Source organism: Capnocytophaga sp. ARDL2 (assembly GCF_041530365.1).
Classification (GTDB): Bacteria; Bacteroidota; Bacteroidia; order Flavobacteriales; family Flavobacteriaceae; genus Flavobacterium.
Genome location: NZ_CP168034.1, coordinates 1,441,025 through 1,495,034 on the forward strand (window position 1 = coordinate 1,441,025; position 54,010 = coordinate 1,495,034).

Annotated in this window: 78 protein-coding genes, 1 tRNA gene and 1 pseudogene (2 of these 80 cut by a window edge); 68 read left to right on the forward strand and 12 right to left on the reverse strand. The window is 37.3% G+C overall.

Annotated elements, in window-relative coordinates; translation table 11 throughout:
- The 7 genes from AB4865_RS07160 to AB4865_RS07190 form a co-directional block, all read left to right on the forward strand.
- Window positions 1-26, forward strand: the 3' end of a protein-coding gene (locus AB4865_RS07160; protein WP_372472587.1) for a hypothetical protein. The gene continues 565 nt to the left of window position 1, outside the view; only the last 26 of its 591 coding nucleotides appear in the window; its start codon lies beyond the left edge, outside the window; its stop codon occupies window positions 24-26.
- Between the two features lie 146 nt (window positions 27-172).
- The gene (locus tag AB4865_RS07165; RefSeq protein WP_372472589.1) at window positions 173-604 is read left to right on the forward strand and encodes a hypothetical protein; all 432 of its coding nucleotides are present in this window, start codon (window positions 173-175) and stop codon (window positions 602-604) included.
- A 43-nt stretch (window positions 605-647) separates the two neighbouring features.
- Window positions 648-1,187, forward strand: coding sequence for a hypothetical protein (locus AB4865_RS07170; RefSeq protein ID WP_372472590.1), 540 nt, complete (start codon window positions 648-650; stop codon window positions 1,185-1,187).
- Window positions 1,188-1,317: 130 nt separating this feature from the next.
- Window positions 1,318-1,506, forward strand: coding sequence for a type II toxin-antitoxin system HicA family toxin (locus tag AB4865_RS07175; RefSeq protein ID WP_372472591.1), 189 nt, complete (start codon window positions 1,318-1,320; stop codon window positions 1,504-1,506).
- Between the two features lie 36 nt (window positions 1,507-1,542).
- Window positions 1,543-1,920, forward strand: a complete 378-nt coding sequence (locus tag AB4865_RS07180) for a helix-turn-helix domain-containing protein (protein ID WP_372472592.1) — start codon at window positions 1,543-1,545, stop codon at window positions 1,918-1,920.
- Window positions 1,921-2,087: 167 nt separating this feature from the next.
- Window positions 2,088-2,252, forward strand: a complete 165-nt coding sequence (locus AB4865_RS07185; protein WP_372472593.1) for a hypothetical protein — start codon at window positions 2,088-2,090, stop codon at window positions 2,250-2,252.
- A 30-nt stretch (window positions 2,253-2,282) separates the two neighbouring features.
- The gene (locus AB4865_RS07190) at window positions 2,283-2,666 is read left to right on the forward strand and encodes a DUF5053 domain-containing protein (protein ID WP_372472594.1); all 384 of its coding nucleotides are present in this window, start codon (window positions 2,283-2,285) and stop codon (window positions 2,664-2,666) included.
- An 84-nt stretch (window positions 2,667-2,750) separates the two neighbouring features.
- Here AB4865_RS07190 and AB4865_RS07195 read toward each other — a convergent pair whose 3' ends face one another.
- From AB4865_RS07195 to AB4865_RS07210, 4 genes are all read right to left on the reverse strand, one after another.
- Window positions 2,751-3,083, reverse strand: a complete 333-nt coding sequence (locus AB4865_RS07195; RefSeq protein ID WP_372472595.1) for a VRR-NUC domain-containing protein — start codon at window positions 3,081-3,083, stop codon at window positions 2,751-2,753.
- A 34-nt stretch (window positions 3,084-3,117) separates the two neighbouring features.
- Window positions 3,118-4,248 carry a tyrosine-type recombinase/integrase gene (locus AB4865_RS07200; RefSeq protein ID WP_372472596.1) on the reverse strand — a complete coding sequence of 377 codons (1,131 nt, stop codon included), beginning with the start codon at window positions 4,246-4,248 and terminating at the stop codon, window positions 3,118-3,120.
- A gap of 325 nt (window positions 4,249-4,573) precedes the next feature.
- Complete coding sequence (locus AB4865_RS07205) at window positions 4,574-5,026, reverse strand: hypothetical protein (protein ID WP_372472597.1); 453 nt, start codon at window positions 5,024-5,026, stop codon at window positions 4,574-4,576.
- 25 nt (window positions 5,027-5,051) lie between these two features.
- Window positions 5,052-5,480 (reverse strand): helix-turn-helix domain-containing protein, encoded by a 429-nt coding sequence (locus tag AB4865_RS07210; protein WP_372472598.1) that lies wholly within the window; start codon window positions 5,478-5,480, stop codon window positions 5,052-5,054.
- Between the two features lie 100 nt (window positions 5,481-5,580).
- On the opposite strand from AB4865_RS07210, the gene AB4865_RS07215 reads away from it, so the two are divergent.
- The 61 genes and pseudogenes from AB4865_RS07215 (at window position 5,581) to AB4865_RS07515 (ending at window position 49,555) form a co-directional block, all read left to right on the forward strand.
- A complete protein-coding gene (locus AB4865_RS07215) occupies window positions 5,581-5,796 on the forward strand; it encodes a hypothetical protein (RefSeq protein WP_372472599.1) in 216 nt (71 codons plus the stop codon).
- 3 nt (window positions 5,797-5,799) lie between these two features.
- Entirely contained in the window at window positions 5,800-6,063 is a 264-nt protein-coding gene (locus AB4865_RS07220) for a hypothetical protein (RefSeq protein WP_372472600.1), read from the forward strand.
- A 41-nt stretch (window positions 6,064-6,104) separates the two neighbouring features.
- Window positions 6,105-6,311, forward strand: a complete 207-nt coding sequence (locus AB4865_RS07225; protein ID WP_372472602.1) for a hypothetical protein — start codon at window positions 6,105-6,107, stop codon at window positions 6,309-6,311.
- 60 nt (window positions 6,312-6,371) lie between these two features.
- Window positions 6,372-6,557: a hypothetical protein gene (locus tag AB4865_RS07230; RefSeq protein ID WP_372472603.1), complete on the forward strand. Its 186-nt coding sequence runs from the start codon at window positions 6,372-6,374 to the stop codon at window positions 6,555-6,557.
- A gap of 39 nt (window positions 6,558-6,596) precedes the next feature.
- On the forward strand, window positions 6,597-6,857 hold the full coding sequence (locus AB4865_RS07235) for a hypothetical protein (protein WP_372472604.1): 261 nt from the start codon (window positions 6,597-6,599) through the stop codon (window positions 6,855-6,857).
- Between the two features lie 12 nt (window positions 6,858-6,869).
- A complete protein-coding gene (locus AB4865_RS07240; protein WP_372472605.1) occupies window positions 6,870-7,871 on the forward strand; it encodes a hypothetical protein in 1,002 nt (333 codons plus the stop codon).
- A 45-nt stretch (window positions 7,872-7,916) separates the two neighbouring features.
- Complete coding sequence (locus AB4865_RS07245) at window positions 7,917-8,315, forward strand: CHC2 zinc finger domain-containing protein (protein ID WP_372472606.1); 399 nt, start codon at window positions 7,917-7,919, stop codon at window positions 8,313-8,315.
- Window positions 8,316-8,327: 12 nt separating this feature from the next.
- On the forward strand, window positions 8,328-8,897 hold the full coding sequence (locus AB4865_RS07250) for a hypothetical protein (protein ID WP_372472607.1): 570 nt from the start codon (window positions 8,328-8,330) through the stop codon (window positions 8,895-8,897).
- A gap of 45 nt (window positions 8,898-8,942) precedes the next feature.
- A complete protein-coding gene (gene dnaG / locus AB4865_RS07255; protein ID WP_372472609.1) occupies window positions 8,943-12,140 on the forward strand; it encodes a DNA primase in 3,198 nt (1,065 codons plus the stop codon).
- 369 nt (window positions 12,141-12,509) lie between these two features.
- Window positions 12,510-12,863, forward strand: coding sequence for a hypothetical protein (locus tag AB4865_RS07260; protein ID WP_372472610.1), 354 nt, complete (start codon window positions 12,510-12,512; stop codon window positions 12,861-12,863).
- Complete coding sequence (locus AB4865_RS07265) at window positions 12,860-13,321, forward strand: hypothetical protein (RefSeq protein WP_372472612.1); 462 nt, start codon at window positions 12,860-12,862, stop codon at window positions 13,319-13,321. The genes AB4865_RS07260 and AB4865_RS07265 overlap by 4 nt, the downstream gene beginning before the upstream one ends.
- Window positions 13,322-13,359: 38 nt before the next feature.
- Window positions 13,360-13,803: a hypothetical protein gene (locus AB4865_RS07270; protein ID WP_372472613.1), complete on the forward strand. Its 444-nt coding sequence runs from the start codon at window positions 13,360-13,362 to the stop codon at window positions 13,801-13,803.
- A 102-nt stretch (window positions 13,804-13,905) separates the two neighbouring features.
- Window positions 13,906-14,718, forward strand: a complete 813-nt coding sequence (locus AB4865_RS07275; RefSeq protein ID WP_372472614.1) for a S49 family peptidase — start codon at window positions 13,906-13,908, stop codon at window positions 14,716-14,718.
- 72 nt (window positions 14,719-14,790) lie between these two features.
- On the forward strand, window positions 14,791-15,240 hold the full coding sequence (locus AB4865_RS07280) for a hypothetical protein (RefSeq protein WP_372472616.1): 450 nt from the start codon (window positions 14,791-14,793) through the stop codon (window positions 15,238-15,240).
- 103 nt (window positions 15,241-15,343) lie between these two features.
- Window positions 15,344-16,357 (forward strand): hypothetical protein, encoded by a 1,014-nt coding sequence (locus tag AB4865_RS07285; protein WP_372472617.1) that lies wholly within the window; start codon window positions 15,344-15,346, stop codon window positions 16,355-16,357.
- Between the two features lie 150 nt (window positions 16,358-16,507).
- Window positions 16,508-16,960, forward strand: a complete 453-nt coding sequence (locus tag AB4865_RS07290) for a hypothetical protein (protein ID WP_372472618.1) — start codon at window positions 16,508-16,510, stop codon at window positions 16,958-16,960.
- A 60-nt stretch (window positions 16,961-17,020) separates the two neighbouring features.
- The gene (locus tag AB4865_RS07295) at window positions 17,021-17,563 is read left to right on the forward strand and encodes a hypothetical protein (RefSeq protein ID WP_372472619.1); all 543 of its coding nucleotides are present in this window, start codon (window positions 17,021-17,023) and stop codon (window positions 17,561-17,563) included.
- A gap of 101 nt (window positions 17,564-17,664) precedes the next feature.
- On the forward strand, window positions 17,665-17,967 hold the full coding sequence (locus AB4865_RS07300; protein ID WP_372472620.1) for a hypothetical protein: 303 nt from the start codon (window positions 17,665-17,667) through the stop codon (window positions 17,965-17,967).
- 115 nt (window positions 17,968-18,082) lie between these two features.
- Window positions 18,083-18,802 (forward strand): hypothetical protein, encoded by a 720-nt coding sequence (locus AB4865_RS07305; RefSeq protein ID WP_372472621.1) that lies wholly within the window; start codon window positions 18,083-18,085, stop codon window positions 18,800-18,802.
- Window positions 18,803-19,550: 748 nt separating this feature from the next.
- Window positions 19,551-19,778: a hypothetical protein gene (locus tag AB4865_RS07310; RefSeq protein WP_372472622.1), complete on the forward strand. Its 228-nt coding sequence runs from the start codon at window positions 19,551-19,553 to the stop codon at window positions 19,776-19,778.
- Window positions 19,779-19,929: 151 nt separating this feature from the next.
- Window positions 19,930-20,097, forward strand: a complete 168-nt coding sequence (locus AB4865_RS07315) for a hypothetical protein (protein ID WP_372472623.1) — start codon at window positions 19,930-19,932, stop codon at window positions 20,095-20,097.
- A 37-nt stretch (window positions 20,098-20,134) separates the two neighbouring features.
- Window positions 20,135-20,518 carry a DUF5053 domain-containing protein gene (locus AB4865_RS07320; protein ID WP_372472624.1) on the forward strand — a complete coding sequence of 128 codons (384 nt, stop codon included), beginning with the start codon at window positions 20,135-20,137 and terminating at the stop codon, window positions 20,516-20,518.
- A gap of 500 nt (window positions 20,519-21,018) precedes the next feature.
- Window positions 21,019-21,195, forward strand: a pseudogene (locus tag AB4865_RS07325) (DUF5053 domain-containing protein); the annotation flags it as partial.
- A gap of 164 nt (window positions 21,196-21,359) precedes the next feature.
- Window positions 21,360-21,539 carry a type II toxin-antitoxin system HicA family toxin gene (locus tag AB4865_RS07330; RefSeq protein ID WP_372472625.1) on the forward strand — a complete coding sequence of 60 codons (180 nt, stop codon included), beginning with the start codon at window positions 21,360-21,362 and terminating at the stop codon, window positions 21,537-21,539.
- 30 nt (window positions 21,540-21,569) lie between these two features.
- Window positions 21,570-21,947 (forward strand): type II toxin-antitoxin system HicB family antitoxin, encoded by a 378-nt coding sequence (locus AB4865_RS07335; RefSeq protein ID WP_372472626.1) that lies wholly within the window; start codon window positions 21,570-21,572, stop codon window positions 21,945-21,947.
- 250 nt (window positions 21,948-22,197) lie between these two features.
- Window positions 22,198-22,530: a hypothetical protein gene (locus AB4865_RS07340; RefSeq protein WP_372472627.1), complete on the forward strand. Its 333-nt coding sequence runs from the start codon at window positions 22,198-22,200 to the stop codon at window positions 22,528-22,530.
- Window positions 22,531-22,577: 47 nt separating this feature from the next.
- Window positions 22,578-23,069, forward strand: coding sequence for a hypothetical protein (locus AB4865_RS07345; protein WP_372472628.1), 492 nt, complete (start codon window positions 22,578-22,580; stop codon window positions 23,067-23,069).
- Window positions 23,070-23,082: 13 nt separating this feature from the next.
- The gene (locus AB4865_RS07350; protein WP_372472629.1) at window positions 23,083-23,286 is read left to right on the forward strand and encodes a hypothetical protein; all 204 of its coding nucleotides are present in this window, start codon (window positions 23,083-23,085) and stop codon (window positions 23,284-23,286) included.
- A gap of 404 nt (window positions 23,287-23,690) precedes the next feature.
- Complete coding sequence (locus AB4865_RS07355; protein WP_372472630.1) at window positions 23,691-24,011, forward strand: hypothetical protein; 321 nt, start codon at window positions 23,691-23,693, stop codon at window positions 24,009-24,011.
- 238 nt (window positions 24,012-24,249) lie between these two features.
- On the forward strand, window positions 24,250-24,399 hold the full coding sequence (locus AB4865_RS07360; RefSeq protein ID WP_372472631.1) for a hypothetical protein: 150 nt from the start codon (window positions 24,250-24,252) through the stop codon (window positions 24,397-24,399).
- A gap of 50 nt (window positions 24,400-24,449) precedes the next feature.
- Window positions 24,450-24,698: a DUF5053 domain-containing protein gene (locus AB4865_RS07365; RefSeq protein ID WP_372472632.1), complete on the forward strand. Its 249-nt coding sequence runs from the start codon at window positions 24,450-24,452 to the stop codon at window positions 24,696-24,698.
- A gap of 313 nt (window positions 24,699-25,011) precedes the next feature.
- Window positions 25,012-25,278: a hypothetical protein gene (locus tag AB4865_RS07370; RefSeq protein WP_372472633.1), complete on the forward strand. Its 267-nt coding sequence runs from the start codon at window positions 25,012-25,014 to the stop codon at window positions 25,276-25,278.
- 142 nt (window positions 25,279-25,420) lie between these two features.
- The gene (locus tag AB4865_RS07375; RefSeq protein ID WP_372472634.1) at window positions 25,421-25,615 is read left to right on the forward strand and encodes a type II toxin-antitoxin system HicA family toxin; all 195 of its coding nucleotides are present in this window, start codon (window positions 25,421-25,423) and stop codon (window positions 25,613-25,615) included.
- A gap of 31 nt (window positions 25,616-25,646) precedes the next feature.
- Entirely contained in the window at window positions 25,647-26,048 is a 402-nt protein-coding gene (locus AB4865_RS07380; RefSeq protein ID WP_372472635.1) for a hypothetical protein, read from the forward strand.
- Window positions 26,049-26,127: 79 nt separating this feature from the next.
- Window positions 26,128-26,304 carry a hypothetical protein gene (locus AB4865_RS07385; RefSeq protein WP_372472636.1) on the forward strand — a complete coding sequence of 59 codons (177 nt, stop codon included), beginning with the start codon at window positions 26,128-26,130 and terminating at the stop codon, window positions 26,302-26,304.
- Between the two features lie 86 nt (window positions 26,305-26,390).
- Window positions 26,391-30,506: a phage tail tape measure protein gene (locus AB4865_RS07390; RefSeq protein ID WP_372472637.1), complete on the forward strand. Its 4,116-nt coding sequence runs from the start codon at window positions 26,391-26,393 to the stop codon at window positions 30,504-30,506.
- A gap of 4 nt (window positions 30,507-30,510) precedes the next feature.
- Window positions 30,511-31,878 carry a hypothetical protein gene (locus tag AB4865_RS07395; RefSeq protein WP_372472638.1) on the forward strand — a complete coding sequence of 456 codons (1,368 nt, stop codon included), beginning with the start codon at window positions 30,511-30,513 and terminating at the stop codon, window positions 31,876-31,878.
- Window positions 31,868-33,691, forward strand: a complete 1,824-nt coding sequence (locus AB4865_RS07400; RefSeq protein ID WP_372472639.1) for a hypothetical protein — start codon at window positions 31,868-31,870, stop codon at window positions 33,689-33,691. The genes AB4865_RS07395 and AB4865_RS07400 overlap by 11 nt, the downstream gene beginning before the upstream one ends.
- 1 nt (window position 33,692) lies before the next feature.
- Complete coding sequence (locus AB4865_RS07405) at window positions 33,693-34,460, forward strand: hypothetical protein (protein ID WP_372472640.1); 768 nt, start codon at window positions 33,693-33,695, stop codon at window positions 34,458-34,460.
- Window positions 34,457-34,954: a hypothetical protein gene (locus tag AB4865_RS07410; RefSeq protein ID WP_372472641.1), complete on the forward strand. Its 498-nt coding sequence runs from the start codon at window positions 34,457-34,459 to the stop codon at window positions 34,952-34,954. Before AB4865_RS07405 ends, AB4865_RS07410 begins: the two co-directional genes overlap by 4 nt.
- A gap of 74 nt (window positions 34,955-35,028) precedes the next feature.
- Window positions 35,029-35,493: a hypothetical protein gene (locus AB4865_RS07415; RefSeq protein ID WP_372472642.1), complete on the forward strand. Its 465-nt coding sequence runs from the start codon at window positions 35,029-35,031 to the stop codon at window positions 35,491-35,493.
- Between the two features lie 178 nt (window positions 35,494-35,671).
- Entirely contained in the window at window positions 35,672-35,863 is a 192-nt protein-coding gene (locus tag AB4865_RS07420; RefSeq protein WP_372472643.1) for a type II toxin-antitoxin system HicA family toxin, read from the forward strand.
- Between the two features lie 23 nt (window positions 35,864-35,886).
- Complete coding sequence (locus tag AB4865_RS07425) at window positions 35,887-36,297, forward strand: helix-turn-helix domain-containing protein (protein ID WP_372472644.1); 411 nt, start codon at window positions 35,887-35,889, stop codon at window positions 36,295-36,297.
- Window positions 36,298-36,633: 336 nt separating this feature from the next.
- Complete coding sequence (locus AB4865_RS07430) at window positions 36,634-36,885, forward strand: DUF5053 domain-containing protein (RefSeq protein ID WP_372472645.1); 252 nt, start codon at window positions 36,634-36,636, stop codon at window positions 36,883-36,885.
- 403 nt (window positions 36,886-37,288) lie between these two features.
- Complete coding sequence (locus AB4865_RS07435; RefSeq protein WP_372472646.1) at window positions 37,289-37,690, forward strand: helix-turn-helix domain-containing protein; 402 nt, start codon at window positions 37,289-37,291, stop codon at window positions 37,688-37,690.
- A gap of 101 nt (window positions 37,691-37,791) precedes the next feature.
- On the forward strand, window positions 37,792-38,367 hold the full coding sequence (locus tag AB4865_RS07440; protein ID WP_372472647.1) for a hypothetical protein: 576 nt from the start codon (window positions 37,792-37,794) through the stop codon (window positions 38,365-38,367).
- Window positions 38,354-39,895: a hypothetical protein gene (locus tag AB4865_RS07445; RefSeq protein ID WP_372472648.1), complete on the forward strand. Its 1,542-nt coding sequence runs from the start codon at window positions 38,354-38,356 to the stop codon at window positions 39,893-39,895. The genes AB4865_RS07440 and AB4865_RS07445 overlap by 14 nt, the downstream gene beginning before the upstream one ends.
- A 137-nt stretch (window positions 39,896-40,032) precedes the next feature.
- Window positions 40,033-40,218: a type II toxin-antitoxin system HicA family toxin gene (locus tag AB4865_RS07450; RefSeq protein ID WP_372472649.1), complete on the forward strand. Its 186-nt coding sequence runs from the start codon at window positions 40,033-40,035 to the stop codon at window positions 40,216-40,218.
- A 45-nt stretch (window positions 40,219-40,263) separates the two neighbouring features.
- Entirely contained in the window at window positions 40,264-40,668 is a 405-nt protein-coding gene (locus AB4865_RS07455) for a type II toxin-antitoxin system HicB family antitoxin (protein ID WP_372472650.1), read from the forward strand.
- Between the two features lie 108 nt (window positions 40,669-40,776).
- Entirely contained in the window at window positions 40,777-42,111 is a 1,335-nt protein-coding gene (locus tag AB4865_RS07460; RefSeq protein ID WP_372472651.1) for a hypothetical protein, read from the forward strand.
- Window positions 42,112-42,177: 66 nt separating this feature from the next.
- Window positions 42,178-42,816 (forward strand): chromosome partitioning protein ParB, encoded by a 639-nt coding sequence (locus tag AB4865_RS07465; protein WP_372472652.1) that lies wholly within the window; start codon window positions 42,178-42,180, stop codon window positions 42,814-42,816.
- A gap of 251 nt (window positions 42,817-43,067) precedes the next feature.
- On the forward strand, window positions 43,068-43,937 hold the full coding sequence (locus AB4865_RS07470; RefSeq protein WP_372472653.1) for a hypothetical protein: 870 nt from the start codon (window positions 43,068-43,070) through the stop codon (window positions 43,935-43,937).
- 143 nt (window positions 43,938-44,080) lie between these two features.
- Entirely contained in the window at window positions 44,081-44,644 is a 564-nt protein-coding gene (locus AB4865_RS07475; RefSeq protein ID WP_372472654.1) for a hypothetical protein, read from the forward strand.
- A gap of 5 nt (window positions 44,645-44,649) precedes the next feature.
- Window positions 44,650-46,254: a hypothetical protein gene (locus tag AB4865_RS07480; protein WP_372472655.1), complete on the forward strand. Its 1,605-nt coding sequence runs from the start codon at window positions 44,650-44,652 to the stop codon at window positions 46,252-46,254.
- Between the two features lie 3 nt (window positions 46,255-46,257).
- On the forward strand, window positions 46,258-46,803 hold the full coding sequence (locus AB4865_RS07485) for a hypothetical protein (RefSeq protein WP_372472656.1): 546 nt from the start codon (window positions 46,258-46,260) through the stop codon (window positions 46,801-46,803).
- Window positions 46,775-47,152 carry a hypothetical protein gene (locus tag AB4865_RS07490; RefSeq protein WP_372472657.1) on the forward strand — a complete coding sequence of 126 codons (378 nt, stop codon included), beginning with the start codon at window positions 46,775-46,777 and terminating at the stop codon, window positions 47,150-47,152. The genes AB4865_RS07485 and AB4865_RS07490 overlap by 29 nt, the downstream gene beginning before the upstream one ends.
- A gap of 23 nt (window positions 47,153-47,175) precedes the next feature.
- The gene (locus AB4865_RS07495) at window positions 47,176-47,616 is read left to right on the forward strand and encodes a hypothetical protein (RefSeq protein ID WP_372472658.1); all 441 of its coding nucleotides are present in this window, start codon (window positions 47,176-47,178) and stop codon (window positions 47,614-47,616) included.
- On the forward strand, window positions 47,603-48,175 hold the full coding sequence (locus AB4865_RS07500; RefSeq protein WP_372472659.1) for a hypothetical protein: 573 nt from the start codon (window positions 47,603-47,605) through the stop codon (window positions 48,173-48,175). The genes AB4865_RS07495 and AB4865_RS07500 overlap by 14 nt, the downstream gene beginning before the upstream one ends.
- Before the next feature lie 288 nt (window positions 48,176-48,463).
- Entirely contained in the window at window positions 48,464-48,874 is a 411-nt protein-coding gene (locus tag AB4865_RS07505) for an N-acetylmuramoyl-L-alanine amidase (RefSeq protein WP_372472660.1), read from the forward strand.
- Between the two features lie 102 nt (window positions 48,875-48,976).
- The gene (locus AB4865_RS07510; RefSeq protein ID WP_372472661.1) at window positions 48,977-49,141 is read left to right on the forward strand and encodes a hypothetical protein; all 165 of its coding nucleotides are present in this window, start codon (window positions 48,977-48,979) and stop codon (window positions 49,139-49,141) included.
- A gap of 30 nt (window positions 49,142-49,171) precedes the next feature.
- On the forward strand, window positions 49,172-49,555 hold the full coding sequence (locus AB4865_RS07515) for a DUF5053 domain-containing protein (protein WP_372472662.1): 384 nt from the start codon (window positions 49,172-49,174) through the stop codon (window positions 49,553-49,555).
- Window positions 49,556-49,603: 48 nt separating this feature from the next.
- Here AB4865_RS07515 and AB4865_RS07520 read toward each other — a convergent pair whose 3' ends face one another.
- From AB4865_RS07520 to AB4865_RS07555, 8 genes are all read right to left on the reverse strand, one after another.
- A complete protein-coding gene (locus tag AB4865_RS07520) occupies window positions 49,604-50,791 on the reverse strand; it encodes a tyrosine-type recombinase/integrase (RefSeq protein ID WP_372472663.1) in 1,188 nt (395 codons plus the stop codon).
- Window positions 50,792-50,903: 112 nt separating this feature from the next.
- A tRNA-Met gene (locus AB4865_RS07525) sits at window positions 50,904-50,977 on the reverse strand.
- Window positions 50,978-51,255: 278 nt separating this feature from the next.
- On the reverse strand, window positions 51,256-51,918 hold the full coding sequence (locus tag AB4865_RS07530) for a formyltransferase family protein (RefSeq protein ID WP_372472664.1): 663 nt from the start codon (window positions 51,916-51,918) through the stop codon (window positions 51,256-51,258).
- Window positions 51,902-52,480 (reverse strand): GNAT family N-acetyltransferase, encoded by a 579-nt coding sequence (locus AB4865_RS07535; RefSeq protein ID WP_372474893.1) that lies wholly within the window; start codon window positions 52,478-52,480, stop codon window positions 51,902-51,904. Before AB4865_RS07535 ends, AB4865_RS07530 begins: the two co-directional genes overlap by 17 nt.
- Entirely contained in the window at window positions 52,384-52,932 is a 549-nt protein-coding gene (locus AB4865_RS07540) for a hypothetical protein (protein WP_372472665.1), read from the reverse strand. Before AB4865_RS07540 ends, AB4865_RS07535 begins: the two co-directional genes overlap by 97 nt.
- A complete protein-coding gene (locus AB4865_RS07545) occupies window positions 52,898-53,071 on the reverse strand; it encodes a hypothetical protein (RefSeq protein WP_372472666.1) in 174 nt (57 codons plus the stop codon). The genes AB4865_RS07540 and AB4865_RS07545 overlap by 35 nt, the downstream gene beginning before the upstream one ends.
- A gap of 43 nt (window positions 53,072-53,114) precedes the next feature.
- Window positions 53,115-53,243, reverse strand: a complete 129-nt coding sequence (locus tag AB4865_RS07550) for a hypothetical protein (RefSeq protein ID WP_372472667.1) — start codon at window positions 53,241-53,243, stop codon at window positions 53,115-53,117.
- A gap of 213 nt (window positions 53,244-53,456) precedes the next feature.
- Window positions 53,457-54,010, reverse strand: the 3' portion of a protein-coding gene (locus tag AB4865_RS07555) for a hypothetical protein (RefSeq protein WP_372472668.1). Its footprint extends 268 nt past the window's final position; the window shows 554 of its 822 coding nt (coding positions 269-822); its start codon lies beyond the right edge, outside the window; the stop codon is at window positions 53,457-53,459.

Below are 54,010 nucleotides of genomic sequence, written 5' to 3' on the forward strand. Positions count from 1 at the left end.
CAATGGGTTGCTGTACGGCTACATGAATCCCAACGATGAGCATAACAAGTTTTTAAATTCAATTTTATAATTTGGAAATTTTAAAATGTTATTTTTTTTGATAGCTATCGGAAGGTAGGGAGGATTTTTTCAGTCTCTCAATTTTTAAATTACTAATTATTAAATCATTACTATGAATAAAACTATAGACATCAACCAAGTGAAAAATGAATTGGTTCGCTACATTGGTACGAAACCACATTTTATTCAGGGGGCTATTTTGTCTCCAGAAGTATTGTTGAACCGCTATGCTCGTACGGTTACGAAGGTAAAAGGGCATTATCCTACTGTACAGGCATTGATGAGTAATGTGGTGCAAATTTTCGACTCGAAGAATTTTACACCTTATGGCGATATCAAATTTATTTCCAAGCGATTGACTAACTATCATCAAAAAATAGACTTTGAACTCGATCCTGCTGAAATCATAGGTTCGTGGTTTGAGGATATGTATGACGAAAGCAAAGGTGTCAAAGACAAATCTATTTCTCGCTTGGCTACTTCTATGCTAAGAGAAAAAATTATCGATGATGTAAACTGGCTATCGGTAAACGGAAAAATTTGATGAGTTTCAAAAAGGAGCTTCTAGCCCTACTTTTGGTACATCGATGGACGGGTTGAACGAAATCCATAAGAAAATTGCCGCAGATACAGACAATCCTGTATTTTTTATTCCTGGTGAGGCTATCACTACGGCAAATATCTTGGATGTGGTGCAGAACTACGAAAAAAATATTCCAAGTCGTATGAAGCCTAAAGTAAGATTCTTGTTTATGAACGAATCTGATGCGGAAGATTATAGAATTGCTTACGAAGATACTTATGGACAATCGCAATTTCAAACCGATGCTACACGCACAAGGTTAGGTAAGCGTACCATTATCGGTATTCCAAACCTTACCAAAGGCACCATTGTTTCTACTATCGACAAAAACTTGTTGAAATTGATTGACGAAGTAGATAACCCTGCTACTATCTCTGATGTACAAGTACACGACCGTATTTTGAGAGTGTATGGTGAATTTTCTTTGGGGTATGATTATGCTTATAATCAAGTAGTGTTTATGCACACCGCCGACGGTAGCAAACGAAGGGGATTGAACAACGAGGAGCAAAATAAATTATTCTATCCACAGGAGAGATTTTAATTTTTCTCCTAAGCCCTCTAAAGGAGGGGCTTTTTTTTTGAAAAAAAATGAAAAAAAATGTTGAAAAACTTGTATGAAAGTAAAAAATATTTTACCTTTGTATTGTTGAATTATTAAAGATAAAAGCTCTATGAAAACAAACGAATTGCTACGGTTCTTGAAGAAAAGGGGTTGCTATAAACTTAGAGATGCCAAAGGAAGCCACGAAATTTGGTACAGCCCTATCACAAAAGAAACATTTAGTGTACCCAACCACGGAGCGAATGAAGTAGGTAAGGGAATGGAAAAGAAAATCAAAAAGATACTATTGGGAGAATAATCCCAATAGTATTACTAAAATAAAATAAAAAGAATTATGAAAGCAACATTTATCGTAGAAAAGACCAATACAGGTTATTCTGCTTACTCGGAAGAGTATAATGCGGCAACCACAGCAAAAACCTACAAAGAATTAAAGGAAAATATGTTGGAAGCTCTCAATTTATTTTTAGAAGAAGAAAATTTGCCACTGGCTACTGAAAAAGATATTGTAGTAAAATTTGATTTAGCACAATTTTTCGATTATTACAATGGTATCAATATTTTGGCATTGAGCGAAAAAATGGGCATCAACAATTCTTTAATTTCTCAATACAAAACAGGTAAAAAATATCCATCTGAAAAACAAGTTCAGAAGATATTTCAAGGTATCAAATCTTATGGAGCTGAATTGGCTTCTATAGATTTGGTGTAGACTTTTGTCTATATTAATTCAACACCCTTGCCCTGCCTTTTCGGTAGGGCATTTTTTTTCCTCCCCAACCTCTCCCAAGGAGGGGCTTTTTTGAGAAAAAAATGAAAAAAAGTTTGTGTAATTACAAAAATGTTATTATATTTGTATAGTTAAAAATAAGAAAAGATATGACAGATGAAGAAAGAGAATCCGAAAGGCTACGGTTGAAAAGTGATTTAGACTATTACTTAGACAATTATAACGAACTGACAAGAGTTCGACCCAATTACAAAAAAATTGTAGATAAAGAAATCAACCGATTGGTAAAAGCGTTAAAAGCCCTCAGCAGATAGGGGGCTTTGTTTCACTAAAACTATAAAATTATGTTTGAAAAAGTAAAAGAACTAAGAGATAGATATTCAAAAGCAACTACTCTTGAAGAAAAGCAACAAATACAAAAAGAAACAGACCAATTACGAGTAGAAAACCCACAAGCGTGGGCAGATGCGATGTTGGAATGTATTACAGAATCGGCAGATAGAGCAGAAAAATTAGTAGCTAAAAAACGATTAGATGAAATTAGCAACATTATTTCTATTTCCTATATTGCCAAAGAGTATTTTGGAAAAACGCCCCAATGGTTTTACCAAAGGCTCAATGAAAATACAGTCAATGGCAAACCTGCCACTTTTACTGAAGAAGAAATAAAAACCTTAAATTTTGCTTTAAAAGACATTAGTAAAAAAATAGGCTCGGTTAGTATCTAATCTTATTTTTAACGCCCAATCCCTACCATTGAGCCGTGGTAGGGATTTTTTTATTCTAATAGAAATACTTCAATGATATAGAAATTATTTCACAATATTTGAAACAATCACTTTTTGAAATTCATCGAAAGAGCGGCACACAAAATAATCAAAACCTAATTTTCTGACCCTTTCTTCAAAGATTTTTTGGTTTGGATTTTGCCTACCTTTTTCAGTTTTCATTTCAATGAAAAGTGTTTTGTTTTTGCTGATAACTTGCAAGTCGGCAACACCAGCCAACACACCTTCATTTTTTAGGTTCACAGCTTCCAATTTGTTTCTACTTCCACCATTAGGAATTGCAAAAATCAAATCATTTGGAAACGCATAACGAAACCACCGCACACAGGCGGATTGTAATTTGCTTTCTTTTTTCATTGTAATTGGTTTTTACAAAGGTAAAAGAAAGGAATTATAAAAACAAAGGTCTTAATTTACTTTGTTCTTTCACTAAATTTTCTCGATAATCCACCGCATAAATTTCAGTAGTTCTTTGACTGGTATGTCCTAACACTTTTTGAGCAACTTCAATTCCAAATTCATTTGCTATGTTATTCGCAAAGGTATGACGCAGGGCATAGGCTGTTTTGGTTATCCCTAATTTCTTCTTCCAATATTTGAAAGCAGAGTCAAATTTATCTTTGGTTAGAGGATTTTCCGATGGTCTAAAATTTTCTCCAAACAAATAAATATCTCCTTTTTTCTTCTCTTTCAACAATTCTTTCCAAAGATACTCCGTGTGAATATTAATAGGTTTCATTACATCTTTATAATTTTTTCCTTTCTTTTCAAAAATAGTGAAAGTTTGATTTTTCATATCAATATCATTGATTTTCACTTCACGAAGTTCTGATAGTCGAGATTGTGAACTATGAAAAATTACAAGGAATCTCCATAATTCATAATGATAATCTTTCAGTGAGTTGATTTTTTCAATATCATCTTCTCTGTAAATTTCTCTTTTCTTTGGTGTATGAGGAAGTTTACGGATATAGTGGATGTAATTATGCTCAAAAATTTCCATATCGACAAAATAATTATACAATATTCCTAAATAGGATTTGATTTTGTTGTATTTGTCGTTTGAATATTTTTGTTCGAGGACTATATCCATCATTATTCTTACATCTCTTTTTCTGATTTTAGAAATTTCAATGTTGGCATGACCTGTTTTCAAGGCGATTTGTTCAATGATTTTAATAGCATTTTCAACACCTACCAAAGTGCTTTTAGAAACTTTGATTTTTTTAGAAGCTATTTTTAGAGCAAGGATAAAAGGAGTGTGTTCACTTACAGAATCATAAGGATTAATAAATTCTTTTGTAATAGGATTATAACCGTTTTTTAAATTACGATATTCGTTATCAATTAAATACCTTGTAAAATTCTGTTTTTCTTCTAATGTCTTGCAGCAGTTTACACCTGATTTGAATCTGATTTGTTTTTTATCAAATTCATAATAAAGATACCATTCTTTGTTTAAGTTGGCTTTGATGTTCTTTTCCCAATTTTTGGGATAGACTTTGATTTCTGTGTATCGCATAATTTGACCGTTTTTTTGACCGTTTTGCAAAACACAAGGGGAATAAAAAAACGCTGTAAGCCTTTGTGGACACGACTTACAGCGTAGTAGCGAGGACGGGATTTGAACCCGTGACCTCAGGGTTATGAATTTTTTCATAACTTTTTAACTATCACATTTTCAAATACTTAACTTCGGAAAAAAGGCGGTTTTTACTATAAAAAGTGTACCAAATAGGTGCGAAAAACCTCAGGGTAAATCGCTAAAAACGACCCCTTTGCACACCTATTTGATACCTCGTTTCTCTCAAAAAAAGTGTTTTTTACCCTAAAACACTATCTATAAATTAACCGTATAATTCTATTTTTTCTATTTCCTTGATGATGTTTTCAAGTCTTTGTTTTTGCTCGAAATATTTCTCACGCTTTACAGGAGTTAAAGTATGAAAGTGATATTCGCATATATTGTTTATGTACTTTAATTGTTCCTCTATACCCCACTTTAAAGCATAAGTTTTTTTGAGTTTATCTGGTTCCTCTTCAATTATAAATTTATTCAAAAATTGCTTTTCTGAAGAACGAGTGTAGTACAATACGCTTCGTATGCCATCATCATCAATAGAAAAACTACTTATACTTTTATTACCCATATAAAAATATCCCTTTCGGTAAATAAGTAGATGTTCACCCTTTTGGTAATATATTCTATTATTTATCTCTTTTACTCTTTTAAAACCAAAACGCTCAAAAGTTGTAAATAGCTGTTCTGCTTGTTGCGGTGTGTAATGTTGTGGTTCCATATTTCAATTATTTAAAAATTTCAATTCATGTTTGTAATACTTCTTTATCAGCATTTTTAGTAACTCCCGACTTTTTTAATGCCGATATCTCTTGCTCCAATTGCTTGATTTTTTCTTTTTGAAAGGCGTTGTTTTCCTCTAATAAGGTAATTTCTCTTTTTTGTCCCTGTATTATTTCCTCTCTTGCTTCTGCCAATTCCTTGTAATCAATATTTAGAGGACGTTTTTCCTCCTTTGTTCCCTCCCCAAAAATCATCCATATAGGGTCATATCCATACAATAAGCAAAAAGCAGATAATGTATCTATGCTAACATTCATTCTTCTGTTCAGAATTTCTGACAGATTGGTTCTACCTATTTTTAAATTTTTTGCAATATCAGTTTTTGAAGTGGTTTTCTCTGATAATGTTTCATTTACGCATTCAATAAAGCGTTCATTTATACTTGGATTCATATATTTAAAATTTTAAATGTCAAAATTTCTGTCGAAAAAATTTGTTTATTACAGAATTTCTGTCGTATATTTGCACCAACAAAAGGAACAAAATAAAGCAATGAACAAAAGTAAGCAAAAAAGAGAAAAGTATCACCCATTGGCAGTAAATAAAGTAGCCGAAATGTATGGGTATTCAGCGAGATATGTCCGCCAAATACTCAAAGGCGACCGCAAGGGGCTAATGGCAGACAATGTACTGAGAGATTACAAGCAACTATCTAAAGAGATAGACCAAGCCACCGAAAAAGCAGTTAATAATATCCTAAATCAGTAAGTTATGAAAAACCTAATCACACACCCACAGTTTGTGGAAATGAGAATGAAAAACAGAAAAAATACGAATACTGTAAAAAACATCCTGGCACGCATCGTCAGAAAATGTGTAAAAATCAAAACCTCTCAGGTGCGTGTCATCTGGAGTCAATTGTACAACGCTACGGCTACTCGCTCTCTCTATATCTGCGGCGTAAAAATCTGCGATATAGAGCATAGAAAGGCTACTTATAAAGATTTGGATGGGTATCTGGCGTGTAAAATATAAAAACAATGTTTGCTTTTCATATTTAATTATTTATTGATGTGATGAATGCCGAAACCGTTTTTCAGATTTATATGGCATTGTGCGAGGAGGAAAAAAAACGGTTTCGTGCGTTTGTCGAAAAGCAAACTCTACAAAAACCCAAAACCCAACCGCCTCTCTCATCGCCCCTAAAATCGCCCATAGACCGCAACCAAATACGCAACTACCTCATAGAGTTTTTGATAAAGTTGCAAGAGAGCAATGATTAATGAGTAATGATTAATGATTAATGATTAATGAGTAATGAGAAATTTCTAAATTTTATATATATGGCAAGAGAAATGATTTATAGACAGTTTTGCAAGGCTGTTTTTCGCAAACGCAAGTTTGTATGTAGTGCAGAGTTCAACACGCTCATAAAAGAAGAAATCTCTGTAAACACCACTTTTGTACGGCGTCGCATGATAGATATGCAACTGATAAAAATAGAACATCATGTGGTGAAGCCTTTTTAAAGGCAGGAGTGTTAAGTATCAAGATAAAACAACAAGAAAATGAAATTATACACATTTGCTATGTCTAAACCAAGCGAACTCATCAAAGAAGAAAAAAAAGAAAAAAAAAGATACCAAAACCGATTGTATCTATTGCACGAGGTACTGGAATACGACCGACAAAACGGACGCACACTCAAAGACTGGGAGCGTATGTACATCAACCAAGAGCGAGGAAGGTTACTTGCAGGAGTAAAGTACACACAACATCCCAAAATAGAAGAAAAAATCGAAAGATTGCATAAAGAAATAAAAAACTAAAATTAAACAATCATGGAAAGAAATTACAGACTTACAGACGAAACAATAATCTTTAACAACCGCACTTTATACAGAATAGAAGCCACAAAAGACTTTGCTGATATAAAAAAAGGAGATAAAGGTGGGTTTATAGAAAAATACGAAAACCTGTGCGATAACGCTTGGGTATATGATAATGCAAAAGTTTACGAAGATGCAAGAGTTTGCGAAAATGCAAGAGTTTACGGAAACGCAAGAGTTTATGAATATGCAGAAGTTTACGGAGGCGCAAGTGTTTTAGGATATGCACAAGTTTTCGGAAGAGCAAGAGTTTGCGAAAATGCGAGAGTTTTCGAAAATGCAAAAGTTTTCGAAAGAGCAAGAGTTTACGGACATGCAAGAGTTTACGAATATGCAAAAGTTTATGGAGATGCAAAAGTTTTCGGACATGCAAGAGTTTACGAATATGCAAAAGTTTATGGAGATGCAAAAGTTTACGGACATGCAAGAGTTTGCGAAAATGCACAAGTTTTCGGACATGCAAGAGTTTTCGAAAATGCAAGAGTTTACGGAAAAGCAAGAGTTTGCGAAAATGCAGAAGTTTTCGGAGAGGCAAGAGTTTTCGAAAATGCAAGAGTTTTCGGAGAGGCAAAAGTTTACGGAAATGCAATAGTTTACGGAAGTGCAATAGTTTATGAAAATGCAATAGTTTATGAAAATGCAATAGTTTACGGAGAGGCAAGAGTTTTCGGAGATGCAGAAGTTTTCGGATATGCAGAAATTTTCGGAGAGGCAATAGTTTTCGGAGATGCGATCATACATTCTACTAACGATTATTGCACTTTTTCAAACTTTGGCTCGATGAATAGGACAACTACTTTTTTCAAGTCAAAAGAGGGGATATTAGTAGCGTGTGGTTGTTTTAAAGGGACAATAGAAGAATTTAAAGAAAAAGTAAAAGAAACGCACAAGGGCAACAAACACGAAAGAGAATACCTCAAGATGATAGAGCTTGCAGAAATAAAATTTGAATAAGACGAATTTATTTCCAAATTTTTAAGGATCTAAATTTATAAATTTATGTATATATCAAAACCATTTATAGAAAAACTGTTACAGTCTGTAGATATACTCGAGGTGTTTCAGTATATAGGTGCAGAAAAGCTACAGAAAAAGGGTGCGTACTATTGGTGCTGCTCTCCTTTCAAGTCTGAAAAGACTCCGAGCTGTCAAATCAAAGTCAATACCCAAAGGTTTATAGACTACAGCTCCGACATTAGCGGTAACGCCATCACTTTGCTAATGCAAAAAAACAATCTCTCGTTTGTAGAAGCGGTAGAGGTTCTTGCTCAAATGAAAGGCATACCTATAGAATACGAAAACCAAGAGCGAGGAAGGTTACTTGCAGGAGTAAAGTACACACAACATCCCAAAATAGAAGAAAAAATAGAAAGATTATATAAAGAAATAAAAAACTAAAATTAAACAATCATGGAAAGAAATTACAGACTTACAGACGAAACAATAATCTTTAACAACCGCACTTTATACAGAATAGAAGCCACAAAAGACTTTGCTGATATAAAAAAAGGAGATAAAGGTGGGTTTATAGAAAAATACGAAAACCTGTGCGATAACGCTTGGGTATATGATAATGCAAAAATATACGGAAACGCAGAAGTTTACGGAAATGCAAGAGTTTACGGAAATGCAAAAGTTTATGGAGATGCAAAAGTTTACGGACATGCAATAGTTTACGGAGAGGCAAGAGTTTTCAGAGATGCAGAAGTTTACGGATATGCAGAAATTTTCGGAGAGGCAATAGTTTTCGGAGATGCGATCATACATTCTACTAACGATTATTGCACTTTTTCAAACTTTGGCTCTGAAAACAGAACCACTACTTTTTTCAAGTCAAAAGAGGGGATATTAGTAGCGTGTGGTTGTTTTAAAGGGACAATAGAAGAATTTAAAGAAAAAGTAAAAGAAACGCACAAGGGCAACAAACACGAAAGAGAATACCTCAAGATGATAGAACTTGTAGAAATAAAATTTGAATAAGACGAATTTATTTCCAAATTTTTAAGGATCTAAATTTATAAATTTATGTATATATCAAAACCATTTATAGAAAAACTGTTGCAGTCTGTAGATATACTCGAGGTGTTTCAGTATATAGGTGCAGAAAAGCTACAGAAAAAGGGTGCGTACTATTGGTGCTGCTCTCCTTTCAAGTCTGAAAAGACTCCGAGCTGTCAAATCAAAGTCAATACCCAAAGGTTTATAGACTACAGCTCCGACATTAGCGGTAACGCCATCACTTTGCTAATGCAAAAAAACAATCTCTCGTTTGTAGAAGCGGTAGAGGTTCTTGCTCAAATGAAAGGCATACCTATAGAATACGAAAACCAAGAGCAAACACAACGCTTCCAAGCCAAAAGGGAAAAGAAAAACCAATTGCGTAAATACCTAAAAGCTATTGCAGAGCGTATGCACCAGCACTTGTTGCAATTGCCACAAAATCATGATGCCATCGCCGAACTGCAAAAGCGACACTACACGGTAGAAGATATAAAAGAGTGGCAATTGGGCTACGCACCGGGGGGGCAGTACATCTACAATCTTTTTAAGGAAGTGGGGGCTGTGGCATTGGGCAAAGAACTGGGGCTGATCAACGACAACAACAACGACAAGCTGTGGCATCGGTTGGTATATCCTATCTACGACCGTATGGGCAACATTTCTGGTTTTGCCTCTCGTGCCTTGAGCGAGGATAAAAACCAAGCCAAATGGATGAACCCTGCCGAGAATGAGCTGTACAAAAAGTCGGAATCGTTCTATGGCATACACGCGGCCCATCGTGCCATACTCAAAGCCAAGCGTGTGTATATCGTAGAGGGCTACAACGACGTGATTGCTTGGCACAAATACGGCCTGGAAAATACAGTGGCCGTGTGTGGTACTGCTATTACCGATATACAGATAGAGCAGTTGGGCAAATATACCCAAAAGGTTACGCTTTGCCTCGATGGTGATAGTGCCGGTATTGGCAAAATGATGAAATACCTGCCGGTGTTTATATCGCAGGGGTTTTCGGTAGAGGTGTGCCACTTGCCCGAGGGGCTTGATCCTGACGATTATAGCCGTAAGTATGCACAGCAAATACAGCAGTTGGGATTGGAAAACTCTCTGCAACCCTACATAACCACAGGGTTTAAACAATTGGTAGTGCAGAAGCTATCAAGCGGAGACGAGCTCGACCGTGCCAATGCCCTGCGTGAGCTTACACAGCTAATAGCCTCGGTAAAAAATAGCACTTTGCGTAGCATATACACCGACCAACTGATAAAGGAGGGTAAACAAAAGGCTCAAATTATCAAAGAATTGATGCGAGAACAAGAGGCTATGCTCCTACAACAGGATAAAGACGAAAGTGATGAATACCTTTTGCCCAAAGGGGTAACTACGCCCCTGGACCAACTAAAGCCTGTCATTGAAAAGTATCAGCTGTTTGTATCGGACAATCAGGTTTTTGTGCAAAGTACTTTCGAGCCGCCTTATACCTTCAAGAGCGTTAGCAATTTTTCGGTAGAAATACTTCAGCACATGAACGACGAAAAAAAAGCAACTAAGCTATTGCGTATATGCAACATCAAAAACGAGGAACGCATTTTTGATATTCCTGCCGATGGGCTTACCGCTCCGCTCGAGTTTAAAAAACATTGTTCCAATCAGGGCAATTTCTTATGGTTGGGCAATTTGAAAGAGTTGGACAAACTATCCTCTTATCTATACGATCGAATGGGGGTGGGAAGAAAGGTAGATGTATTGGGGTGGAATCCGGAAGGGTTTTATTGCTGGAACAATATGGTAACGGAACCTGGCAAACCGCCCATTGCCATAGACAAAAATGGACTGTTTCACCATGATGGGCATACGTATTATGTACCTAGTGCCAACGAAATTTATAGAAATATCTCCGACAAGTATGTACAACAAAAACGCATCAGACTACATAAGCCACAGGTTTCTATTATCGACTATTTGGCACAAATGCATAAGGTACACCGAGAGTATGCCGTAGTGGGTATGTTGTTTGCCTTTGCATCGGCTCATCAAGATTTGATAGTAGATGTAGCCAAGGGGTTTCCGTTGTTGTTTCTCTACGGACCTCCATCGACAGGAAAAGACGAACTGTATGGCTGCATAAAAAAAATGTTTGGTATTGGCAAAAACGATTCTATCAACATAGAAAGTAAACAATCTACCGGAAAAGGCATGCTGAGAAGTTTTGGAGAGTTTAGCAATATGGTGGTGCATCTTTCTGAGTATATCAATGGCGACAAAGAAATAGACGGTATGCTAAAGGGTATTTGGGACAGAAGTTCGTACAAAAGAGCTACCATCGACAGTCGTGTGAGTACCGATAGCACACCTATATTGTGCAGTGTCATTGTTACTGGCAACCAAACGCCCACAAATGAGGCAGTGCTTACACGATTGATTTATGGCGAAATGACCAAAAACCAATTTACACTCGAAGAATCGCAAGCCTTTGAAGAATTGGAAAATATGACTACCGACCATATTACCGGCTATATGGATCGTGTGATTTGGTACCGCCCACTGTTTGAAAAGCACTTTGCCAAAAAATTTTTTATGTATAAAAAGATTTTGAAAGAACGCAAAGCCTTTAAGGGTAGTATAGATCGTATCATTACTAATTATGCCATATTGGGGGCAACGCACGAAATACTAAAGGAAACCAACGAAATTGTTTTTCCTTTTACCACGGCCGAAATGCTCGATGTGTTTGATGCGTTTGTAAGCAACCTAAAACGCAAACTGGATACTGCCAATGTCATCAGCCGTTTTTGGGATGTGTTTGTGGCCTGCTTGAGTGGAAGCGAAATCAACAAGCTGCATTTAGGTTTGCAGCTGGATATACAAGGCGAATTGCTCTACATACGATTTACAGAGGTATATAATAGAATACAGACCGAGTGGTTTCCGCGATTTTCGGAATCGTGCCCAAGCAAGACTACACTACTGGAAAAACTGAAAGAGGATAAATGCTTTGTAGAAGAAAAAAAATCGCACCGCTTTGCCAATATCAATACCTCTGCCTATGTATTGGATCTAAAAAAAATAGACAATAGAGAGAGTATTCTCTTTGCCCTGAACCTGCAATTGGAACAGAAAGAGGCACAACAAGGTATGCCATCGTTGTTTTCACCCCCTGCAACCCCCAATAATCATAATATAAAGGAGGAAAAGGATGCGGAGGACGGGTTGGCGTTTTAGAAGCCTCCCCTTTCACATACTCTCCTCCAAGTCTTTGGAGCCTTCCTCCCAAGGAGGGGAATTATAAAATAGGTAAACTATTTATTTTTTTTTGAAAAAAAAATAAAAATCGAAAATTATAAGCGTGTTTTTAACTTCCAACACTTCCAACAAGATTAATATATTAAAAATCAATATATTAATATATAAATAGTGTTGGAAATATGTTGGAAAGTGTTGGATGTTGTTGGAAATTGTTTTCGGTTTCCAACAACATCCAACAGAAAACAGCCTGTTTTTACACTTAACTTACTGATTTATAGTTTTGTTGGATTGTTGGAAGATAAAGGGCAAAAAATGCCCTACTATAATTGAAAAAAAAAAAAATTTATGAAAAACGACGAATTTCAGTCATTTCGAGCAGAATTGTACCAAAAAGGTATGGTGCAGTTCGATACTTCGCTTGTAGGAATATCGGTTTATGGCTTTTTGCTGTATCGTACCCGAGAGATTTTTGTGATCCTATATCGCAGGGGCGAAAAAATAGGCTTTATCTACGAATATGGTCAAATGAGCTACGAACGACAAGTGGCTATCTACAATACGCTACCACATTATGAAAAAGATGTGGGAGCCTTTGGTAAAAAATACCAACGCAAAATGGAAGTCCTTTATCCCAATGATGAAAATTTTGTTTTTTTGAACGAAAATGAAGTTTCACCATCAAGTAAAAAACGAATATGATCATCACCATCAATCTACCTGTGAGTAAGCATCTGAAAGAGTTTCTCACTACCAAATTTGGAAAAGAATATCACCTTGGTACCGACAATTGGTTTGGCGTATTGATCAGTACGCTATTGGAACGCAAGTCGTGCTGGGATTTCAAACCCAAAAAAGAAGAACAAAATACCGAGTTTTATAGCATACATATAAAATTGTCGTATGCCAACAAGCACGGTATATTTCTCACCAAAGGGCATGAAGAACTGTTGCGAAAATCTATCGAGAGCCTTTTTCGTGAAAATATCTACGAACAGGCACTGCTCAATAAAGAATGCTATGGTATAGACTACAAAACTACCATTCTCAATTGTTTGGAATATTACGGCATTACAGACGACAACAGCAACTACCTACAGGCCCTAATGAGAGATTTTTCCAGAAAGAAAGATAGAATCGAAACCCGTAGGGGCGAATGATCATTCGCCCCTACGGACAAAAAAAATAATTTCGCAATATGACCACAATTTTAAACCAAATTGATTGTATTTCGAGAGAAATACGCAATATAAAAATTTATCCTAATTATGCCGTTAGGTTTATTAATCACAAAAACGAATTATCAGAAGGTTATCAACCGCTTTTTTCGTTTGAAAATATCATTACAGAGGATTATCGGCAAAGTATAAAAACCCTACAACAACGAGGCAACTATTATTATAGTATAGATATTTCGTTTGGGGTGTATCTTACCGAGGTGCAAAGCGACACCCTGCAATATTTATTGCAATCGCTCAACAGCAAACGCTTTGCCGTGCAACTCGTTACCAATACAGCTACTACCTTGATAGGTAATGTCTATGAACCTCTACGCATAGAAGTACACAATCATACCAAAAACGACGAACAAGGCAGAGATAAATACGAAATAGTGATAAAAGGGGAGGTTACCAATGTATAATGAACAATTATTAATTATTAATTATTAATTGTCAATTGTCAATTGTATGTCGTTTTTCATACAGCCAAACCGCTGTAATATTGCACATAAAACCAATTATGAATGATAGGAAATACCTTTATAAACACACCTTTGGCTATAGAGCAATCGTATTTGATGGCATTGATACCTACTTTGCTATCGGAATATGCGTTGGCACAAAGGACGATGTCTATATCTGCTGAAGAAAAAGAGCAAAAATATCTTTCTACTATACAGGCGATGAATACTCGTGCCGAGGGTGCGATGTATCCTGTAGTAATAAGTATTGTAGGCCCGATAATGAAGTATAGTTCTTGGGCGTGTTTGGGTACTTCTTTTTATATCGATTTGTTGAAATCGTTGGACAGCAATCCGCAGGTGTTGGGTATTATACTCAATATAGACAGTGGTGGTGGTATGGTATCGGGTACTGCCGAGCTTACAGACACTATCAAAAATCTATCAAAACCTACCATTGCCTATACCAGCGGATATATGTGTTCGGCTGCCTTGGATATTGCCAGTGGTTGTGATCATATTATGGCGAGTCCGTATGCCGATTTGATAGGTTCTATTGGTACGATGCTTTCTTATGCCGATTATCAAGCCATGTTGGAAAAATGGGGGGCAAAGTTTTATGAATTATACGCCCCACAATCGACCGAAAAAAACAAAGAATGGCGTGAGCTGATGAAAGGCAACGAAGCACTATACACCGAACGATTGGAAGAATTGGCTCAAAGTTTTATAGACCGCATGAAAGAAAACTTTGGCGAAAAACTAACCGACGACGGCAAAGTATTTAAAGGAAAAACCTATACCCCAAAACAAGCCCTCGAAATAGGATTGATAGACCAATTGGGTAGTATAGAAGATGCGATGAATCTATTATAGCTCTTTGAGCGTTTCAAGTTATGAAACAAAAACAACCTGAAACCTTAAACCTGAAACAAAATTTTTATTTATATGAAATTCACAAAAATCATTGCCCTATTGGGGCTTACAGATGTGGTGATGCATAGTTCGCTATTGAGCAACAAAGCCCCCCACGCACGATTTACCGAAGAAGAATTGGAAAAGCTCGAAAACGCCTTGAGCGAATCGGCTACCGAACGCCTTGCAGAATTGGAAAACCAATTAACAGAAGCCAACGCACGAGCCACAGCCTACGAAAAGCTAAACAGCGACATCGCTACGGCTGTTGTACAAGCTATGGAAACCGCTGGATTGCCAACACAAGAAGGTATCGAAGAAAATCTTTTGTTGTTGGCTACCAAATGCAAAGAATATGGAGATGCACAAAACCGCCACACCTTTCCAGAAAACAACGGCACCGACGAGCCTACCAACGAGTATTTGCACGGCTACATCGACCCAAACGATGAGCATAACAAGTTTTTAAATTCAATTTTATAATTTGAAAATTTGGAAATGTGAAAATTTGAAAATCTCTAAATTTCTAAATCTCTAAATGTCGAAGACTCTAAATTTCTAAATTACGAAGTATTAATTCATTACTATGAACAAAACCATTGACATCAACCAAGTAAAAAATGAATTGGTTCGCTACATTGGTACGAAACCACATTTTATCCAGGGGGCTATTTTGTCTCCAGAAGTATTGTTGAACCGCTATGCTCGTACGGTTACGAAAGTAAAAGGGCATTATCCTACCGTACAGGCATTGATGAGTAATGTGGTACAAATTTTCGACTCGAAAAAATTTACACCTTATGGAGATATTAAATTTATTCCAAAGGTATTGACCAATTATCATCAAAAAATTGACTTTGAACTCGATCCTGCTGAAATCATGGGTTCGTGGTTTGAGGATATGTACGACGAAAGCAAAGGCATCAAAGACAAATCTATTTCTCGCTTGGCTACTTCTATGCTAAGAGAAAAAATTATCGATGATGTAAACTGGTTGTCGGTAAACGGAAAATTTGATGCTTCACAAAAAGGTGTGGCTAATCCTACCTTTGGAACATCAATGAACGGATTGAACGAAATTCATAAGATAATTGCCGAAGATACAGACAATCCTGTATTCTTTATTCCTGGTGAAGCTATCACTACGGCAAATATCTTAGATGTGGTGCAGAACTACGAAAAGCAAATCCCTAGTAATATGAAATCTAAAGTGAGATTTTTGTTTATGAACGAATCTGATGCTGAAGATTATAGAATTGCTTACGAAGATGCCTACGGACAATCGCAATTTCAAACCGATGCCACTCGCACAAGGTTGGGTAAGCGTACCATTATCGGTATTCCAAACCTTACCAAAGGAACGATCGTGTCTACTATCGACAAAAACTTGTTGAAGTTGATTGACGAAGTAGATAACCCTGCTACTATCTCTGATGTACAGGTACACGATCGTATCTTGAGAGTGTATGGAGAGTTTACCTTGGGGTATGATTATGCTTACAACCAAGTAGTGTTTATGCATACAGCCGACGGTAGCAAACAAAGAGGATTGAACAACGAAGAGCAGAATAAATTATTCTATCCGCAGGAGAGATTTTAATTCCACCAGCCCCCTACCCCCCCCCCCCCAAAGGGGGCAATGAAAAAGTTATGTAAAATCAAGTGCGAACTTACCCCTGTTTTTCAACGCACGGAAGCCCCTCTCGGTAGCTGAGCGAAGTCGAAGCTGAGAGGGGTTGGGGTGAGGCTTATGTCAAAGAAAAAAACAGACCCTATCGTTGTGGAAGATGAAGCAACGGTAGAAACTACAACAACCAACGAAACCAACGAAACTACAGATTTGCAAACGGTAAATCTACAAATCAAAGAGGCAGAACTCAATGGTAGAGAGGCTGAATTGAAAAAGTTTCAAGCCGAATTGAAAGATTGGGAAACACGCCTTACCGAATGGGAGCGTCAGTTGGAATTGAAAGAAAGTGAGTTGTCTTTGAAAGCAGAAATTCAGCGAGTAAAAGAAACCAAACCTGCCGAACAAAAAGCTACAACCTTTGAGTTTGACGGGGTAAATTATCGCTTTGCCGACCACGCTCCGCAATTGATTCGTATCAACGGCGGTATAAAAACCCAACAAGCAATAGCCAATAACGAAGAACTGCTGTTGCAATTAGTAGCAGGAGGTTCGGGATTGGTAGAAAGAATATAAAATCTAACCGCAAGGGTAGGGGGCATATAGCTTCCTGCCTATTGCATAAAGCAACATATTATGAGTACATGTTTTGACAATACACCCCACGAAAATTTGGAACACTGCCCAAATGATGAAATCAACGCTGGTATTGCTACCGAGTTGTTTTATGTGCCTTGTGCATTTATTGCTACTATGGCAAAACCTACAGTAGGCTCTACCTACGCAAGTAGAGTAACCATTCCTGCCGATGGTATTACCTTGAAATCAGGAAAAAAATGGAAGAAAATCGATATTCAGACAGAAGAAGGCGAATTGAAAAGTACTTTGGTAGGTAATACAGGAAACAAGAAATCGAAAACCGAATTAGACTTTTTGATTCCTGGTATGCGTACAGAGGTGCTTGGCTTTGTAGATGCCTACAAAAATACGCCTTGTGTGTTTGCCGTAAAAGATGCCAACAGCAAACTGTTTGTATTAGGAAACAAAGACTTGGGAGCAAGACTCGAATCTGCCGAAGGTACTACCGGAAAGAAAATCGAAGACAACTCTGGAGTACAAGCCAAAATTACCGCCAATACCAAATTGTGCGAGTATTTGGGAGAAATTACATTGGAGTAAGCCCTGCTATTTAGAGATTGAGTGCCTTACGGCATTAAGAAATTTAGAAATTCTGAATATCTCAATCTCTAAATTTCTCAATCTCTAAATTATGAAATACAATGAACAAAACCCATTTCAAACTATCTGTACCTATTGGTACGCGTATCATCTCTGGTAGTGATGATATAGAGCTTACAGGCGTACCAGATACCGCCTGGCAATCGTTTATGAGCGGTGCCCAATGGTTGCGACTTACAGACGAGGCGGTAACAGCTCTTGCAAACGAATCGGAAGAGCAGCTAAAAACCCTTATCAATATGCGACAACGACAAGCCATACAAGAAGATGTAGCCATATTGGTAAAGGCTTTGGAAGAAAAACGAAAAACCTCCGAGCCAAAAGCAACCAAACCAAAAAAATAATTATTCAAACAAAATATCATTCTTTTATGGTATGTACTCTGTGGGTGAAAGCATTGGAGACTATTACCAAAAGGATGATATTTTTGCTTATAGCCTACTGCCTACAGCCTAAAATATGAATGTACAACTACACGAAGAGTTATTAAAGCAATACATCTCACAGGGTGGAAACCCCAAAATAGCCCACGCCGTAAAGCGATTTTCGTTGCAGAACTACGCCAAGCTGAAGTATGAGATGAATAAAAATCCTCCCCTAACCTCTCCCAAGGAGGGGACTATCCCCACAGTATCTCCCCTCTCCTTGGGAGAGGGGCAGGGGGTGAGGCGAACAGGTTTCGGCGATTTGATTTCTCAATATCCAGTCGAGCTACACCTCACTTATAAAAAACGATTGGATGCGTGGCTACAAGCGTGTTCGCTAAAAGTATCGTTGAACAGCTTGAGCGATTTGCCACAAGACGAACCCAAAGCCTTTGAGATACAAATGCAAATATGGAAGTGCTTTCAGACCATAGACCATTGCCAAAAAATACTCAAGCACTATCAAGAACACAAACGCATCATGCCTACTGAAAGTAAAACCGATTTTTCTAAAATGAGCGAACTCGAACTCTACAAATACCGCGACAACCTACGAGCCTTGATCACCAGACGAAAGCAAACGATACAAAAGTTAGCCTTCCCCACCCCCTCCGAAGGAGGGGAGATGTCTCCACGGAAGTTGCACACGCTAAATCTAAAAAGAGAGCAGTTGCAAGACAAAGAAAACGAGTTACTGGAGTGTGAGGAGGCAATTCTCCATAAAACGAAAAATTTCTTCATATTGGAAAAGTAGCTTTGAAAATCAATGTTTTATATTTTGTGTAATTCTCTGTATTTTTTTGAGAAAATAAAAAAGGAGACCCCCTGAATGTCTCCTATAGCATTTCCGCTATTTATGAACTCCTATGCAGGAACCCAAAGGGGAAATGGTCTTCTATAAGTGATTCTTCTACCGTTTACCAGACGGCTTTTGCGAAAAATCAACTTATGAAGCACTCCGTTAATTACCTTAGTATGTTGCATACTAAATGGAGTTTTTAAGCGGGGGTTTGTTCAACCTTTTGTCTTATACCCCAAAAAGACAAAGGCACCATTCCACTATGGAATAATTAAGCCCTCTCATCAGGGATAAGAGGGCTTTTTTGTTATCATAAAATGATAAAATACTTTTATTTCTTTATCTTAAAAACCACCAACACAATTATTTTTAAGCATTTATCAAATCTCGACACTGGTAATATCAAGACTATGACAACAGTACTCCATTGAGATAATTAACAATGCAAATCTATAAATATCTTTTCTTTTAAATCTAATTTTGTTAAATTATATTTCGTAATTTATTTTGTTTCTAAACAAAAAAATACTATATATCTGCAGTGTTCTATCAGGGGCTACAACTGTATCCAGTAGCAAAATATCGAAAAATATATAAACCCAATCCGTGAAGGGGTCGTATAGTAGTAATACCATACATCAATTGCGTAAGCTCTTGTTTCAACAGCCCCCACTCACGGATTTTTTATTTTTACGCAAAAAATATGTTGAAACAAGCAGAAGTTACAGCAGTAGCACCGGTAGAGAATGTAGAACAGTCTTTGTTTGCTTTTTTGGAAGCAAGGGACATCAAATGGGCAAAGCTCAATTACAAGAAAGGGCGGTTTTTCCTATATTACAAAAACCGAGCAAAACATTTCTTTTGGGCAAACGGTGAAACCTTGGAAGCTCTTTTTGAGTCCTTGAAAGAAAGAGAAATGAAATTTGTGTAACACCTAATCCCCTCCCAAGGAGGGGCTTTTTATTCCTCCCCAACCCCTCCCAAGGATGGGCTTTTTATTTTTTCAAAATTTCTTGTAAAAATATTTGTATAATATACAAACGTTTATTATTTTTATGCTGTTAAATTAAAAGAGTAAAACAATGACAAGGAAGGAAAAGAAAAAACGAAGAAAGGAGCTTCTGCAAGAGTTAGATGATATTACAAGAGTTTATAATGAAATCTATCACAGAGCGCCACAAGTGATAAGCTACTATGATGATTTAATTGAAAAAATTGTTCAACTTCTCAAAGATTTAGGTGGTAACTAAACCACCTACTCTTTGAACCTTAAAAAAAAAGTAAAAAATGAAAGATAGATTAAAGGCACTAAAAACCCAATTACGCCAAGCTAAAACAGACAAAGAAAGAGAATTAATAGACGCTGAAATAAATCAACTTTTAGCAGAAAACCCAGAGCAATTTGCAAAAGATTTTTTAGCCATTTCAACAGAGAAAGTCAATGAAATAGAAGAAGTTTTGCTGAAAGACAAACTGAAAGATGTTGCTAATATCGTTTCTTTTTCTTATATAGCTAAGCAATATTTTGGAAAATCGCGCTCGTGGTTGCACCAACGCATTAATGGTCATTTAGTAAATGGCAAACCTGCCACACTCACAGAGGAAGAAAAACAAACCTTAAATTTTGCCTTGCAAGATATTACCAAAAAAATAGGCTCAATTAGTATTTAAATACTCATTTAATTTAACACCCAGCCCTAAACTTTGAGCCGAGTTTGGGGCTTTTTTATATTGAAAACTAATCATTTACAAAACATTTTCAAAATTTCTTGCAAAAATATTTTTTAATCAAAAATAATTGATTAAAAATTTGTATAATCAACAAATGTTGATTATTTTTTGTAGTGTAATAAAAATCAAGTAAATGCAAAAACAAGAATTAACAAGAGAGGAATGGGATTTGATAAAAAACCTCCGAGATTACAGAAAGGCTTATCCTAATGGAGCAAAAATGTTGGAACATGGAAATTAATGATTTAGTAGATGTTTTAATAGACATTGAATATCAAGAGGAACAAGAAGAGGATAAGGAAGAAGAAAATTAACTAAAATCCCCTCTACGGAGGGGGCTTTAAAATAAAAATATTATGGAAGTAAGAACACAACAAACAGAACAAAAAATCACAATGAAACAACAACTTTGGGATATTATTGTATAAGTATCTTGGGGAAGTATCTCTGAACAATACTTTAAAAAAAGTCGTTCATGGTTGTCTAAAAAAATGAATGGCAAGGGCTTTAACGGAGAGGAGAATGTGGATTTTACGGAGCAAGAGAAAGAAATTTTACGCGGTGCTTTAATAGATTTATCCGACAGGATAAAGAAAGCCGCTTATAATATTCAGTAATTTTTGCTGATTTTTATTACACCCTGCCCTGCCATTTTGGTGGGGCTTTTTTTATTTCTGAAAATCAACACTCTAAATAAAAATATTAAAAAAACATTGCAAAAAACTTGCATAATAATAACTAAATAGTTATTTTTACAATGTCAAATTAAAACATTTAAATAATGAAGTATTCAGAATTTCACAGATTGGTAAAAGACAATGGTTGGGAGTTTGTCAGGGCAAAAGGAAGCCACTACATTTACCAAAAAGATGGAAAAACTTATCCTGTTCCCTTTCACGGAAGCAAAGAAATAGGAGAAGGATTAAGAAAGAAAATTAGTAAGGAAATGGGGCTTTCTTAAAGCCTCATTTCAAAAAAAATAAGTTAAAATATGGAAATAATTATCAAAATCGAAGCCTCAAATGATTTTTTAGATGCGTATGCTGAAAATTTAGAAGGCGTTACAGCTGGAGGAGAAACCATACAAGAGGTAAAAACAGCAATATTAGAAAGCATTGAAATTCAAAAAGAATTAGGAAACATTGATGATATAGCGTATGAATTGGTATATAAATACGACACAAAAAGTCTCTTACGCTATTATGGAAAAATATTTACTATGCCAGCCTTAGAGAGGCTTACAGGTATCAACCAAAAACAACTGCACCACTATATCATGGGGAAAAGTGTACCTCGTGATGCTACGAAAAATAAAATAGAACTTGCCTTACACAAATTAGGCAACGAACTTATAGCCATTAAGTTATAATGTTTTAATTTGACACACTTAAATGTTTTTAATGGCTGATAGCCCTGCCTTTTGGTGGGGCTTTTATTCCTCCCCAACGCCTCCCAAGGAGGGGCTTTTTTTTGAAAAAAAAGGAAAAAAACTTTAAAATAATTTTGTTATTTACGAAATTATCCCTATATTTGTACTGTTGAAATAAAACAACGAAGTTCATAGAAATTATTAATTAAAGCCCAGATGACCAACTGGGAAACAAACTGGAACAAAGCAAATGAAAACATTTGAACAAGTAAAGCAAATTGCAAAGGAAAACAAAGACGGCTTTACAATCTCACTAATCGGTAGTGAAATTCCTAAAAAAGGATTTGTAGTAGCACTCAAAGAAACTCAAAATTGCTTCAACGACAAAGGGTTGAAAAAAGTAATAGAAGTAGCTTCAAAAACTACAAACCTTGTAGGAGGGTGGTTAGATAAATCAGAAAACAAATTTTACTACGATGCTGTGATGATAGTAGAAGATTTAGAAAATGCTAAAAAACTTGGAAAAGAAAACAAACAATTAGCAATCTTCAACCTTGAAACAGAAACAGAAATCAGACTGTAACACAAAGGGGAGCTAATCCTCCCCTTTTTAAAAAAAATAATACAAGAATGAGTATAGTAAAAGGATTTTATAAAATAGAGCCTTTTTTAAGCGATGAACAAAAAAAAGACTTTGAGGGGTACGCTGTACAGTATGCTAAATTTTTTCGCCTGTATTTTAAAATTATTACCATAAATACAGAAACAAAAGATTTATTAATTTCAGCAAAGCAGGAAAAGAAACCTACAAACACCCCTTATTTTACAGCAAAAGAAATAATAGGAGAAACTAAAAAATTTTTCTCTGATTATTTTCCTACTTTTGATTTAAAAGTAAGTGCAGAAGAATATTCACACCCTAAAAGTGATGAAATTACACCTGAATTATTACAAACACTTATTCAGAAACATAAATTAAAAATAAAAGATATTCAGAAAGAAACAGGTCTTGAAATGTCTAATCTTTCTATGTGGATAAATGGAAAAAGACCAATGAGTAAAATAGTACAAAATATGTTTTATTATTACTTTAAAACAAAAGGATTGATTTTGAATAATTAATAATTTTTATCTTATGGATACTATTGAAATAACCAAAGAAATAGACCGTGTATTGGAATTGTTTGGAATGACAGGCGTAAAAGCAGCCGAAGCAATGGGGGTTACTTACGCTACATTCAACAGCAAAAAAAATCCAAACAACGACCGACACAAATTCAATCAAAAAAACCTCGACGACCTCAAAAACTTCATTAGAGAGGCTTTTCAAAAACTTTAATCAACCAACCCCACTACACCAGTGGGGTTTTATCGCTTTTTCCCTGCAATTGCCCACCCATATACGCTACCAACCGCACCACCCCTCGAATTTTCATCGATTTCCCCCAATTTTTTCCGATTTTTCCTGCATTTTCGTCGATTTTTCTTAAAATTTAATGAAATTTTAACATTTTACCCACCCCGCCTCACCATATTTCGCCTTTTTCAAAAAAATGCAATTGTAAAAGGAATTAAGGCGGCTGGGTGGCTTTTTTTCACACGATGAGAAAAAGCAATTTTCTTTGTTGTGTATCTTTCTATATTACAGAAAAATAACTTTTTAAAAATGATAACGACCCTTGTGTTTTATTCTGAAAAATGGTTGTCCTTTGGTAAAAATCGTGTTTTTTGAACCTTTGCCGTATGGAAAATGTAATAACGCTGAGTGATATGCTCTCGGAAATGAAAAAACTCGACGCTCAGAAAAAGCCTATACCTTTTTCTGTTGTGGTGCGGTCGTTTAATTTGCAAAACAAACGAGGGGGCAAACTCATTCATTACCCCAATGCCACACTGATGCAAGCACCCAAAACCAAAGGTGTAAAAAGACTGGCAGACCCCAAAGAGTTTAAAAACCCCAACCATTGGGAAAACCGCACACGCAACATTATGACACCAGAGGGTGAAAGAAAAATACATATTTCCTTTATCGTGAAGTTTAACGGAAAAACGGTGATTTATTGAATGGAAAAAAAACTCCAGCTGGTGCGGTGGCTATGGTACCAATGCAAAACAACAACCGCTTTACTGACTGCATTTTTTTTTAAATGCCCAAGACAATGGAGTAATAAAACTGCGAGATTATCAGACAATCTCGCTGTTTTTTTTATTGAAAAAAAATGAAAAAAAGTTGTTGGAAAATTTGCGTACTATGAAAAATCGCAGTATATTTGTATTGTTAAACAAATAAACCAAAAAGACAATGCAAGAAGAATTGACAAGTCGGGAAATAACCGACAAAGAATGGGAACTCATTCAAGCCATTAGAAACTTTAAAAAAGCCTTTCCAAATGGTGCAAAAAGATTACTTGCTTATGCAAGGCAAATTTTTGAAGAGTTGATTTATGACTAACAAAAAAAGCCCTCTGAAAAAGGGGGCTTGTTAAAAAAAAAAATAAAAATATGGAAATAGTACAAAAACAAGACAATCTCACAATGATGCAAGTATTAGATGAGATTGTATTAGATGTGTCTTGGGGCAGACTTTCAAAAGATTATTTTGGAAAATCAGCTTCGTGGATTTATAACAAACTACATGGAAGAGACGGCAACGGAGGGCACGGAGAGTTTTCAGAAAAAGAAAAAGAAATATTACGAGGTGCATTGGTAGATATTTCTGAAAAAATACGCCACAATGCCAATAAAATATAAGTGTCTTTGATACTTATTTGTTTAACACCCTCGCCCTACCACTCGGTAGGGCTTTTTTTTACAAAAAAATCACTTTTTCACAATTTATTTTGGTTCTAAACAAAAAACATTCTATATTTGCAGTGTTAAACCAAGGGCAACACTTGTATAAAGTTGCAAAATACATCAATAAAGATATAGCACAACCCTAAAAAAAGGTGTCGTATAGTAGTAATACTATACATCAATGAGCGAAAGCCCTTGGTTTAACAGCACCCACTTTTTTAGGGTTTTTTGTATTTTAGATTTTTTAATTTTTTAAATATTTTCAATTATGTTAAACCAAGCAGAAGTTACAGCAGTAACACCAAAATCATTTGAAAACAAATTGAGCCTATGGTTAGCAGAGGCACAAGACTACATCGGTTATCAATTCTCGCAAGAGCAAATCTTTGACCTTATGCGAAATGTAAACTACATCGACGCTACCGACGAAGAAAAGAAACTCATCGAAACCCTTACCTCACTATTCCTAAAACTTAGCTTCATAACCCAAAACGATGCACAAGGCACAGCAAAGTTTATACAGTATTATGAGTAAAGCCTCACCTAAATCCCCTCTCAGCTTCGATTTCGCTCAGCTACCGAGAGGGGCATTTTTTTTGGAAAAAGATGAAAAAATATTTTATAATTGATAGAAATATTGCTATCTTTGTAAAGTCAAACAATAACAGCAAAATACAATGAAACGCTACAAAGTAAAAGAAATTCTTAGAATGCTAAAAGAAGACGGTTGGGAACTTAAAAAACAAGTAGGAAGCCATAGACAGTTTAAACATCCTACAAAAACAGGAAAAGTAACCGTTAATGAAAAAGAAAGTAAAACATTAGACCAAGAAATTTTAAACAGTATTTTCAAACAAGCGGGGTGGAAATAAAACCACCCCCACTAAAAAAATATATAATACAATGAAAAAAATAATAGTAATCGTAGGCTGGGAAAATGGTAATTATTCTGCTTCTTGTGAAGTAGGAGGTGTAGTAGTAGATGTAAATAATGACTTAGAGGCTCTAAAAAAATCTTTTGCTGATTTGCTAAGATTTCATATCGAGGGCTGTGTAGAAGACGGCGATGACATTCCTGCATATTTGGTAAATGGAGATTATGAATTGGAATTTGAATTGCTTATCTCTGCCGTGTTGCACAAATACGACAAAATACTTACACGCTCGGCACTTTCGCGAGTTACAGGTATTAACGAAAAGCAATTAGGACACTATATGAGCGGACACAGAAAACCTCGCCCAGAGAAAAAAGAACAAATCCTAAATGGTATCCGTGCCATAGGAAGAGAATTGGCAAGTGTATAGTTATTGTTTGACAGCGTTTCTTTATGCTTGTTGCCCCACTTAATGTGGGGCTTTTAAGAAAAACTAAAACATATTAATTATGAAAATCACCAATCTCTTTGATTTGCTTATTGTCTTTGTTATTGCTCTTATTGTAATGGCGGTACTGTATGACTCTTTCAAGGAATTTGTTTTTGCAGGTATCGTAATCATAGCATTGGTGCTGTATGTAATCATAGCGGCATATATCAGACAAAAGTTTTTTGATAAAAAATAGTAAAAAGCACTACTGAAAAGTAGTGTTTTTTTTGTCCTTTACCACACCCGAAATGTTTTGCAACTTGCACCAAAATCAATAGCAAGATGTCAAACAAACTATCAAGAACCATCGTATTAAAAGTAAGCGGTAAGCAAGTAGATGAAACTTTTACTGGATTGCGAAAAGTAGTTACCGACCTCGAGAGAGAATTACGCAAACTCACCCCAGGCACAGAAGCCTTTCATCGCAAAGCCGCCGAACTGCGTGAAGCTCGTGAACACTTCAACCGTGTGCGTAATGAAATCAATGAGGTAAACAACGCACTCGACCAAACTCCAAGTTTTCTCAGCAAAATCACCAAAGGTATGCTCGACTTTGGCGATGTTGCAAAAAATATCTTTTCTGTAAATCTCTTTGAAAAAGCCTTTGGCAAATTATCCGAAACAGCTACACAACTTTTAGAAGTATCAGATGCAATGGCAGATGTGCAGAAAACTACAGGTATGGCATCTGAAGAAGTAAAAACCCTTTGGGACGAGTTTGACAAATTCAACACCCGCACCTCGAAAATGGATTTGCTAAAAATTGCCGAAACTGCTGGGCGATTGGGTGTAGCCAAAGAAGAAATGGCAGAGTTTGTACAAGAAATAGACAAAGCGTATGTGGCTCTTGGCGATTCGTTTGACGGTGGATTGGAAGGTGTGGTGAGTTCGCTCGGAAAAATCAAAAACCTATTTGCCGAAACGCGTTCGCAAACCTACGCAGAGGCTATCAACGGTGTGGGGTCTGCACTCAACGAATTGGCAGCAAATGGAGTGTCGAGCGAAAACAACATTGCCCAATTTGCCTTGCGTATAGGTGCATTGCCCGAAGCCATCAAACCCAGCTTGGATAATGTATTGGCAATGGGTGCCGCCTTTGAAGAAAGCGGTGTAGATGCACAAATAGCCGCATCGGGTTACTCCAACTTTATGAAAGTAGCAGGGGAAAACCTAAACAGCTTTGCCCACTCTATGAATATCACCGTAGAAGAAGCCCAAAGACTCTACAACGAAAAACCCGAAGAATTTTTCTTGCGATTTGCCGAGGGTATGAAAGGCATAGATGGAGACACAACTATCAAGATTATGGATAGCCTAAAACTCAAATCGCTCGAAGTGCAAAAAGCCGTGGGTGCTGCTGCCAACAATGTAGGCAAGTTTAGAGATTCTATGAAGCTCTCAAACGAAGCCATGGAAGAAGCCAAGTCGCTAAACCAAGAGTTTAGTACCAAAAACAACAATGCAGCTGCAACATGGGAAAAACTTACCAATGCCGTATCAGAGTTTTTTACCTCTACCAATATGTTCGAAACATTTGAGGGGCTCATCAACGCCCTTGGTTGGCTTACTGGTGTAACAAGAGAGGCTGGAGATGGAGTAAAAGTGTTTAGAGAACGAATGGTGTTGGCGTGGCAGGTGTTGAAGTATTTTATTGCTTCATTGGTAGGCTATCAAGTAGGGTTGAAAGTATCAGCCTTGTTGATGAGCAACCTCACGAGAGCTACTATTGCCAAAGCCATTGCCGACAAAGCACAAACCATTTGGATAGGTATTGTAAACACATTAGAAGCTACAAGAGCAGTAGTTTTGGCATTGGTAACTGGTAATATCAAAAAGGCAAAAAATGCAATGATAGCCTACAATGCTGTAATGAAAGCCAATCCTATAGGGTTGGTAGTGAGTTTGCTTACAGTACTTGCAGTGGCTATTTATAAATTTTACACCAGAGCCACAGACGCTACCAAAGCAGCTAAAGAACTTTCACAGGCTTTTAAAGCCACAAGCGAAGAAGCAGCAAGAGAGGTTACAGAACTTGATAAACTCTATCAAGCCGCTACCGATGTAACCAAATCTACCAAAGAGAGAACAGAAGCTGTAAACGAACTAAGAACCCTATACCCATATTATTTCAAAGATTTATCAGATGAAATTATATTAAACGGTAAAGCCGAAGATTCTTATAATGCACTGAAAAAATCTATTGTTGAAGCTGCAAGAGCCAGAGCCGCTCAATCTGTTATAGAGCAACGCACAGCCCAACGATTGCAAGAAGAAGAAAAACTTTATAAAAAAATTGAAGCTGATAAAGAAGCTATTGAAAAATATAAAAAACGAAAAGATAAAGGTTCACAAAGAATTGAAGGTAGTGGAGACGACAAAGGTTTTACAGTTGATTATGATCAATCCCTAAAATCAAGCGAACAACGATTAAAACAGCACGAAAAAGAACTTAAAGAATTAAAAGAAAAATATGATAAAGAAGATGAGTATCTTAAAGATATTATTGCAAAAAACGAACAAGCTACTCAGGCACTAAAAGAAAACGAACGCCTAAAAAGGGAAGCAGAATTAGAAGCATATAAAAATAAAGAAATACCTGGTAGCAACCGCACAGCATCTGACCAAGCCAAGCAACGCGACGAACAACGCAAAAAAGACTTGGAAAAATCGAAAGAAGCCATAGAAAAAGCCAAAAAAGAAGAGCTAAAAGCCCTGCAAGAACTGGCAGACGAAAAGCTGAAAATGCTCACAACCAATTATGAAAACGAAAGAGCCATACTGCTCAACGAAAACAAAAAAGAAATCGACGCTCACACCCAGCACACCGAGGATATTCGCAAACGCATAGCCGAACTAGAAACACTGCGAGACCAAGCACAATCAACAGAAGCCAAAGGCAATTACAACGCAGCCTTGGCTCACGAGCAAAATGCCCTGCTCAACCATCAGCTGAAGAGAGTAGAACTCGAAAAAACACATCAAACCCAATTGGCTCAGCTCAAAGAAAAATACGACCTGCAACAACAAAAGCAAGAACAAGATGCCCTGCAAAAAGCTTTGGAAACTAAAATTGCCTACCAGGAAGAAGAACTCTTGCAGGTGCAAACTCTCGAAGAAGCCAAAGCCAAACTAAAAGAAGGAGGTTTGCTCGAACTCAACAACAAAGAACTGCGAAATGTTCGCACCCTTGAAGAAGCCAAAAAACTATTGCGAATAAAAGCACAACGAGAGGTCATCGATTGGGAAATACAAAGTATAGAAGAGCAAAAGCAATTGTTGAACGATTTTATCGAAAGCAACAAAGAAATCATTTCTGAAGAGGCTCTGCAAAAACTAAAAACCGACCTTGACGAACTTGACAAAAAGCTCCGTTCTATTCGAGGCGAAAAACAGCAGTATCAAGAAAGCGACCAAGCCAATAAAGATACTGCCAACCGCGAAGCCAAACAGCAGGTAGATATTTTGGGATACAGCGTAGCCGATTGGGAAGATATGTGGGCAAACCTCGACACTACCGAGGGCAAAATTCAAGCCTTAGCAATGGCTGTACAAGGGTTGAACAATGTATTTCAATCGTTCGCCAAATTGCAACAAGCCATCAACGAGCGAGAAATCAAAACCTTTGAGAAAAACCAACAAAAGAAAAAAGATGGTTTGCAACAGCAACTAAACGAAGGGAAAATCTCGCAAGAGCAGTACCAAAAAGGCATACAGGACATGGAAGAGCAAACCGCCGAAAAAAAGAAAGAAATACAACGCCGTGCCGCTGTAGCCGAAAAAGCATCTAACCTTGCCAGTGCCGTGTCCAATACCGCCTTGGCTGTAGTAAAAGCCTTGGCAGTAGCTCCACCAGCAGGATTGATGTTGGCAAAACTCGTAGGAGCATTGGGAGCGGTGCAAATAGCAACCATAGCGGCACAACCCATTCCAGAGTTTGCTCAAGGGGGCTACACCGGAGCAGGAACAGGTAAACCCGACCGCACAGGATTTCGTCCAGCAGGTATCGTACACGAACACGAATTTGTCGTACCCAAATGGATGTTGCAAAACCCTGTTGTTGCCGATGTAGTCGATTGGATGGAAAGCGTACGCACGGGTAGAACGGCTTTAGGCAATAGGCAGGAAGCCGTAGGCAGGAGGCAGTATGCTCAAGGCGGTTATGTGTCTGATACGGTTCATCAATCACAATCAACCAATCACCAATCATCTTCCGATAGTTATCGGAACGCCGACCCTCAATCTCTCATCGCTGTTTTATCAGAATTAAAACAAGTAGTAACCGAGCTGAAAGAAAACGGCGTAGAAGCCTACATGGTAGAAGATGCCGAAAATGGCAAACGCATAAAACGCACCATCAAAGCCTTTGAACGCATAGAAAATAAAAACCGTATAAAATAATCCTATGGAAACAATCGTATTTACACCCAATACACTCACTGTCATAGCCCCAAAACAGCAGGGCTATGAAGTGCCAGTGCATACTGTTTATTACAATTTGCGACTGGGAAATAGAAATTTAACCAATGTAGGATCATCTACTTCTACATCTATAGGGACTACAACATTAAACCCAGGTAATATTACTTTTCAAAACCCAGTAGAAGTGTTTAGTATTCCAATGTTTGTGCAAAATGTAGAAGTAACCTTGGGTGGAAAAATATTCATAACCTTTGTAGAGCCGTTTACATTAAATATTGGAGAGCATACAGGAGCAATAACCTTTAGATGTTTTGGAAAGTTGTACGAATTGCCTATTACCTATAGAGTGATAGTACCAAAGCGTATCAAAATGTCGCCAAAAGAAGTATTTTTTTGCTTAGACAAAGATCCTATCCATGTAGATAGATCTACCAATGCTCACAAGTTTGAAATGCGATTGACTATGCAGATGAAGTCAAATAGTTTGATGCCTACCAATACCATTGTTCAAACCTATGAGTACCTCAGTTATCGTCCTGTTGTAGATGTTTATCCTGGAGACGAAATCAATAGTTTTTTTGAAACAAACTACGCAACCTCTTATTTCATTACGAGATATTATGCAACAAAAGTACAAGTAGAGATTATTGAATATAATGCACAAAATGAAATTATTACTTACGGAGTATTACACAATTTGTATTTCCTGCCAGGTAAAACGCCAAAAGCATTTCCTTTTTTGACCAATGGAACCAAAAGGCGAATATATGATCGTAGCAAAATAGCCGTAAGTGCCTTGTACAATTCTCCCGATTTAGCACATTTTATTTCAAAAGACGATGGTCCTACTGCTCCTACAATACCTCCCATTGCAGATCCAAACTCTTGGGAAAATTACAAAGTGATGAATTGGACTTTTGAGAGATTAGATGTAATTCCTTCTGGAGTTGTGTATAGAGAGACAACGATAGATTTTGTCAGTGTACCCATGCCCAACGGTTCTCAAAACATTATTCACCTGTTTTTTGAAAATCAAAACCGTGTGATGGATTGGTTTAGTTGCGTAGGCGAAGTAAAATTTACCAGCGAATTTTCCCATCTGCAAGACGAAACCACAGGACAAAAATTTGGTTCGCTCGAAACACAAACCCTTATCCTACATACAGGATTTATCTTAAAAGAAGAAATACCACTGATCAACGAATTGATAAAAAGCAATGAATGTGTGATACAAATAGGGGAGGAGTTTTACAAAGCCAAACCCATTTCACAAAAAAACGAAATCTACGATACAGAAAAACATCTGTACGCCATGGAAATCGAATTTGAAATAAAAAGAAATGCAAGATAAATTCATCTCAACCACAGGAATACAAATAGCGATGGACGGTATAGATTATAGTTATACAGAAGAAAATCCACGCTTTAAAGATAGTTTTTGGACCAACTATATTCTGCCTATAGACCTGTATTATACCCCAGAGGTGCTTACAGGTTTGGGCAATTATGCGTCGTTGTATGCCAGTGAATGGCAACGCTATCACGAAGGTACACATATTTTTGAAGGCAAACTGCGAAAAGCCAAAATGGAAGTATTGGAATTTGGCAAACACAGCATCAAAGTACAAATAGATAGTGGGTTTGAAAATTTGCCCAATTTTGATAAAAAATTAGCCGATTTGCCGTTGCTTGTAAAAGCTGTTCCAGATATTTACACCCATGCCAACCAAATTGTAACTCAGTCGTACCCCGATACAGTGTATAATTTTCCAAAAATATATACTAGCGAATACAATTTAGAATCTACCGAATGGAAGTATTTCGATAGTTTTTACAATAACCGGGCTTTGTACGAAAGCCCCGACGGCAACAAGCACTTTTTGCGTAATCGCATAGAGGGGGCAAATTACGAAGTGTATAACAAAAACATTATTCAACCATTGCCCTATATCAAATATGTGTTGCAAAAAGGTTTTGAAGATGCAGGATATATTTTGTCTGGAGATATTTTGCAAGACGCATCATTGGAGCAAATTCTTTTGTGGAATGGTGGAAAAATAGAACAAACCAACAGAAAAGAAAAACTCGAAACCCAAGAAATAAAGATACTAAAATCAGATATAGACCCCGTTACTCGCAAGTGGACAAAAAAGTTGTACATACACGCACCAGGTAAATATTATTTCAAACTTACCAATAATAACACAAATGCTGATTATGTACAAGTAAGTTCGCCACAGTTACCAGCCAATAAGATTATGTTTACTTCTCCAGGAGCAGGATTGTTGTTTGGTATTCATTATTTGATTTATGTAGATACGGCACCAGCCGAGCAAGGAGTAGAATTGGTAGTATATTACAATCGTGAGCTTTCGCAATCTTATATCGATAGTTTGGGAGTAGATGATGTGATAGAAACGATTACTATCAGTCCGTATGGATATGGAGTGGTGCAAGGCGAACCCATTCATTTTGTGTATAACGAAAACGAAGTGAATCTAAAAAAATCTGTACCAGATATGACATTTGGCGAATTGGTAACAATTATCAAAAATCTAAAAAATTATGATTTGACCATAGAAGGCAATCTTGTGTATATGAACAAAATCAATCCATCATCGGAAATAAAAGATTTCAGTAAGCACGAAACCGACAATCCTACTCGCAGTTTTACCGACAAAACCGCCTTTTTACTCAAGTTTGCCGACCATGAAAGCAATCCATTGAAAAATATTTATTTCACCGAAAACAGCTACCAGCTCAATAAAGAGTTTGTGCCTGAAAACACCACCGAAATCAATATCAACCTGTTTTGCCTACCATTGGAAAGTTTTCGCAATTCATACACGGCACGAGCCTACAACGAATCGGCTTTGATGCTGGTGCATTACGATGGTCTCAATGCCGATGGCGACAATCACGCTACCGAACCCATAGGTGTACTCGACGAAAGCGTAGCTGTAGAACTACAACCATGGTATTTGCAACGATTGACCAACTATACCTATCGCTGGACCTTTATTGCCGATAAAAATCACATACGCAATTACGACATCAGAGATAGTATTTATTGCTATGGTCGCAAACATCAAATCAAAAGTTGGACAAAACGCAGTATATCAGCCACACATTACGCCGTAGAAATCGAAACAGAAACCTATTAATATGACTTGGAACGACCTTACCCCACACCAGCAACGCGAAATCATACACGCCTTGCATCACGAAACCGACGAACAACAGCAAATGCTCTCACTCATCCGTGCCTTGTTGATGAAAAAAAATACTTGGTTCGACTATTATCGCATGCGTAAAACCCTGCGAAATACCCCCATTAGCAACCTTGTAGAGCAGTTGCAATTTCTCAACGAAAAACCCACACTCTACGAGTTTCCTCACATCAAAGGATTACAAGCTCCCGCCCCACGCATGGGCGATATTACCATAGAGCAGTACGCACTTTGCGATACGCTGTATCATAGATACCTGCCTCCCCTAACCCCTCCCGAAGAGGGGAACGCTCCCTTTCCTTTGGAGAGGGCTGGGGTGAGGCACTTACGCCAACTCGTAGCCTGTATATATCGCCTACCTGGCAAAGGATTTGACAAACAGCTATTGCCACAAGTAGCCAAAAACACAGACCTGCTACCAGTGAAAGAATTGCAACGCATAGCCTTTATATTTTTTTGTATAAAATTGTATATAGCCGACAGCTATCCGTCGATTTTCAAACCCAAAACCCTTCCGGCAGACGATGCACCAGTGTTTGGCAAAAAACAGCAACACACACCCTTTTCGCAAATTATTGTGATAATGGCTGCCGACGAACTCCGATTGCTGGGCAACCTAAACGAATGCAAAAAAACACTATTGTACGATTTCTTTAGTGCCTTTTTAGAAAGTAGAAAAATACATAAACAGCAGGAAAAATGACCTCATACAACCAACTAAAACAGTATTTTGCTCACATAGTAGAGCAGTCGCAAGACATCAACGATTACACAGGCTATTTTGCCAGAGAACTGCACAGCAAACAAGGTAGCTACGATGGTGTGACCTATCCGTGCCTTTCGCTATTTGGATACAGCATCGGCATAGAGGGCGAAGAGCTAAACAGCGTAGCCGTGCGTTCGATGAATTTTGGAATATTGATAGGCAATGTACCAGCCGACGATTACGAAGCTCAATACCAAGCCATAGACCAAGCCGAAACCATAGCCTGGAAAGTAATCGCACGATTGCGATACGACCACAACGATAAAACACATTTTCTCTACAACGCCCTGCTAAAAAACAGCATAGAAGTACGCCCTATAGAATTGGAAGGTGTAGGATTGTTTGGTGTAGAAGTAGCCTTTAAGCTCAAAAACCGCCAAAGCCTAAAACTCGACCCCAACGATTGGAAAGATGTGGAGAAAATTTGCTAATGTGAAAATTTGGAAATTTGGAAATTTGAAAATTTCTAAATTTCTAAATCTCTCAATCTCTAAATGCGAAGCCCATGGAATACCGTTCAGAACTCGACATAGCCAAGCAATCAGAAAAGATGCTTACACAGGCACTGCAACATCAAACCCAGCGATTTGCCGACCATTACAACCGCCCTGCTGGTAACAAGTCTATAAAAGATGCTGTAGCCAAAGCCAAAGTAAAGCGATATGGCAAAAAGCGAGACGGCAATCAGAAAATATATATGCGTTCGCTATCGATACAAATGGCACGGCACGGCTTTGTACATCATTTTGGAATAGACACTACCCGAAAAGGCGGTGTGCGTAATCGTACCAAACCCAAAGCTACAACCTACCATTATGCAGCCCATTATTATCGATTGAAAGCCACACCCTTTTTGGATACAGCCATAGAAAATAGTGGGGTAATCAATTATGTAGCCGACAACATCGCCCAATTACGAGCCGATGCCTTTGGCGAAGAATTGTTGTTTTTGGTATCGGGAAGGTATTAAATATCATCATAGCTATTCTGATGCTGAAAGTAAAAAATATTTTTTAGGTAATTAATCTCACCGCCCTACAATCGTAGGGCATTTTTTTTTGAAAAAAGATGAAAAAAAGTTGTAAAAATATTTTGATATTAATATTAATATCAATATCTTTGTAATGTTAATTTAAACGAGGTAAAAGATGAAGTATTCAGAATTAGAAAGATTGCTCCGGAAAAATGGTTGTTATGACACAGGAAAGCAAGCAAATGGTCATCCAGTATGGTTTAGTCCGATAACAGGACAAAAGTTTAGAACAAGTAACCATAAGTCGGAAGAGGTTAAAATAAAAACATTAAAGTCTATTAGTAAACAATCGGGGGTTAAAATTTAGCCCCCAAACAAAAAATAAAGATTATGAATAGAGTAAAAGCATTTATAGAAAGAGGCAATGATGGGAGTTATGGCGTTTATGTAGATTTAGAAGATGAAACGCTAAATTATGGTATTCACGGTGATGGTTCTACAGTGGAAGAAGCTATAAAAGATTTTGAATTGTCTTATCTTGATATGAAGAAAATTCACGAAGAAGAAGGAATTCCATTTGTAGAAGCAGAATTTTCTTATCATTACGATGTACCTTCCTTTTTAAATTATTATAGTGGGTTTATATCATTGGCTGGGCTTTCAAGGCTTACAGGTATCAATCAAGGGCAATTGAGCCACTATCTGAATGGATACAGAAACCCAAGTGAAAAAACCGCTCTAAAAATACAAACCAAAATTCAAGAATTTGGTAAAGAATTACAGCAACTTCATTTCGTTTAAATTAACACTTATAACTATCTGAATGCTGTATCGCCCTACAATCGTAGGGCTTTTTTTTTGAAAAAAATGAAAAAAAAGTTGTTGAGAATTTCGTATATTGTAAAAATTTACAGTATATTTGTATTGTTAAAATTTTAAAAGTATCAAAAATGAAATTAACCAAAAGTGAAAGAGAACTGATAGAAGCTATCAGAGATTATTTAAAATCAAGACACAATCCGTCATTAACTTTAGAATTTGAAGCAAGGTACTTATTTGACAAGATAATGGAGGGCAATAATGAGTAAAACAACAATACCGCTCGACAAGGGCGGTGTTTCAAAAAAAATAATATTTATGGAAATCACAATCAATCAAAAAGCATCGTACAAAGAGCAATTACAAGATATTATAGTAGATATATCGTGGTCAAAAATATCATCAAAATATTTTGGTAAATCTGTTTCTTGGATTCACAACAAACTTTCTGAAATAGATGGCAATGGCGGAAAAGGAGGTTTTACCGAAGAAGAAGCACAACAATTCAAAGGAGCATTGTACGACCTTTCGGAAAGAATACGCAAAACCGCAGACAATTTCAAAGCATAAGTTTTTCATTTTGATACTTATTTAATTTTTTAACATCCTTGCCCTACAATCGTAGGGCATTTTTTTATTCCTCCCCAACCCCTCCCAAGGTGGGGCTTTTTTTGAAAAAAAATGAAAAAAGTTGTAAAAATATTTTGGTATTCAAAAAAATATCATTATCTTTGTAATGTAAATAATAAATAAAACAATATGAAGTATTCAGAACTGCACCGAAAATTGAAAAGGCAGGATGTTATCTAAAAAAGCAAGGCAAAAGGCATCCATAATGGTACAGCCCTATTACAGGTAGAACTTTTCCAACAAGTAGGCACGAAAACCAAGAAGTTGCAACAGGAACATTAAAAAGTATTGAAGAAGATTCAGGGGTAAAATTTTAACCCCTGAATATAAAAAATAAAAAAATATGGAAATAAGAGCATTTATAGAAAAGGGTAAAGATGGAATGTATAGCATCTATGTAAAAAATAATCCGTTACCATTTGGATTGTTGGGTACAGGTGCAACCATAGAAGAAGCAAAAGAAGATTTTTATATTTCAATAGAAGAAATGCAAGAGATTTATGAAGAAGAAAATAAAGATTTTCCATTGTTTTCAGTGGTGTTTGATTATGATACTACTTCATTTTTAGAGTATTACAATCAATATATTACCTTGTCAGGATTAGGAAAATTGACAGGTATAAACAAAGCACAATTGAGTCATTACATACAAGGAGTAAGAAATCCAAGTTTGGCTACTACACAAAAAATTCAAACCGCTTTACATAAATTTGCAGATGAATTAAAATCTATTCAGTTTTATTAATTATTTACATCTTTTATTAATTTCTGAATACTTATGCCCTGCCTTTTCGGTAGGGCTTTTTTGTCCTTTTCACTACTAAAAAAACACTGCAACTTTGCTGTATGGAACTAATAAAACAAACCAAAGACAGCAGTTTAGCCAAAATACAAGCCAGCTATTTAGACGAAAATGCTGTGGTACTTACTGAGAAACAACAGCTTATCAAAAACCGCCTTGCACACGCTTGGGGGTTGCGACTCAATGATAAATATTCGCCCCATCAGATTATACAAATCTTGATGAGAGAACACAAAATTAGCCAAGCCACTGCCTACCGTGATTATAACTGGGCAATGCAAATATTTGGCAACCTCGATGCTACATACCTCGCAGCCGAAAAACAAGTGCTGAAAGAAGCTCTGTGGGATACCTACCAACGAGCCAAACAACAAGGCGAATTGGCAGTAGAAATCAAGGCCCTGAAAGAATACCGCTCGTTGTTCAACTTTGATGAAAGCGAAAACCAAGTAGATCCAAACAAAATTCAAGCTCACGAATACCGCATACAATTGGTGCGTTGGGCATATCCAAAACTCGCAGAAATGTTTGAGGGCGGTGTGTTAGATTTCAACAATCTAAATGTAGAAGATGTAGAATTTAAAGAGCAAATCCAAACCGACGAAGATGAGCAAGATTAAAAGAGAAATCAGCAACCTAATAAAACCTATCAAAAAAATAGAGCTGAACCTTATGCAGATGACCGCCATATTGGCAAATCAGAAATATGGTATCAAAAACGTCAGCGTAGAGGCAGGGCGTGCCGCTGGAAAATCTACCATTTTGGGTTGGTTTATAAAAGAAGCCGTAAGGCAAATGCCTCGCAGTACTGGAGTCATCGTGGGCGAAACTTTCGTGCAAATAAAAACGCGTACCTTGCCCTCTACCAAAGAGGGTATGGAAATGTTTGGCTTGTACGAAGGTATAGATTACATCGTAGGTAGGTGCGGACAAAAAGAGGGGTTTGAGATGCCATTCCAGGCACCTGATTCGTGGAGTAATGTGATACACTTTCGTAATGGTGCAATTGCTGTAATGGTTTCTTTGGATAATCCCAATTCTGGGCGTGGTCTCAACTCATACTGGGTAATGGGCGACGAGGCGGCTCTGCTCACCTACGAGCGATTGTACAACAATGTGCTTACAACCAACCGTGCCGTAAAACCGCAATTCAAAAATAAATCAATGCTCAATGCCACGATTTTCACTTCATCAGTAGCAATGACAGAAAAAGGCAAATGGTTTACCGATAGGGAAGAAAAAGCCAGGAAGAACCCCAAAAAGTTTGCGTTCTTAAAATTCAATTCTTTGGTCAATAAACACAACCTTACCGATGGTTGGATAGAGCAAATGCGTGAAGAAGCCCTATCGCAAGTGCTGTTTGATGCTGAGATTATGAACATTCGCCCTCGAGGTATTGCAGACGGTTTTTACGCTCAATTGAGTAAAACCAAGCATTATTATTCCTACAAAGACGATATAGATGCTTTGGGCGATATGATTGACAGCTACAATCCCAGTTGCAAATACGACACCGATTTGGTGCGAAATGTACCCTTGCAGTTCAATCTGGATTTCGGTGGGCGTATCAACTGCGGTACAGTATCACAACGATTAGACTCGGTGAACGAAATTCGTTTTATCAAAGAATTTTTCGTAAAAAATCCCAAAAAGTTAAGTGATTTGGTAGAAGAATTCATTGAGTATTACGAACCTCACAAGCATTCGTGCAATATCGTGCATTTGTATCACGACCGAAGCGGTTACAAGCAAGAAGCCAACTCCAAGACTACCTTGGCAGAAGATGTGGAGAATGCCCTCCGCAAGGCGGGTTGGCGTGTGATCAATAAAACGCCGAATACTAATAATCCTGCACATATTGAGAAATTTCGTTTGATTAATGAAATTTTATCCGAACAGAACGAGAATTTGCCAAAGGTTAGGATTAATGAGAACCGTTGCCCCAATTTGATTATTTCAATGGAAAACGCACCGCTTACAGACAACGATGCTTTTAAGAAGGATAAATCCTCCGAGCGAAGTACGACAATTCCGCAAGAACACGCTACGCACTTTTCTGATACGGTAGATTATTGTTTGTACTGGCAGTTTGCCTACCTTATCGACAATCATTACACCGATTCGTATTTTATATCCAATTTGCCGTAGTAAGCCGTAGGCAGTTCCGATAGCTATCGGAAGCAGGAGGCTTTTTTTGAAAAAAAGTAACAAAAATGTTTCAGAAAACTTACAAGAAACAAAAATGTTTCTTATATTTGCAGTGTTAATAATAATAGTTCTTTGAAATGAAGGTAAACGAAATTCTAAAAAGGATTTTAAAAGATGGTTGGTATTTGTACAGACACGGTGCCAATCACGATGTTTATAGACATCCTACGAAGAGCGGACAGGTTATTGTGCCAAGATACGGAGCAAAAGAGCTTCGTAAAGGCACAGAAATAAACATCCTAAAAGAGGCAGGGCTAAAATAAAGCCCCCTTTTATATTATTATTAACTTTTTTTAAAAATGTAAATTATGAATACCATTAATGTAATTTTAGAAAAAACAAACACAGGATATTCTGCCTATTCAACCGAAATAACAGGTGCAGGTACAGTAGGCGATACAATAGAAGAAGTAAAAAATAATTACGCTGAAATCATAGAACTTACTATTGATTATTTCAATGAAATAGGCGATGTAGAAAAAGCACAGCAATTACAAACAGCCAATATAAAATATCATATCGATTTGAATGCTTTTTTTGAATATTATTCTTTATTCAATAAAAGCGAGTTAGCAAAATATTTGGGTATAAATCCAAGCCATCTGCGTAGGTTGTCTATGCCAAATATGGAACTTTCTAACGAAAAAGCAGAACAAATACAAATGGGTTTGCAAAGATTGTCTAAAGAAATACAAACTTTTAGTTTTTCGTAGCAGAAACTATTTATTATTAACACCCTTGCCCTACTATCGTAGGGCATTTTTTTTGTCCTTTTCAATCCTTAAAAAACACTGCACCTTTGCTGTATAAACAGTTTTAGGATGAAAAAAATCTCTCAAGACATATACGCCCTAAGTGGCGGTGCGGTGGTGCGATTTACAGGCAGTAGCAAAAACGCCCCTACGCATTCTGCTCCAAAACTACTTCCTACCAATGCCGACACCGAAGAATGGTGCAACTGGGGAGACGACAACTTATACCCCAAACGACTACTTGAAAAAATAGAAAAAGTAGGTGCCGCTTCGGGCGGTTTGGAAATACTCACTTCTGCCCATTACGGTACAGGCATCAAAGTGTATGAAATGCGTGATGGTGAAACTGACGCTACCTTTCACGAAGTAATACCCAGCGAAGCCCCTAATATTTTCGACTTTTTTGACCGTACGCAGTTCGAGTTGGTACTATCGGATGTAATTGTAGATTACGAAACCTTGGGCATTGCCTTTCCAGAATTTTTACTCTCGCCCAATGGCAACGAAATCATCTCGGTAATACGCCACAAAGCCGCCGATTGCCGATTTGAGAAACCTATAAACGGAATGATAAACCATGTGTATATCAACACCGCTTGGGGCGAAACCGAATTTGACAAACGCAATACTGTAAAAGTACCTTGTTTTTCTATGTATCATTCTATGCAAGAGATACAAGAAGAATGCAAAAAAAGAGGCATTCGCAAATTTATTATGCCTATTATCAACACGCTTACTATCGAAAAAGTATATCCGTCTGTCGGTTGGCACTCGGCATTCAAAAGCGGTTGGATAGATGTAGTTTTATCTATTCCGGAATTTAAAAAATATATGTACGAACAGCAGTTCAACTTCAAATATCTCATTCATATTGCCGATGATTATTTTGTGCATCGATACGGCAAAGAAGTTTGGGACGAGTTCGATGCTGAGAAAAAAGAACGCCTACGCAACGAAATGGCAACCGCCATTGATGAAGAAATGAGCGGCAACAAAGGCGGTGGAAAATCGTTGATTTCTCCGTTTTTTAGAGATAGAAATTCAGGCGAAGTTATCAAAGGAATTCAAATAGAAGAAATACCACAAACCTTGGCAAGTGGCGAATTTCTACCAGACGCATCGGCAGGAAACTCAGAGATATTATTTTCAATGGGTGTAGATCCTGCGTTGCTTGGAGCAGGAATACCTGGTGGAAAAAATTTGAGCGGTTCAGGGTCGGACAAACGCGAAGCCTATACCATATTATGTGCAAGATTGCCACGCAAACACGCACGCACCTTGCAAGTATTCCGATTGATACAAAAGTGGAACGGCTGGAATCCCAACTTTGTAGCCAAACTGCCCAACATCAATCTCACCACATTAGACAAAAATCCAAACGGACAAGTGAAAGTGATTAATTAGTAGTGAGTAATGAGTAATGAGTAATTAGCTTCCTGCTTAAAGCCTATCATCTAAATTCTAAAAACAATGGAACACAACGAAGATTATTTAAACTTTATAAACAAATTTAAAGCAAAGAAAACAAAAGACGACTGCTATACACCCCCAGCGGTTTATGATGCGGTGCTGAGTTATGTAAAAGAAAAATGTGATATAGAAGGTCTGAAAGTCGTTCGCCCTTTTTATCCCACTGGTGATTATCAAAAAGAAGATTACACCAATTGCGTAGTGATAGACAATCCGCCTTTTTCTATAATTTCGGAAATCATCCGCTTTTACAATGCTCGTAAAATAAAATATTTTCTCTTTGCCCCTTACCTTACTTTGTTCGGTACAAATCAAGATTATACAGGTATTGTAACAGATAGCGATATAATCTATGAAAACGGAGCAAAAGTAAAAACCTCATTTGTAAGCAATCTATTCGGAGATAAAAAAATAATAGGTTGCACCGATTTAGCAGGTAGAATAAAGAAAGCACAAGAAGACGAAAAACCTAAAAAGCCGTGTTATCAATACCCTTTTAATGTAGTTACAAGTCGAGATATAGGCTACTTAGTGAATAAAGGGATTGACATTGAAATAGACAACAAAGATGTGCAGTTCTGCCGTGGTTTGGATAGCCAAAAACCTTTTAAAAAAAAATATTCGGTTCAGGTTTTTTAGTGTCTGATAAAGTAGCCAAAGCAATGGAAAAAGCAATGGAAAAAGCAAATGTTATTGTTTGGGAAATATCCGAAAGAGAAAAAGAAATAATTAACAATTTAGGATAATAGAAAGCCTATTGCTTAAAGCCTAAAGCCTACAAAAGACAACAAAAATAATTTCCTTTTTTGTCCGAAAAATAAAATGATTTATTAACCCCAAAAAAACAGCCCTAAATAATTCCCCTCCTTGGGAGGGGGTAGGGGAGGCTTATGATACTATCCAAAGACGAAATACTCAACCTTACCCGATTGCCAAAGAATTTTGACAGCAATCTTATAGACTTAGACTATGGTTTTCAGTCCAAAATATTTCCATTGGTGTCGCAAAACATCTTTGACGAACTCAAAACCGAAAAACTAAGCATTTACCAAAACCTCGCAAAAGCAGGGGTGTTGTATGCTTTTGTGTTGGATATTCCTAAAATAAAAGTGCATATTTCCAACTATGGCATCAACCAATTCGAGCAAAACAAAACCGCCAAAGCCCCTTGGTGGGATGTGCGAGATTTGGGATTGAGTTGGCTCAAAAAAGCCGATTTTTTCCTTGCCACAGCCTTGAAGCAATTAGGCACGGAAGCCAATTACAAAACCACAGTAGATTTTTTCAACAAATCATTTCCGCTCATTAGCTTTGAAGAATTCGATACCTATTACGGCTTGAACAACAGCATCGACTCATATTTCACCCTTGTACAGCTGATGAACAGCATTTGGGAAGATTTCCAAAGAAACTTTGCCCCTTGTAGTGTAGATGATTTCCTTGCCGATGAAACTTTGAAGCAATACATCCGAGGTTATATCATCAACCGAGCCTTGAGCGATGCCGCCGATTACGGTTCGTTGGTATTCCTCACCACAGGTATTGCCTATCAGTACGAAGAACTGCCGTGGCAAAAGTCGGTAGTATTGTCGGTACGAGCCTTGAACAGCATCAGAGCCAAATACCGCAACGAAGCCGACTATTTCCTAAAACGCATCTTTGTGTATCTTCAAAATAACCAGGTATTATTTCCTTGTTATGCTCAAAGAGAAAATAACGGAGCAAAGATTATCAAGAAAAAAGGAGGGCTTTTTTTGTAGTCCTCACCCCAGCCCTCTCCCAAGGAGAGGGTGATAAGAAGGGGCTTTGCTGTCGTTTCTCAACAATCTATGTAGAAGTAAATTTGCCATACTCAACAATCTCTAATTCCCCCTTGGGGGGTTAGGGGGCTTATTTTAAACAAATGTACCTCACAGACCTTCCATATTGCCCACAAGACGACTGGTATGCTGGTCTGTATCGTCGTATCTATTACGCACCGGCATCGTGGTTTCGTAAGTTGGAAACATCGCCACAGATACATTCCCTATTAGAGATGACAGTAGATGTACATCAAATAGAGATGAAAATAGGCTGTGAGCTGAAATATATTGATGTGTTGTACGAATCGGCACATATAGAAAATCAGAAAAAAGGTGTATTTGGAGTGAGTAAATTTTCAAGCACATTAGAATTTTCGTTGCCTACACATCTGTTGCCCAACAGAATATTTATGTACAGCACAGCCAACGAGCCTATGGTGTTTATTGTACCCGACAACAACGGTAGAAGTTGGATAGTGGGCAATCTCTACAACCCAGCTAAACAACAAACCAACCGTCTCAGCACAGGACAAAGTGTAGAAGGCGACAGTACTCTACAACTCAGCTACACCGCTCAATCGCCCTTGTATAGATTGAAAGGAGAAATAGAAGCAATCGAAAGCGTAGGAGCATTTTCAACAGGATTTTCAAACGGATTTGCATAAAAATTATGAAAGAAAAACAAAGGGAGATACACAATCTATTACCAAACAATACCAAAGGCGAAATCACTGAGAAAAAACTCCGTGATGCCTTTGATATTGTATATACAATGGTAGATGCCAATTTGCAGTCTATTCAAAACCTACAACAAACCGTAGAAGATAGTACGCCTAAAACCCATACACACCGTATCGCCGATGTATCAGGATTGCAAACAGCATTGGACAGCAAGGCGAGTGCTACACATACGCATACCATTGCAAATATCAGTAATTTGCAAACAGCATTGGACGGTAAGGCAAGTGCAACACATACGCATACCATTGCAAATATCAGCAATTTGCAATCAGCCTTGGACAGTAAGGCAAGTGCAACACATACGCATACCATTGCAAATATCAGTAATTTGCAAACAGCATTGGACGGTAAGGCAAGTGCAACACATACGCATACCATTGCAAATATCAGTAATTTGCAAACAGCATTGGACGGTAAGGCAAGTGCAACACATACGCATACCATTGCAAATATCAGCAATTTGCAAACAGCATTGGACAGTAAGGCAAGTGCTACACATACGCATACCATTGCAAATATCAGCAATTTGCAAACAGCATTGGACAGAAAAGTAACTGCTGTAACTGGAAAAAATTTATCAACCAATGATTTTACCAATGAATTGAAAGATAAATTGATAGGTTTGGAAAATGTAGATTTGCGTGGCATTGAAAATTCAATTGCCGATATAAATAATAATTTAGATAATAAACTGTCTTTGAATGGGGGTACAATTAAAGGAATAATAGTATTTGACCAAAAAGATAGAAACAAACCTCTTTTTGTTTTAAATACTCAAGGTCTAACTGCTGTGCCAGTAGCAGGAGGTTTTGAGACAGACGGTACTTCTTTGTATTATACCAATTCTCGAAGTATTAGAAAAAAACTTTCTTTTGATGGCGAATCAGGAGATTTGTCTTTTTATCATGGGAGTGGTAGAGAGTATGTTTTTGCACAAGTGATCAGTACTACATCTCATACTACTCCTCACACTCCGATTTCTAAACCATTTAATATCAATGTGCGTAAATCTCCGGTGGTAAATATAGATGTATTTGCAAGATATGTTTATCATTATTTATCTGCCAATATACCAAATAGTTTGTCTTTAAGAATTTATTTAAAGATAGTAGGGAATAGGTATAAATTTGGCGAAAACAAAGGTGATACCAATTATACAGAAGATAGTAGTAGAATTCTATTAGGTTTGATAAATATTTTTAGCAATGGGCTAAACTCTCCTTTAAAAAATGAATTGTTTCACATGTTCAATTCTTTGGTATTTGAAACTACTCCGAGAGGGTGGACAACTTTTTGTTACAGACCGCTGAATGTAGATTTTTATAGTTCTATGTATAGAGAAGATAAAAAGGATTTGAATAGTAGAGTGTTGATAGATACAGTAACCAAACAAGAGGTAGATATCAATACAAATTCTGATATACAATTTATCCTTGAATGTAATACTGTTTGGTCCTATCGTTCCAATTATACTGGTTCAAGACGAACAGAATTTCAATCATTTTTTCCTTTAATTCATGTACGAAATATTTAAATTATGGCATTGATAACAAAAGAAATTAGCAATCATAAAAAACTCACCAATCTACAAAGAAAAGTGAGTGTTGTAGGTTTTCTTGCTGATGACAATAGCAAGACAGTAAACTTTTTTTATATCATTCAGCATCATGTAGATGATGAAGAGGTACAAATGCTTGTGCCTGTAAAAGAGTGGGTAGTAAGTAATCAATACAAAGTTCGGATCCGTGACGAAAACAACCAACCTATCCCCAATCCCAATTATGTCCCATTAGATGCAGATGTAAACAACACTGGTCAATGGCAGGATGATACTATGGGAGATGAAGAAAATACACCAAATTCAGACAATACGGAAATTCTCGATGGGCATCAATGGGATCATGGTACACAAGGGCAATGGGATGTACGCACTCCAGAACAGCGAGACGAATTTCTGATGATGCCAGCTTATGATTATTTCAAACAATTGACTTTTGAAAATGAGCACCCCGTGAGCATCAAACAATTGTTGGACCGTTATATTTCTCAAAACGATGAAGAAGGTTTTTTTGATTTTTATTAGATACATAGGTAGTATATTTCTATTCTTGTTAGCTTTTATCTTGTTTTTGCCATTGTCTTTGCTCAACTATCTTATTTTGTTGGGCAATGGCAAAGCAAAGGGGTATTTTTTGAGCAGTGCCGTCAATCTTGACCGTTTTGGAAATTATGAGTTTCGCACCTTGTTCAATCACACCCTGCGGAAAAACAACGGCTACAAGTTTGGAAATTTTGAAGAGACCGTCAGCTCAGTATTAGGAAAAAATCAAAGAGATGATACTCTTAGTATTACAGGTAAAATACTCGCATTTATATTAGACACCATCGATAAAGATCATTGTAAAAAAAGCATCAATACGCAAATAGAATAAAACCCCAAAAAACAAACACAATTATGACCGAAAGAAACATTGTAAACAGTACAGGGCTACTACTTTTCAGCGGACTGATAGAATACCTATATCCGATGAAATGGTTTGCCCTGCTCGCCTTTATTATCATCGTAGCCGATTTGAGATTTGGCACACTCGCCGCCAAAAAACGAGGCGAAACCGTACGCTTTAGCCGAGCTATCAAACGCACCGGCAACAAAATAGTCGATTATACCTGTTGGTTACTCCTGGCATGGGCGTTGGGATTAGCCTTTGGCGACTATTTAGAAAGTCAGTTTTTGCCAGCCATTGTATTGGCAGTCATCTTTGGCATTGAACTCGAATCCTGCTTTAGCAACTATTTCGAGACCAAAGGAATGAAAGTAAAAATCAATCTGTTGGCACTATTGCAAAAAAATGCACATATTATAAACATTACAAAAAAAGAAAATGAGGAAATTTGATAATTTGGAAATTTGGAAATATTCAGCATTTGGCTTACTGCTTATTGCATATAGCTTATTGCTATTTTCCTGTAGTACAAAGAAAAAAGTAGAAACCGACCAAACGGTTGCGACCTCTAGCGTACAGTCTCAAGAAACGAAACAGCAAAAAGAAGCACAAACAGTCGTTGTGCGAGATACTGTTTTTGTAGAAAGTTACAAACAGGAAGCCGTAAGTATTACGCAGGCAGCAAAGCGAAATCGCATCGAAAAAAAACGCGAATATTACGAATCCGGAACACTCAAAAGAGAAATAGAAGTCTCCGTTTCGGAAAACGAAATCCTCCAGCAGCTCACGCACGAAAATCATATACTCAAGCAAAACGAAGCACGACTAAAGGAAGAACTAAAACAACTGGAGCAACAATCACAACAGCAAGCGTCGGAACAGCACAGTACACACACAAAACAAAAACTCAAACAACTCACAACAACCGCCAAAATAGGTTATACATTGGTTGCTATTGGTATAGTACTCGCTTTGGTGCTGTTTGCTTTGCGATTAAAGAAAATAATTTGAAAATGCTTGATTTTTTATATATATTAATTGATAATCTGATTTTGAATTTTATTTGCTTTTTTATGCTTGTCATTTACTTTCTTACAGCAGAGCTATCTAAAAGCAAATTGGAAAGTTATGATAGACGAAATGTAAATATAGAAAAAGAAGAAATCAAAATTATTGTAAATTATATTTTGGTTATTTTATTCCTTATAGGTGTATTTATAGATTGGAGTTCAGTTTTTCAAATTTCTCAATCCATGCCTCGTTAGATACGAGGTTTAAATCTCAAAATTACAAAGTACCATGCGACACATCACACACCTTGTTGTGCATTGCACAGCCACACCACAGACCACTACCATAGCCAGCATACAAAGCTATTGGCGTATGCACCGCAAGTGGAAAAATCCAGGCTATCATTACATCATCAAGCCCAATGGCGAAATCGTACAATTACAACCCGAAGACAAGCCTACCAATGGCGTAGCAGATCACAACGCCCACAGCATACACATCAGTTATATAGGCGGTATAGATGCCAAAGGTATGCCGATAGACAATCGCACCCCACAGCAAAAGCTCAGCCTACACAAGCTACTTACATTGCTAAAAAAACGCTACCCAAAAGCCATTATCCAAGGGCATAAAGATTTTCCAAATGTAAAAAAAGCATGCCCCAGCTTCGATGCCAGGACAGAGTATAAGGGGCTTTAAAGCCTCCCCAACCCCTCCCAAGGAGGGGCTTTTTTTTTGAAAAAAAGTTTGTGTAATTACAAAAATGTTATTATATTTGTATAGTTAAAAATAAGAAAAGATATGACAGATGAAGAAAGAGAATCCGAAAGACAGCGATTGAAAAGTGATTTTGACTACTATTTAGAAAATTACAACGAGCTGACAAGAGTTCGACCCAATTACAAAAAAATTGTAGATAAAGAAATCAACCGATTGGTAAAAGCGTTAAAAGCCCTCAGCAGATAGGGGGCTTTGTTTCACTAAAACTATAAAATTATGTTTGAAAAAGTAAAAGAACTAAGAGATAGATATTCAAAAGCAACTACTCTTGAAGAAAAGCAACAAATACAAAAAGAAACAGACCAATTACGAGTAGAAAACCCACAAGCGTGGGCAGATGCGATGTTGGAATGTATTACAGAATCGGCAGATAAAGCAGAAAAATTAGTAGCTAAAAAACGATTAGACGAAATTAGCAACATTATTTCTATTTCCTATATAGCCAAAGAGTATTTTGGGAAAACGCCACAATGGTTCTACCAAAGGCTGAATGAAAATATTGTGAACGGCAAACCAGCCACCTTTACAGAAGATGAAATAAAAACGCTGAATTTTGCTCTAAAAGACATTAGTAAAAAAATAGGCTCGGTTAGTATCTAATCTTATTTTTAACACCCTTTCCCTACCATTGAGCCGTGGTAGGGATTTTTATTTCAACAAGTGGCTATAATCCTCTGGAAGTTCTGCGTCTATATCACGCAGGTATTTTTCCAAGGCGGTAAGGGTGGTGTGTCCTGTAATGAGCATTAGTCGGCTTTTTACCTCAAAGGGAGAGTATTCTTTTCGCAGTTCTCTGTACAGCTTGGTAATAAAAGTGTGCCTGAAAGAGTAAATACCATAATCCTCATCCAGTTTGAAATGCTCTTTTACCTTTTTGAATCGTTTGCTCCAGTAGTCTCTGCGGTTTACTTCCGATGTTTCCCAAAAGCCCGGACCATTGGGCGAAAACAAAAAATATTCCGCAGGAAAAACCTCCATGTGTTTGATTTCTTGAAACAAAATATCTGGGATAATTTTGGTTTTGGCGGTATCGGTTTTGGTTTGTACGGTCAATCGTTTTTGGTCAAAATCTATGTTTTTTATTTGCAACCTTGCCACTTCTATCGGACGCAAAAAGTTGTAAGAAATAAATTTCAAGTACAACAACAGCAGGGGGTCTGATTGCTGAAGGTAGTCAAAAATTTTCTGTTCTTGTTTTTGCGTATAGGTTTTATTTCGTTTGGGTTTTACCTTTAATTGAGGTATTTTATCACACGGATTGGTTTCTATGTATTCGTTGGCTTCCAAGGTGGAGAAAAACGAAGACAGACACGCTCGTTGGTTGTTTCTATTTTTGGGCGACGAGCGATGTAATACCTCATTTAGATAGGTAAGCACTACTTTTTTCGTGAGTGTATGCACATACATTCTTGCAAAACCATTTTTGCCTATCCATTTATAAAACATATTGATACGCGATTTGTAGTCTTGCAGTGTGCTTGGACTTACGGTTTTTTCCCACAATTTCATAACAAAATCGATAGCATCTTCGATGGTAATGTTTTGTTTTTTTGCTTGTAATGGATTTTGTTTATAAGGCGACCATCCAGTTTCGAGCAGTTCGATGAGTTCTTGTTTTAAGGCTTTGAGGTACATCATTCGTTCGCTTTTGGTTTTAAAGCCGTTGGTACTGCCTTTGATGTTGGGTTGTCGTATGAGCAGGTTATCTTTACGAAAGCTCCAGCGCAGGTACCAGTGTTTTTTCAGAGCCTGTTCACGCATTTCTTTAGGATATTCCATCCATTTATCGGGGTCGAGCCCCCCAGTATAAAAACCAATTGAATAATTTTTTTTCATTTCAAAAAAGTGTACTTTTTGGTGTACTTTTGCATCTAAAATTTCAGAAAGTTGCATAAAAAAACAAAGGATTTAAGCCTTAAATCCTTTGTTTGCAGTGGTTTAGAAATAGTAGCGAGGACGGGATTTGAACCCGTGACCTCAGGGTTATGAATCCTGCGCTCTAACCACCTGAGCTACCTCGCCTGATTTTTACGATTGCAAATATACGACAGAAAAAACATAACTTCCAAATCTATTTTCATGTTTTTTTTGCTATTTTTTTTAGTGTGTTGACTATTAGTTTTTTAGTTTTTTCTTTTTTTGAGAAATTTTATTTTGTTTCTATTTTATTTATGTTTTTTTATAATCCGCAAAATGAAATGTACCAAAATTCAAAATGAAATGTACATTTTTTGAGGATTTCATCATCAAGCACAAAGGTATATAAAAACATAAAAACACGGCAATTGAGCCGTGTTTTTTTACGTACTTTCCCCTGCAAACTGCTCCAACATCAGCAGGTCGGGTTTGTAAATATCTTTGACGTTGGTGTCCGGCTCAAAGGTAGAGAAACGTTTGTCCTGTGGCGTTCGCTTGATTACTCCATTTAAAATATCTTTAAAAGCTACTTCAAAGAGTTTTAAACCCATAGGCAATAATTCATCTCTCCATAAATCCGTTGCCCTTTCCTTTGGGTTGAGGTAATACTCAGGAGGTATAAAACACCAATCCTGATACGCTATATCGCCCCTATCAATCCCTGCATTGAGCCAAAATACGGTACCGCCCGTAATGGCGTCGTGCATCTTTATCGCCCACTCAATTGCCGAACGCCCACGATGACGAGGCAACAAACTTGGGTGATAGCCGAGCCAACCCAAACGAGGTATATAACGCGTTCTTTTACCTATATAATCAAACGAATGGGCGGTAATGCCTAAATCACATTGAAGCATCGTGTCGCCGTTGAGCATACCCGCAGGAATAATAGGCGCGTTCCAAAGTCGAGCCAAATCGCCTATATATTTGTCGTCTAACGGACAACACACACCCACGATTTCCATTTCCAAACGCTGACAAAGCCGGAATACCTCCCCCGCAAAATACTTCTGTCCGCTTATAAAAACTTTAAATTTTTCTTTCATTTTGTATTGATTTTTCGCTGTCGGTAGTACCGACTCCCAAATATTTAAACCCTTGCACGGCACGAAAATGCCCTCCGTATCCTGCTTTCATTTTCTTACCCCCACCGATAGGCTTACACGTTCGTTGCATTGATTTCATACTCCTTAGCTTGTTGTCACCGTGTAATTTCGCCGATGTTTGCCTCCATAATTTAGAATTTCTAAGGTATCCACACAATTGCGGATGCGAGGTATGAAAGAACGTATGGTATTTATACCCTTTGCGTCCATTGCCCTCCAAATGGTACTGCATCACGAAATTTAGGAATTGTGTACCCACGCCTGCCCCTTGCCACTCGGGCATCACTACCAAGCGAGTTGCACGATAGGCTTTTGCTGTAAAAAGTGGCGTTACCGCCAAATGGCAAACGAGTTCGCCGTCCACCGTGCCGACAAAGTATTCCGCACAAGGCGGATGCGGTAAATCTAAATAGTAATGCTCTTTAAAAAACTTCCAGAAACTGCCGTCCGCCTTCCAAATGTCGAGTTGGATAGGGGGACGGCTTGAGACTTTTTTCGGCAGACACCCTCCCGCGTGTCGTACACCCAATCGGGTTGTAACCACTCTACAATATCATAATGGCACGATAGGAGAATGATTTGCTTTTTACCGTTTTTTCTGAAAGATTTCGCAAAAGCGGAAGCCCCAATTTTAGCAATTTGCCTGTCCACAACAGAGGTAAATTCATCAACAATTACTTTGTCGTAGTCCTCGCAAATCAGCCGTGCCAATCCCGCACGGAATTGCTCCCCATTGCTCAATACCTTAAACGGACGCAACCACGCAGGAACATCGCCAAGTCCGACCGCCGAGAGTGCCGCCGTTACTTCATTCATTGATTTGTGCGGAGCGATGTCCTCTACAATGGGTAGATTTTCGTTCCAACCCTCTGACAAATTGATAATGCCGTTGTCCCAAATTTGTTTACCGATGGAGGTTTTACCACTTCCCGAAGGGACCAACGATAAGCCCAATTTGCCAATCGTCGCCCTCGATAGGTAGTTCGGCGGTGTGCTCCCACGTATGTCCGCTTTCGGCATTGAATAACGATTTTACTTTTTCTGCTCGAAACGAAGTAAAATCCTCGCAAGTGTGTTTTACATTGATTTTCATTCTTAATTTATTTTTTTAATAATCGCCAGCGGTGAGCCACCGCTCATACTGATACTACTTTTAAATTCTTAAACCCCATTTGTTTGAGCTTTTCAAATAACTTTTTTTGCTCTTGTTCGCTGTCCACTTTGATAATTACAGCGTGTTGTTCTTTATACTTAAATTCTGACATATTTTTCTTTTTTTATTATTTTTGCAATTCCTACATCGGTAAATATAAAAAAGCACACAGGTACAGAAGACTTATTTGTCCTCCGTTGCTTCGTGCATTCGTTTAAAAAAGGTCAGAGTTTTTTAAAGCGGAGGACATTTTTTATCCTCCTTTATTTTTTTTGATTTTCATTTATTTATATATTTAACCTTTAATATCACTTCATTAAAAAAATCACATCGTAGTAGCCGAAAGTACCACCCACGCATTCAAATTCGTTACAAATCGTAAATGGACACAATGTACCGTATCACCCACTATACTCACATTCCTCGTCCTCACAAAATTTTGGGCAGTACGCTCGTGCGGAGAATACACCTGATGATTCATCATTTGTATCGTACATTGTTTGCCGTGTACAATTATCTCATCGCCATCTACAGGGGCAGTTTTAGTTATCCTAAGCGTTCCAGGTGGCTCACCCCCATACCAAATTCTCTCTATTCTCGGATAAACAGTATTCGTTAAAGTTACATTTTGTGTTGTAGTAGTACTATTCAAAGTATTAGCAACTCCGTCTGTCATTACACCAATTCGTTGCTTAATGATTCGGCGATTGGCTTGAGAAATGTTATTGCTAATATTACTGAGCGATATGGTAGCGTATTGCCCATTTAGATTTAAATTACCCGAATGATATACGAGGTATTTTTGATAAAACATTCCTCGCTCTGACACTCTAAAGGAATTAGACTCGCTCCAGGGCGAGTTGCCCCAACCCATGTACA

Bases quoted from the DNA above. Each gene is read 5' to 3' on its own strand.
- AB4865_RS07460 (WP_372472651.1), top strand. From the start codon at position 40,777: ATGAAAAAAATCTCTCAAGACATATACGCCCTAAGTGGCGGTGCGGTG.
- AB4865_RS07440 (WP_372472647.1), top strand. From the start codon at position 37,792: ATGGAACTAATAAAACAAACCAAAGACAGCAGTTTAGCCAAAATACAA.
- AB4865_RS07405 (WP_372472640.1), top strand. From the start codon at position 33,693: ATGACTTGGAACGACCTTACCCCACACCAGCAACGCGAAATCATACAC.
- AB4865_RS07500 (WP_372472659.1), top strand. From the start codon at position 47,603: ATGAGGAAATTTGATAATTTGGAAATTTGGAAATATTCAGCATTTGGC.
- AB4865_RS07465 (WP_372472652.1), top strand. From the start codon at position 42,178: ATGGAACACAACGAAGATTATTTAAACTTTATAAACAAATTTAAAGCA.
- AB4865_RS07455 (WP_372472650.1), top strand. From the start codon at position 40,264: ATGAATACCATTAATGTAATTTTAGAAAAAACAAACACAGGATATTCT.
- AB4865_RS07275 (WP_372472614.1), top strand. From the start codon at position 13,906: ATGATAGGAAATACCTTTATAAACACACCTTTGGCTATAGAGCAATCG.
- AB4865_RS07495 (WP_372472658.1), top strand. From the start codon at position 47,176: ATGACCGAAAGAAACATTGTAAACAGTACAGGGCTACTACTTTTCAGC.
- AB4865_RS07450 (WP_372472649.1), top strand. From the start codon at position 40,033: ATGAAGGTAAACGAAATTCTAAAAAGGATTTTAAAAGATGGTTGGTAT.
- AB4865_RS07285 (WP_372472617.1), top strand. From the start codon at position 15,344: ATGAACAAAACCATTGACATCAACCAAGTAAAAAATGAATTGGTTCGC.
- AB4865_RS07245 (WP_372472606.1), top strand. From the start codon at position 7,917: ATGTATATATCAAAACCATTTATAGAAAAACTGTTACAGTCTGTAGAT.
- AB4865_RS07165 (WP_372472589.1), top strand. From the start codon at position 173: ATGAATAAAACTATAGACATCAACCAAGTGAAAAATGAATTGGTTCGC.
- AB4865_RS07470 (WP_372472653.1), top strand. From the start codon at position 43,068: ATGATACTATCCAAAGACGAAATACTCAACCTTACCCGATTGCCAAAG.
- AB4865_RS07195 (WP_372472595.1), bottom strand. From the start codon at position 3,083: ATGAAAAAAGAAAGCAAATTACAATCCGCCTGTGTGCGGTGGTTTCGT.
- AB4865_RS07445 (WP_372472648.1), top strand. From the start codon at position 38,354: ATGAGCAAGATTAAAAGAGAAATCAGCAACCTAATAAAACCTATCAAA.
- AB4865_RS07230 (WP_372472603.1), top strand. From the start codon at position 6,372: ATGGCAAGAGAAATGATTTATAGACAGTTTTGCAAGGCTGTTTTTCGC.
- AB4865_RS07265 (WP_372472612.1), top strand. From the start codon at position 12,860: ATGATCATCACCATCAATCTACCTGTGAGTAAGCATCTGAAAGAGTTT.
- AB4865_RS07220 (WP_372472600.1), top strand. From the start codon at position 5,800: ATGAAAAACCTAATCACACACCCACAGTTTGTGGAAATGAGAATGAAA.
- AB4865_RS07305 (WP_372472621.1), top strand. From the start codon at position 18,083: ATGAATGTACAACTACACGAAGAGTTATTAAAGCAATACATCTCACAG.
- AB4865_RS07485 (WP_372472656.1), top strand. From the start codon at position 46,258: ATGGCATTGATAACAAAAGAAATTAGCAATCATAAAAAACTCACCAAT.
- AB4865_RS07360 (WP_372472631.1), top strand. From the start codon at position 24,250: ATGCAAGAAGAATTGACAAGTCGGGAAATAACCGACAAAGAATGGGAA.
- AB4865_RS07225 (WP_372472602.1), top strand. From the start codon at position 6,105: ATGAATGCCGAAACCGTTTTTCAGATTTATATGGCATTGTGCGAGGAG.
- AB4865_RS07175 (WP_372472591.1), top strand. From the start codon at position 1,318: ATGAAAACAAACGAATTGCTACGGTTCTTGAAGAAAAGGGGTTGCTAT.
- AB4865_RS07420 (WP_372472643.1), top strand. From the start codon at position 35,672: ATGAAGTATTCAGAATTAGAAAGATTGCTCCGGAAAAATGGTTGTTAT.
- AB4865_RS07515 (WP_372472662.1), top strand. From the start codon at position 49,172: ATGTTTGAAAAAGTAAAAGAACTAAGAGATAGATATTCAAAAGCAACT.
- AB4865_RS07295 (WP_372472619.1), top strand. From the start codon at position 17,021: ATGAGTACATGTTTTGACAATACACCCCACGAAAATTTGGAACACTGC.
- AB4865_RS07490 (WP_372472657.1), top strand. From the start codon at position 46,775: ATGAAGAAGGTTTTTTTGATTTTTATTAGATACATAGGTAGTATATTT.
- AB4865_RS07310 (WP_372472622.1), top strand. From the start codon at position 19,551: ATGTTGAAACAAGCAGAAGTTACAGCAGTAGCACCGGTAGAGAATGTA.
- AB4865_RS07425 (WP_372472644.1), top strand. From the start codon at position 35,887: ATGAATAGAGTAAAAGCATTTATAGAAAGAGGCAATGATGGGAGTTAT.
- AB4865_RS07480 (WP_372472655.1), top strand. From the start codon at position 44,650: ATGAAAGAAAAACAAAGGGAGATACACAATCTATTACCAAACAATACC.
- AB4865_RS07505 (WP_372472660.1), top strand. From the start codon at position 48,464: ATGCGACACATCACACACCTTGTTGTGCATTGCACAGCCACACCACAG.
- AB4865_RS07280 (WP_372472616.1), top strand. From the start codon at position 14,791: ATGAAATTCACAAAAATCATTGCCCTATTGGGGCTTACAGATGTGGTG.
- AB4865_RS07315 (WP_372472623.1), top strand. From the start codon at position 19,930: ATGACAAGGAAGGAAAAGAAAAAACGAAGAAAGGAGCTTCTGCAAGAG.
- AB4865_RS07370 (WP_372472633.1), top strand. From the start codon at position 25,012: ATGTTAAACCAAGCAGAAGTTACAGCAGTAACACCAAAATCATTTGAA.
- AB4865_RS07390 (WP_372472637.1), top strand. From the start codon at position 26,391: ATGTCAAACAAACTATCAAGAACCATCGTATTAAAAGTAAGCGGTAAG.
- AB4865_RS07380 (WP_372472635.1), top strand. From the start codon at position 25,647: ATGAAAAAAATAATAGTAATCGTAGGCTGGGAAAATGGTAATTATTCT.
- AB4865_RS07400 (WP_372472639.1), top strand. From the start codon at position 31,868: ATGCAAGATAAATTCATCTCAACCACAGGAATACAAATAGCGATGGAC.
- AB4865_RS07330 (WP_372472625.1), top strand. From the start codon at position 21,360: ATGAAGTATTCAGAATTTCACAGATTGGTAAAAGACAATGGTTGGGAG.
- AB4865_RS07510 (WP_372472661.1), top strand. From the start codon at position 48,977: ATGACAGATGAAGAAAGAGAATCCGAAAGACAGCGATTGAAAAGTGAT.
- AB4865_RS07290 (WP_372472618.1), top strand. From the start codon at position 16,508: ATGTCAAAGAAAAAAACAGACCCTATCGTTGTGGAAGATGAAGCAACG.
- AB4865_RS07350 (WP_372472629.1), top strand. From the start codon at position 23,083: ATGGATACTATTGAAATAACCAAAGAAATAGACCGTGTATTGGAATTG.
- AB4865_RS07215 (WP_372472599.1), top strand. From the start codon at position 5,581: ATGAACAAAAGTAAGCAAAAAAGAGAAAAGTATCACCCATTGGCAGTA.
- AB4865_RS07170 (WP_372472590.1), top strand. From the start codon at position 648: ATGGACGGGTTGAACGAAATCCATAAGAAAATTGCCGCAGATACAGAC.
- AB4865_RS07250 (WP_372472607.1), top strand. From the start codon at position 8,328: ATGGAAAGAAATTACAGACTTACAGACGAAACAATAATCTTTAACAAC.
- AB4865_RS07260 (WP_372472610.1), top strand. From the start codon at position 12,510: ATGAAAAACGACGAATTTCAGTCATTTCGAGCAGAATTGTACCAAAAA.
- dnaG (WP_372472609.1), top strand. From the start codon at position 8,943: ATGTATATATCAAAACCATTTATAGAAAAACTGTTGCAGTCTGTAGAT.
- AB4865_RS07430 (WP_372472645.1), top strand. From the start codon at position 36,634: ATGGAAATCACAATCAATCAAAAAGCATCGTACAAAGAGCAATTACAA.
- AB4865_RS07205 (WP_372472597.1), bottom strand. From the start codon at position 5,026: ATGGAACCACAACATTACACACCGCAACAAGCAGAACAGCTATTTACA.
- AB4865_RS07410 (WP_372472641.1), top strand. From the start codon at position 34,457: ATGACCTCATACAACCAACTAAAACAGTATTTTGCTCACATAGTAGAG.
- AB4865_RS07520 (WP_372472663.1), bottom strand. From the start codon at position 50,791: ATGAAAAAAAATTATTCAATTGGTTTTTATACTGGGGGGCTCGACCCC.
- AB4865_RS07415 (WP_372472642.1), top strand. From the start codon at position 35,029: ATGGAATACCGTTCAGAACTCGACATAGCCAAGCAATCAGAAAAGATG.
- AB4865_RS07345 (WP_372472628.1), top strand. From the start codon at position 22,578: ATGAGTATAGTAAAAGGATTTTATAAAATAGAGCCTTTTTTAAGCGAT.
- AB4865_RS07335 (WP_372472626.1), top strand. From the start codon at position 21,570: ATGGAAATAATTATCAAAATCGAAGCCTCAAATGATTTTTTAGATGCG.
- AB4865_RS07545 (WP_372472666.1), bottom strand. From the start codon at position 53,071: ATGAAAATCAATGTAAAACACACTTGCGAGGATTTTACTTCGTTTCGA.
- AB4865_RS07355 (WP_372472630.1), top strand. From the start codon at position 23,691: ATGGAAAATGTAATAACGCTGAGTGATATGCTCTCGGAAATGAAAAAA.
- AB4865_RS07375 (WP_372472634.1), top strand. From the start codon at position 25,421: ATGAAACGCTACAAAGTAAAAGAAATTCTTAGAATGCTAAAAGAAGAC.
- AB4865_RS07395 (WP_372472638.1), top strand. From the start codon at position 30,511: ATGGAAACAATCGTATTTACACCCAATACACTCACTGTCATAGCCCCA.
- AB4865_RS07300 (WP_372472620.1), top strand. From the start codon at position 17,665: ATGAACAAAACCCATTTCAAACTATCTGTACCTATTGGTACGCGTATC.
- AB4865_RS07180 (WP_372472592.1), top strand. From the start codon at position 1,543: ATGAAAGCAACATTTATCGTAGAAAAGACCAATACAGGTTATTCTGCT.
- AB4865_RS07320 (WP_372472624.1), top strand. From the start codon at position 20,135: ATGAAAGATAGATTAAAGGCACTAAAAACCCAATTACGCCAAGCTAAA.
- AB4865_RS07210 (WP_372472598.1), bottom strand. From the start codon at position 5,480: ATGAATCCAAGTATAAATGAACGCTTTATTGAATGCGTAAATGAAACA.
- AB4865_RS07240 (WP_372472605.1), top strand. From the start codon at position 6,870: ATGGAAAGAAATTACAGACTTACAGACGAAACAATAATCTTTAACAAC.
- AB4865_RS07435 (WP_372472646.1), top strand. From the start codon at position 37,289: ATGGAAATAAGAGCATTTATAGAAAAGGGTAAAGATGGAATGTATAGC.
- AB4865_RS07365 (WP_372472632.1), top strand. From the start codon at position 24,450: ATGGAAATAGTACAAAAACAAGACAATCTCACAATGATGCAAGTATTA.
- AB4865_RS07530 (WP_372472664.1), bottom strand. From the start codon at position 51,918: ATGAAAGAAAAATTTAAAGTTTTTATAAGCGGACAGAAGTATTTTGCG.
- AB4865_RS07270 (WP_372472613.1), top strand. From the start codon at position 13,360: ATGACCACAATTTTAAACCAAATTGATTGTATTTCGAGAGAAATACGC.
- AB4865_RS07475 (WP_372472654.1), top strand. From the start codon at position 44,081: ATGTACCTCACAGACCTTCCATATTGCCCACAAGACGACTGGTATGCT.
- AB4865_RS07385 (WP_372472636.1), top strand. From the start codon at position 26,128: ATGAAAATCACCAATCTCTTTGATTTGCTTATTGTCTTTGTTATTGCT.
- AB4865_RS07190 (WP_372472594.1), top strand. From the start codon at position 2,283: ATGTTTGAAAAAGTAAAAGAACTAAGAGATAGATATTCAAAAGCAACT.
- AB4865_RS07550 (WP_372472667.1), bottom strand. From the start codon at position 53,243: ATGTCAGAATTTAAGTATAAAGAACAACACGCTGTAATTATCAAAGTG.
- AB4865_RS07185 (WP_372472593.1), top strand. From the start codon at position 2,088: ATGACAGATGAAGAAAGAGAATCCGAAAGGCTACGGTTGAAAAGTGAT.
- AB4865_RS07235 (WP_372472604.1), top strand. From the start codon at position 6,597: ATGAAATTATACACATTTGCTATGTCTAAACCAAGCGAACTCATCAAA.
- AB4865_RS07340 (WP_372472627.1), top strand. From the start codon at position 22,198: ATGAAAACATTTGAACAAGTAAAGCAAATTGCAAAGGAAAACAAAGAC.
- AB4865_RS07200 (WP_372472596.1), bottom strand. From the start codon at position 4,248: ATGCGATACACAGAAATCAAAGTCTATCCCAAAAATTGGGAAAAGAAC.